Source organism: Paraliobacillus sediminis (assembly GCF_003426055.1).
Map to the genome: position 1 here is coordinate 403,698 of NZ_QJSI01000001.1, position 57,671 is coordinate 461,368.

Consider the following 57,671-nt stretch of genomic DNA (forward strand, 5'->3'; position numbering starts at 1 on the left):
GTTGAGGATGCACAAACACTTGACACATATCAAAGATGGATGCAAGGTCAATTAGCATTTTTCCCTGTAGCTCCATGGGATTTAGCTACATTTGATACAGAATTAGATTTTGATTATGATGTAATTCCTTATCCGGCAGGTAAGACTGGTGAATCAGCAACATGGATAGGATCACTTGGAATCGCTGTTGGAAATGATACAGAACATCCGGATTTAGCTACAGAATTAGTATATTATTTAACTGCATCTGAAGAAGGGCAACAAGCGCTTTCTGATGCTCGCGTACAGATTCCAAACTTAAAAGATATGGCAGTTGAATGGGCAGCGGATGAAACAATGGCACCTGCCAACAAAGAAGAATATTTGCAAATCGTTGAGGATTATGGTCGTGCATTACCGGCTAATAACACATATAATGCTGAATGGTACGATTACTTCTTCACTAATGTACAACCAGTTTTAGATGGTGATATGACTGCAGCGGAATATGTTAAAGACATACAACCTAAAATGCAAGAGTTTCTTGATAATGCAATACAATTAGAAGAACAATCAAAGTAATAGACTAAGAGTTAACTTGGCTATTAAGGGAATGATGTTACGTTTATAAATAAGTAACATCATTCCCAATTTTTAAGCCAACATAACTAATAATGTATGAGTTAGGGGTGAAGAACAGAATGGAAACAACAAAAGTAGAAGTTACTAAATTGTCAAAAAAACAAAAACCCAAAAAATCCAATTTTTATAAAAAGGAATCAAGAGCTGCATTTATTTTTATTTTAGCTCCTTTGGTTGGTTACTTAGCCTTCACACTATATCCATTTTTATTTTCCATATATGCATCATTTACGGCATGGAATGGTTTAGGTTCAATGCAGTTTATCGGTATTGATAACTATATCCAATTACTGTCAGATGATTATTTTGGTAGGTCTTTGTTTAATACATTATTCATGATGATGGGAATACCAATCGGTTTAATGATTTCCATGTTTTTAGCAATGGGACTTAACCGAAAAATTCCTGGTACAACAACTTTTCGAGTCATCTATTATGTCCCAGTTATCTCTTCATTAGCTGCAATATCGGTATTATGGCAGTGGGCGTATAATGGTGATTATGGATTGGTTAACCAATTTCTAGCTGTTATAGGCATTGATGGTCCGAACTGGTTACAAAATAAAGATACAGTTAAACCTGCCCTCATGATTATGGCGATATGGAAAGGCCTCGGTTATTCGATGTTACTTTACTTAGCTGCTCTTCAGAGTGTGCCTAGGATTTATTATGAAGCTGCTGAGTTAGATGGAGCAAATGCATTTCAGCGTTTTAAACATATAACATGGCCGATGGTAAAACCTGTTACTTTCTTTTTAGTTATAACAAATATTATTGGTGGAGCACAGATGTTTACAGAGGTAAATATTATGACACCAACTGGTGGTCCTGAATATAGTGCTGCGACAGTTGTATTTTACATTTGGCAAAAGGCATTTAGTAACTTACAAATGGGTTATGCATCGTCTATGTCTGTAGTATTAGGTTTAATTATTTTCATCGTTACACTTATTCAATTCAAATTAAATGATAAATCATCATTTGAAATTGATTAATGTCAAGTCTTACAATTTTTGAAATAGAGGTGAGATAGTTGTCGCATAAAAACAATACAAAATTAGCTAATATATCTATTTTTATTGCTTTAACAGCAGGTGCGGTAGTAATGATAGCACCACTACTGTGGATGGTTTCCACATCGGTAAAACAAAAAGCGGATGTTTTTGCAATGCCTCCAATTTGGATACCTACTGATATTAACTGGAGTAAGTTTATCGAAATATGGGATAAAGGTCCGTTGCTGACGGGTATTCAAAACAGTCTAATTATATCTTTATCAGTGTGTATAGTGGGTACGTTTTTTTCTAGTTTAGCTGCATTTGCTTTTGCTAAGTTAAGACTTGCATATAAGAATGCTCTATTTATACTATTATTATCTGCAATGATGATCCCTTATCCAAGTCTTATGATCCCGCAGTTCTCTATGTTTGCTAGTATTGGTTGGGTAGATACGCTATTACCATTAATAGTCCCGCCTATTTTTGGTAATGTGGTGATGATATTTTTCTTACGTCAATATTTAATTAATGTACCAAACTCAGTTATTGAAGCGGCGAAGATTGATGGAGCATCATTCTTTGGGATGTATAGGAAAATTATTTTTCCCTTAATTAAACCTGCGATAGCGGCTCAATTAATCTTATGGTTTATGGGCGTGTGGAATGATTATTTAGCACCAATTATTTACTTGAATTCACCGGAAAATTTAACGATACAGCTTGTAATTGCAAACTTTAATGCAAGCTATGCCATTCAAACGGATTATCCATTAATAATGGCGGCTTCAATTGTAGCTTTATTACCAATGTTAGTTGTATTTCTTGTATTCCAACGACAAATTATTGAATCAATTGCAATTTCTGGTTCCAAAGGATAAGTCAATTAGCTCAATAGATTTGTTAATAAAAATATCAATTAATACTCCATCACTGTTATTAGGCGGTGGAGTATTTTTCATTATAAAAGCTACCTTGTTATTGTATACTAAAATAGTATAAATGTTTTGATATGACTAGTGGTCAATATAGATTATAAAAAGGGGTGCAGGTCTGATGGAAACTAACTGGGCAGGAACAATTATGAATATAATAGATAAAATAACCAAGTTAGTTCTAATTAATTTATTGTGGGTGGTCTTTGTAATTGCTGGATTAGGTATTTTTGGTATTATGCCTGCTACCGCTGCTGTAAATATACTTATAAGAAAGTTATTGGTGGGCGAAGAGTTATCTAATCTTTTTGGATCTTTTTGGAGTGAATACAAAAAAAGCTTTTTAACATCTAATTTACTCGGAATAGTATTTTTAGTATTCGGGTTATTTCTTTATGTCGATATTAGTGTGCTATTTGGAACGGAGTCTTTACTCGGAAAAGGCATTCTGGCAATCCTATTCATGATTGTAATTATCTATTTCGCTACACTATTACACTTATTTCCGTTGTATGCACGGTACGAGATGAAAACCTTAAACTATATTAAACTTGCTTTTGTATTGGCAATGTCAAAACCACTGACTACTATGCTAATGGTTTTGTGGTTGTTTGTTGTGGTAATAATTACGCTTCAGTACACAGTGATATTCCCGCTTCTTTTTATAACGATGGTTAATATAGGTGTAAATTGGTTAAGCATGAAGTTTGTTGAAATAGAGATTATTTAAAAAAATATAATGTTTGGGAGGAATTTTAAGATGATAATACCCGAGAAAATACCCAAAGATAAATTATTTGATGAAACTGTTTTAGACAATGAATCGCTATGGACAACTAACTTTGTACATGATCCAGCTATAATCAAGGATGGAAATTGGTACTATGTTTTTTCGACTGATGCGCAATTTGGTCAGACAGATAAAGCGGGTATACAGATTCGTAAGTCACAGGATTTGATGAACTGGCAATGGGTTGGACGAGCATTAGATGATGTTCCTAAAGATGCAGAAGAGTGGACTGGAGCAAAAGGATTATGGGCTCCCGAAATAGTCAAATATGGTAACACATATTACATGTATTACGCTGCTTCTCAATTTGGTAAAACGCAATCTTTTATTGGAGTAGCAACAAGTGATACGATCGAAGGCCCTTATACTGATTTGGGGGAGGTCTTTAAATCAAGACAAGATGAAGAGGGACCTAATGCTATAGATGCAAATATTTGTTTTGATAAGGACGAAGAACCATGGATGGTATATGGTTCGTTTTTTGGTGGTTTATATGTCAATAAAATAAACCAGGAAACAGGTAAACTATTAAAGTATGGTAGAGGTAAATTGATCGCTAAACGACATGAAAGTGTTGAAAGAGCAATAGAGGGACCTTATATTGTCTATAATCCTGAATTCGATTATTATTATTTATTTGTTTCTTATGATTCTTTATTTTCTGATTATAATATAAGAGTTGCAAGATCAAAAAGCATAGAAGGACCTTATCTTGATTTTCATGACAATGATATGACCAATACTACGTTACCGCCAAATGATGTTGGTCTTAAATTACTAGGTGGTTATAAATTTAATGCTGGTGACGGATGGGTGGCACCAGGTCATAATTCTGTTTTAAAAGATAATGACGACTATTATGTCTGTCATCATGTAAGAGCTGAAAAAAATAAAAGATGGCACTATCTGCATATTAGAAAGATCATCTGGACTAAAGATGGTTGGCCGCTTATTTCACCGGAAAGGTTTGCAGGTGAGCAAGATGTCACTGTTAACATGGCTGACAGCATAGGTGAATGGGAATTAATTCGTGTCGATAAAAATGAAAACGAACAAAATCACGCATTGAAATTAAAAATACAAGACGATAATCATGAAAATTATTGGATAGATTTATCGGATAATTATGTTACGCTTGTAATGAAGAATAAAGAAGTAACTGGAGTAATATCAGAATGTTGGGACTGGGAAAAGGAGCAAAAATCATACGTTTTTATGGGTAAGGACTTATATGGTACTGTTTATTTAGCAAAAAAAATAGGTTAGGATTTAGGCCTTCATATTATGAAGGTCTTTTTGTATTGGGTGAAAGGTTATTAATATAAACAACAAGCCACAGGTACACACTTCTAAAGGTAAATTAGAAGAATACAATGACAGTAATGAGATCGCTTTATAATCAAGATAATAGCTTTCAACTGCACTTTCTTGCAATTTATTAACCATGTACGTATATGGTTAATAAATAAAATGTCAAATTATAGACATCATTGAAGTGCGATGTTAACATTTAATTAGTAATTACTAATTAATATTCATTTAATAAATGATAGCGCTTATATTATGATATTTTATTTCATTTTGGATTTAAATAAAATAACTTTAAGCTCTCCAACAAGGCGATTTGGTTATCTTTATCATATGCGTATATGTTAAAATAAAATTACGGTTAAATTATTGACAACCTTGTGTGAGAATGTTAACCTTTTTATAAAGATAGAATTTTTAGTCACTTAAAATACTTACAAGTTGTTGGGGATTATCTATTTTGATTTTGGAGGTGTTATAGATTCAAAGGATTTAATTTTATACATTGTTTGAAAGCGCTTTATAAAAATAAGGGGGTAAAATTTATGAAGAAAAGTTTATTGTTTTTGCTTTTCAGTCTTATGGCTTTAGTATTGATGGCATGTGGAGGCGGTGATGATGATGCATCCGGTGAAGCAGAAGAAACTGCTGTTGTTGGAGATGACATTGAAGACGCTACCGAAATAACTTTATGGACATTCGTTGGTCAGCATATGGATTTATATAGTGATGCAGCTGAGCGATGGAATGAAGAAAACCCAGATCAACCGATCAAATTAAATGCGGAAACATATCCGTTTGAACAAATGCATAATAACTTATTGCTAGCAGTACAATCAGGACAAGGTGGTCCGGACATTGCTGATATAGAAATTGGTCAGTTTTCAAACTACTTGCAGGGTGATGTACAGTTAGAGCCAATGAATGAATATGTAGAGCCGGTTTTAGAAAATGCAGTATCATCTCGATTTGAGAATTATGCACAAGATGGTAACTACTATGGTTTACCTACACATGTTGGTGCAACTGTCATGTACTATAATACAGAAATCATGGACGCAGCTGGAGTCGATATTGAATCGATCGCAACATGGGATGATTTTGTAGCAGCAGGTGAGCAAGTAGTAGCCAATACAGATTCTGTCATGTGGAACGTAGGTACGGAAGATTGGTTGATGGATATGTGGCCAATGATTTCACAACAAGAGTCAGATGCTTTTGATGAGAATGGTGAAGTAACATTAGATAATCAAACTAATATCGATACACTACAATTCTTACAAGATGCAATTTATGAGAATGAAATTGCTGAATTAACTCCAGGTGGCATGAACCAATCAGAAGAATTTTATGGTTATATGTCTGAAGGTGGGGCAGCTTCTATTTTAGCTCCATTATGGTATATGGGAAGATTCTTAGATAATATGCCTGATTTAGAAGGCAAAATAGCTATTAGACCATTACCAGCTTGGGAAGAAGGCGGAGATCGCTCAGCAGGTATGGGTGGTACTGGTACCGTTGTAACAAAGCAATCTGAAAATGCAGAACTTGCAAAAGAATTCTTAGCATATGCGAAACTTTCTGAAGAAGGAAATATTAAACTTTGGACTGAGCTAGGTTTCGATCCTCCACGTTGGGATACATGGGAAAGTGAAGAAGTAAGAGCGGATAATAAATATTATCAATATTTCGGTGATGGAATCTTTGACATGTTACTAGATGTTAGAGAAGAAATTAACCCATTGAATTTCACAGAATATACACCTGATGTTATCAGTGAGTATCATACAAATGTGACACAGAATGTTTTACGCTCAGATTCACAAACGCCAGAAGAAGCGCTTAAAGCAGCAGCAGATGTAGTAAGAGATCAGCAAGATAATTAAATAAGTAAGTCTAGGGAGACAAAAGATATATCTTTTGTTTCCCGCTATTATATGAAACATGTAAATGATCAATCAACCCCACCCTTCTCAGTTGTAAGACTACTGAAAAGGAATTGACACCTCAAAAGCTTGTTGTATCAATTGAAGATATAAACCTATTGTAGAAATAATTATTACTGAGTTTAATAAAGAGGATATTTCATTTAAAATGGAGATCCCGCACTAATTCTAAAAAAAGGAGGTTTTTAAATGTCTTCTGAATTGTCGGAAAGTAAAGTCTCACCTGATTTGCAAAAGAAGCCCTTTAAAGAGCCTAATAAGTTTTTTAAATTTTTAAACTCGAAAAAAGTGGTACCATACATTTTTGTTTTTCCTTTTATTATATCTTTCTTGATTCTCACCTTATATCCTGCTATTCGGGGTATAATAATGAGTTTCCAAAGTATTTTACCTGGACAAGTAGAGTTTATAGCGTTAGATAATTACTCCAGAGTAGCTAATGCAAACTTTTTTAAAGCGTTATCGAATACGTCAATTTACGTTCTACTAACGGTATTAATTTTAACAATCGTACCGATGCTTTTAGCTATTTTATTAGATTCAAAGTATTTGAAGTTTAAGACATTTTTTCGCGCATCATTGTTTATTCCAGCATTAACTTCTACTATTGTTGGTGGTATGATATTCCGTTTGATGTTTAGTGAAACAGACTCTTCGGTAGCTAATCAGATTGTTAGTTTATTAGGAGCAGAGTCCGTTGATTGGCGTTATAATGCTTGGTCAGCTATGTTTTTAATGGTGATTCTTGGATCTTGGCGTTGGATAGGTGTTAATTTACTATACTTTCTTGCGCAATTACAAAGTATACCTGGAGAGTTATATGAAGCTGCAGATATAGACGGGGCAAGTGGATTTCAAAAAATGAGATTTATTACTATCCCGCATTTAAAACCGATTATTATATTTGTAAGTACAATAACAATAATAAATGGATTTAGAATGTTTGAAGAAAGTTTCGTGTTCTGGGAGACAAGTTCTCCAGGTAATATTGGTTTAACAGTTGTTGGTTACATATACCAACAAGGTATAGGTCAAAACGACATGGGCTTTGGTTCAGCAATCGGTGTAGTATTAATGTTAATTATATTTGTAATTAGTATCATTTATTTGATACTTACAGGAACATTCAAGAGAGGTGATGAATAAATGGACTCGAAAAGTAAAGGTAACGGATTAAAGTGGCTTGCGACGATAGGTTTTGGTTTTGTCTCTTTAATTGCTTTATTCCCAATTATCGGACTATTGATTTCATCATTTAGACCATCATCTGATCTAATGAGAGACGGCATCACCTTTAGTATTGATTTTAGTAAGTTGAATTTTGATAACTATGCGTATATTTTTCAAGAAGCATCTCAATATTGGACTTGGTATGGTAATAGTTTAATCATTTCAGGAATGACAATTATTTTATCTTTGTTCTTCTCGTCTATGGTTGGATATGCATTGGCAGTATATGAATTTAAAGGTAGAAATCTATTCTTTGTTCTTGTTTTGTTAATCCTTATGATTCCTTTTGAAATATTGATGCTACCATTATACCAATTGATGGTAAGTGCACAAATTGTAGATACTTACTTCGCTGTAGTACTACCATTGATCGTTGCGCCCGTAGCGGTATTCTTTTTCAGGCAATTTGCTTTAGGTTTGCCAAAGGAACTGATGGATGCGGCGAGAATTGATGGAAGTACGGAGTATGGTATATTTTTCAGAATTATGCTACCATTAATGGGGCCTTCATTGGCTGCAATGGCAATTTTACAAGGTCTTGCTAGTTGGAATAACTTCTTGTGGCCATTACTTGTATTACGCTCAAATAGTATGTTCACACTACCAATTGGTTTGGCTACCTTATTAACACCGTATGGTAATAATTATGATATTTTAATTGCAGGATCTGTATTAACGATCATTCCTATTATTATCTTGTTTATTTTCTTCCAACGATATTTCGTTGCAGGACTGACATCAGGTGGAGTAAAAGGATAATACGTATAAATTATTAAGAAAGATCGTAGTTTTCTACTTTGCATTATAAGAGAACTACGATCTTTTTTAACAAAATATTTAAATTAAGAATAAAAGGGTGGATCACAGTATGAATGCTAAAAGTCTAGTGACAACTTTAGATAGAGTAATGTATTGGGTAACGAAACTGGCGCTTTTGAATTTTCTTTTTATACTGTTTTCGGTCTCTGGTTTGATTATAGTTGGTATATTTCCGGCTGCGGTTGCAACATTAGGTGTTTCAAGAAAGTGGATAATGGGACAGTATGAAATTAAAGTATGGTCAACGTTTAAACGGATATTCCGTGAAGAATTTATTTCTTCAAATATTATAGGTTGGATATTAACTTTAATTGGTGGTATTTTTTATTTGAATTATAAAGTTATCGTAGAATCACAAGGTGATATATTTTTTATAATACCCTTTGCATTCTATTTGGTTATTTTTCTATATCTCGTTATTGTGTTTTGGGTTTTTCCATTAAATGTACATAACTATGCTAGTGTGATGCAACAATTTAAGAATGCCTTTATTGTAGGGATGACAAAGTTACCTATCACGATTGCAATGATGTTGCTATTATTCTCCGTTATGTTTTTTTCGTTGGAATTTCCAGTGTTACTAATTTTCTTTACATTTAGTATAAGTGCAACAGTGTGGATGTGGTTATCCATGCGCGTCTTTTCTAAGGTGCTAGGCGATAACGAAGAATAGCTAATAAGTTGAGAAAAGATTCCGCCTACTAGACGGAACCTTTTCTATTTAACTTCGTATTACTTTTGCATGAAATTTCCGCTTGCGTGGCCCATCAAATTCACAGAAATAGACCCCTTGCCATGTTCCAAGTACAAGTTTACTGTTAGAGATGACTAGTGTTTGTGCATGTCCCACTGTACTTGTTTTTAAATGGGCTGCGGTATTTCCTTCCATATGCAAATCCTTTTGATGCTTCCAAGGAAATACTTCTTCTAATCTCCTAAGAAAGTCTGTTTTTACATCTGGATCCGCGTTTTCATTAATCGTTATCCCTGCTGTAGTATGCAAGGAAGTAATAATAATAATACCATCTATAATTTGCTGTTCGGCGATCCAATTTTCAAGAATTGACGTGACATCAATCATTTCAGAATGATCCTTCGTACTTAAATAAAAAGTGTGCTCCATCTTAAAATCCATCCTCTCAATTTTTAATCTAGCTTAATTGTACTAAAAAAATCATAATATGTTAAAATTCTTAATAGGTATATTAAAAACATCCCGAATTAGAAGTAGGAGGAAATCTTATGACACTAAAAAAAATCCAAACTGACCAAGCACCACAAGCAATTGGACCGTATTCACAAGCTATTGACTTAGGTGATCTTGTCTTTGTATCAGGACAAATCCCTCTAGACCCAGAATCGATGGAAGTAGTGACAGGTGATATTACGGCACAAACAGAACAAGTTATGAAAAACTTGCAAGCTATTTTAACAGAAGCAGGACTTACGTTTGCAAACGTAGCGAAGTTTACTATTTATATAACAAATATGGATGACTTTGCTGCAATTAATACTGCTTATGCAAAATTTTTAACAGAACCATACCCTGCAAGAGCAACCGTAGAAGTTAGTAAGCTTCCTAAAGGTGTTAATGTCGAAATGGATGTTATTGCAAAACGATAGTAAGATAAGTAGGATTCTACTACTATAAAATAGAAATGGACATGCATTTCTAAAGGAGATTAATCTAAAATGAAACGTTTTAAAACACTTTTAGTCGTTTTTATTATAGCAATGTTAAGTGCTACTTCTGTAATGGCCAGTACAGACGATTCAACTAGCATTGATGAAAAGAATGGATTACCACGCGTTGTTTATGGTGATGCCTTATCTGAGGAACAAGTTAGAGAAGTTCAGAATTTGTTGAATGTGAATGATCCTGCAATGGTTGAAGAATACACTGTTACGGGAGAAGATCTAGCGAATTATATTGGTGGAGACGCAAGTTCAAATATGTATTCATCAGCTAAAATAACGAAAAAGAATGAAGGTCATGGTCTCGTCATTAATATAGTTAATTCTGAATTCATTACCGAAGTGACTAATGAAATGTATGCAAATGCCTTATTAACGGCAGGAGTTGAAGATGCAGAAGTGGATGTTGCCTCCCCAGTAAAAGTAAGTGGTCATTCTGCTTTAACTGGTATTTATAAGGCGTTTAATGTTGATGGAGAATCTTTGGACAAAGATCGGATGGAAGTCGCGAATGAAGAACTAGAGATTGCTACAGATTTAGCAGATGAATCTGGTATGGACCAAGAAAAGGTTAGTGAGTTATTAACAGAAATTAAACAACAAATTGCAGAGCAAAATCCTGCTACAAAAGAAGAAGTTGAACAAATAGTACAAGAGCAATTAGACAAATTAAACATTGAGTTAAGTGACGAAGATCGCCAAATGTTGACTGATTTGTTTGAAAAAATGCGTTCAATTAATATTGACTTTGGGAATGTCTCTAGTCAGTTAGATGACATAGCAAGCGATATAAAGAACAAGATTCAAGATGTAACAAGTGACACAGGTTTTTGGGAAGGTGTTAAAAATTTCTTTAAAAATTTAATGGACAGTTTAAGAGATATTTTTGCAGCTGAATAAAGGAACGTCTTATAGTTGAAATAGCATACCATTATTTGGTATGCTATTTGTATAAGCTTTATGTTAACAATTAGTTGGGTAGAGGTGATGTATTGAGAATTTTCGGATGGATAATTTCTATATTAGTTGTGATCTTAATCGCTGTGGTTGGCTATTTTGGTTTTATCGTATATCAAGACTTTGTAGATGACCCCAATGAAGATGAAAAGACATCGGAAGTTGCTGAAACTGAAGAGGCACAAGAAGTAACAGAACTCTCACAAGAAAAATTTGAAAATAACGAGGGTTCTGAATTGAATCCGTTTGGTGATACTATTATAAAAGAAGAACTAGATGATGAAGACTATCAAGAATATATTCATCAGATGTCCCATCAAAAAGTTATAGCGGATGAAAAATGGGGATTTTATTTAATCACGGATGAACGAATTATGTGGTTGCTAGAAGGACTTGACGAAGTAGATTTGGGTGAAACAGAAGCTACTTATAAAGGAGTTTTACAACGCTGGGAAAATGGGGACTTTTCTCAAGTAGATCAAGATCATAATATAATTTGGAGATTACAAGGTGGTACTATTGGTAAGGCTACCGGGATAATGAGTGAATCAGCCGAAGAAGCTTTTATAAATAATGAACAATAGGAATGCTTGAATTTAAAGTAACCTTAAAAAGGTAGACAATTTATTAAAGGCAAAAGTTCGAGAGTGTATCGGACGCTTGCCTTTAAGTTTTGACATTTGCCATGAAGTAGCACTACACGTTAACAGTATCTAATACTAACGGACAATCGAATGCTTTTAATCTTCACCTTGCATTGCAAGTGGTAATTCTTGACGTATGTTCAGATTTTGTAAAAGATGTAAGTGATCTGTTGAGAAACCATAATTAATTTCTTTTTAACCAAATAGAAGAGGCATCCTTTATTAAAGGATGCCTCTTCTTCATAATTATACGAGACGTTTACGAATATAACCGGAAATTTGATCAATTATTGTTACTACGACAATGATTGCAAGTAAAATCATGCCAACTTCTTCCCAGTTACGATTCAAATATGCAAAGGTAATTAATGTACCGATACCACCTGCACCAACAACACCAAGTACAGAAGAGGCGCGGACATCGATTTCAAAACGATAAATTGCATAGGATAAGAATTCAGGTAAAACCTGAGGGAAGATTCCGTAAAAAAGAATCTGTAATTTATTTGCTCCACTAGACTCTAAGGATTCAATTATATTCATATCAATTGATTCAATAACTTCTGAGTATAGCTTTCCTAACATTCCGGTAGAACCAATAGATATAGCTAACACACCAGCAAAAGGATTTGGCCCAACAGCTGCAACAAAGATTATTGCTAGTATAATCTCAGGAAAAGCACGAACGGCACCAAGAATCCACATACCAATAGTGTTTAAAAATTTATTTTTAACAATATTAGAAGCACATAAAAATGAAAGTGGTATAGCAATTATCGCTGCTGTAAATGACCCAGTATAAGCAATAAAAACTGTTTCAATCATCATTTCTATTATAGTCGGTGTTTCCTCAAAAGCAGGATTAAAGAATTTAGGAATAATGCGATCAAAGTTTTCAATCGTACGCATACTAAAAATAGTATCCCATTTGATGTTAACACTAGTGAAAGTCCAAATATAAATTGCCGCTATAACTATGGTACTAATAACACGTTTCATTATTTTCTTTCGATCAATTGGTTTAGAGGGTATATTCGCTTTCATTATACAAGTCCCTCCCTTAATTTACCGCTAATATAATCAATTATAACTACCACAGCAAAGATGATAAGTACGATAACGGATACTGCTGGATAGTTCAGGAAATTTATTTGTGAGTTAATTAATTGACCGACACCACCGGCACCAACTAATCCAAGTACAACAGAAGCTCGGATATTTATTTCAAAAACATATAAACTAAATGAAATAAACTGTGGTAATACTTGTGGCATTACAGCAAACCAAATCGTTTGCAATGCGTTACCACCGGAAGCTTTGATAGCTTCTGAGGGATTCATATCAATTGATTCAATTGTTTCACTTAATAATTTAACCAAAATCCCAATTGCAAAAACGGTTAATGCAATAATCCCTGGAAAGACACCAATACCGAATAAACCAACAAAAACAACGGCTAAAACAATATCGGGAATCGTTCGGATAATATTTAAAATAAATCGCATACTACTGTATAAGTATTTATTTGTTGTAATATTTGAGGCAGTTAATAAGCAAAAAGGAATACTGATAAGAGTAGCCACAGTTGTTGAGATTATTGCCATATGGATTGTTTCAAACAACTTTTCCCAAACCATCCCAGCAAAACTCCAGTCAACTGGGAAGAAACGCCCAACTAAGTCTGTAATATTACCGATGCTCATAAAGAAATTTATGATAAAAGATTCGGTTGTAATCGAACTAATTAAATAGAAACCAATTACAGCAACCAAAGAGAGTGTGATAATTCTTTTCGTTTTTAAGGGATAAAGACTCTTTGGAATAAACTTTCCTTTGTTATTCGGCATCTTCCGTGCCCCCTCGCATATCTTCTTCACGAATGGTGCGCCCGTATATTTCTTCAAATGTCTGTTCCGTAACCTCCGATACAGGACCATCATAGACTACCTCACCAGCACGCATTCCGATAATTCGGTCGGCATATTCCATCGCCATATCAATAAAGTGTAGATTAACTACTGTTGTAATGTTATCTTCCTTATTAATCTGCTTTAAATATGTCATTACTTGGTGTGAAGTTGGTGGGTCTAAACTTGCCACTGGTTCATCGGCTAAAATAACAGTTGGTTTTTGCGTTAATACACGTGCGATGCTGACACGTTGTTGTTGCCCACCACTTAGTTCATCTGCGCGACTGTATAATTTGTTGTCAATGTTAACGCGTTTTAAATTCTCGTATGCGAGTTCCATATCTTCTTTGGAAAACATGTTAAAGATACTTTTTAGTGTACCTGTATAACCAAGTCGTCCAGCAATAACGTTTTTAATTACTGTAGAGCGGTTGACAAGATTATAGCTTTGGAAAATCATACCAATCTTTTTGCGTAATTGGCGTAAGTCGTTTCCTTTATATTTTAAAATATCTTCATCACCGACATGTAACTCTCCACTAGTTGGTGTTACAAGTCTGTTAATACTTCTAATAAAAGTAGATTTACCAGCACCTGATAAACCAACAATAACAACAAATTCACCTTCATTGATTTTTATGTTTATATTCTTAAGTCCTTCTGTACCATTTGGATAGGTAAGAGACAAATTTTTGAATTCAATCACGATGCATAACCCCCAATGTTTTTTCTGATTATTTACTATAATTATATATTACTAGATTCAATGTATAAAGGTGGAAAAGTCACTAAAATTTCATATGTAATGAAAAACAGGAGAGAAGCACGCATCTCTCCTGTAATATGGGATAACGATATAGAAATTCTTAACTTTCAACTATTTTTAAAGATCGTCAATTGTAATAGAATCACTAAACATTTCATACGTTTCACGAACAACGTCGTACTCACCGTCATCAGCTTCTATAATAGCGTCCCAGTTATATACCTCATTCATAATAGTGATCATTTCTTCATCATCATTAAAACTTAAAAATACATCTTTAATGTTTTGTACCAATTCATCATCTAACTCAGAAGTAACAGAGATTGTATCATTTGGAATTTCATTCGTATATTCAATAACTGTTAAAGCTTCCATGATATCTGGATATTCCTCTTCTAATTCTGATCTTACATCATCAAAAGTCGTTGCAACATCAGCGTCACCATTATAAACCGCAATAGCTGAGTTATCATGACCACCAGTTTGAACAGACTCACCAAAGAATTCAGTTTCTGGATCTTCTACATCAAATTCTGTAGCAATTTGTGCAGCTGGGAATAAATAACCACTTGTTGAAGTTGGATCACCATAAGCCCATGTTGTTCCTTCTAAATCAGCTAAAGTTTCGAGTCCAGAATCAGAACGAACTAAGTATTGTGCAACGTAAGAACCACTGCCATAACGTTCAGACTTTAATATAACTTCAACATCATGTTCTTGGTTTGCTAGGACATATCCAAATGCTGGAACAAAGCCGATGTGTACTTCATTCGTACCCATTGCCTCAACTAATGCAGTGTAGTTTGTCATTACGCGTCCTTCAACTTCTATATCTTCACCAAGTTCTTCTGAAAGTTTCTCTGCTAATGGCGCAATTGTGTCTGCAATTGTATCAGACTCTTGAGAAGGTACGAATCCCATAATAATTGTCTCAGGATTTGCATCACTACCTGCGCTAGAACCACAACCAGCCATTATTAATACAGTTACGAGTGCTAAAAACATACCAGCAAAAATTTTCTTCATTTGTTTATATCCCCCTAATACTTTTTAAGTTGCTCTTTTATTATGCACGATTTTTACGAAGGATGCTAGTCTATTTACAAAATTTTAATGAAAAATTTACAAATTTTCTGTATATTTGTGAGAGGATATAACAAAACGTTCGTGTTTTAATCAAAATATCCATATAAAGGAATATTATTATGTGTTGTAATCTTAATTTCTAAATAGGGAAGTATAAACAAACATATACTAGTACAATATCTCGTGTGATCAAACAATTCGTATTTTAAGTTAACATATGGCAAGATAATATAGGTTAATCTATATGATTTAGTATAATAGATGTTAAAATAGGTCAAAAGAGAGTAAGTAGTAGTTAGGAGTGATAACCATGGATGAGCAAAAGAAAGATTGGCCTGAGGAAAAAGCAAGGGTTGATCACGTGGTGCAACGAATTAAACTAAAAATGGATAAATTAGGTGCACATGTAAAAACATTAAAAAATCGGGTAATAGATATTCGTAAGAACTTTTGGGATGATGTAACGGTTAATATAGAAGAGATAGATGATGTAGTTGAAACACAAGCAAGTTTGAAACAGCAAGCTGAGTTTCTTTCGGAAAGAGAGAGAAGTCATGGACAATTATCCAAGGAACTTAACACATTAGATCGTTTGAAAGATTCCCCTTATTTCGGTCGTATTGACTTTGTCGAAAATGAGGATAAGGCAACAACTGATTCTATTTATATTGGTGTTGCTTCATTAATGGATGAGAAGGAAGAAGATTTTCTGATTTATGATTGGCGTGCTCCAATTTCTAGCCTTTATTATGATTATCAACCAGGGGAAGCGTCTTATCAAGCTGTTGATCAAGTAATAGATGGTAAGATTACCTTGAAGCGACAATATATAATTAAGCAAGGCCAATTAAAGGGAATGTTTAACACGGGTTTAACAATTGGCGATCGATTATTGCAATCTGTACTAGGTACGAATGCAGATACGAAAATGAAAAGTATTGTGGCAACAATTCAACGTGAACAAAATCAAATAATTAGAAATGAACGCAGTAATATCCTTGTAGTTCAGGGTGTTGCTGGTAGCGGGAAAACTTCAGCAGCACTTCAACGGGTCGCTTATTTACTTTATCGTTACCGTGAAAATTTAAAATCGGAAAATATTGTGTTATTTTCTCCAAATCCGCTTTTTAATAGTTATATTGCTACGGTATTACCTGAATTAGGTGAAGATAACATGAAGCAAACAACATTTTATCGATATATTGATACACAACTAGGTAATCAATTTGCAATTGAGTCTCCCTTTGATCAAATGGAATACTATCTACAAACAAATAATCACAGTATTGATCCAAGAATTACAGCTATGCGCTATAAGGCAAGTATAGATTTTAAAGATCATATTGATCAATTTATTGAAACCCTTGCAAGAGAAGGGATGGTATTTCGAAATGTTCGTTTTCGCGGTGAATTAGTTATTTCCAAAAGGAAGATCCGTAACTATTTTTATGCGTTTCCTTCTAGTTTAAGCATTACACTTCGTATAGAAAAGGTGATGAAGTGGATACTGAACCAACTAGACGAATTAGAAATAAATGAACGAGAGAAAGATTGGGTACTTGAAGAAAGCGAGTTATTAGATAAAGCTGATTATCTAGATGTGTATCAACAATTAGAAGATGAAGCGCCATTTTCCGATGATACCTTTATGGATGCGTCAAGAGAGGAAGCGTTACTAAGGAAAAAAGTAACGAAAGACAAGATTAAGCCATTAAGACAAAAAGTAAAGCGTTCGTACTTTATTGATGTTAAAAATACGTATCAACAACTATTTGAGAATCCTGAACTTCAAGAAAATAAACGTGATATGCTCCCAGAAAACTGGCATGCTATTTGTGCAGTCACATATGAAAATTTACGTACTAACTTTTTGTCATGGGAGGATGCAACCCCTTATCTATATTTTCAAAATAGGTTGAAAGGTTTTCAGGCAAATCGAGCGATTCAGCATGTATTTATTGACGAAGCACAAGACTACTCGCCGTTTCAGTTTGCTTATTTGAGAGAAATATTTCCAAGCAGTAGGATGACGTTACTCGGTGATATTAATCAAGCCATTTATGTGCATGCATTAGAAGAAGATAACATTTTAGCAGACCCAACTGAAGAAAAACATGAGAAAATAACACTTACAAGAAGCTATCGATCAACTAAACCAATTGTTGATTTTACGAAAGCTTGGATGCCACAAGGGGATCAAATTGAGGCATTTAATCGAGATGGTAAACTTCCTGTCTTAATGGAAGTTGATAATGTAGCGATCGCTTCAGATAAATTAAGTGAAGCCATTAGTACGTATCAATCAAATGGACATCAAACGATTGCGATCATATGTAAAACAATGCAAGAAAGTGATAGAGTATATCAGACTTTAAAACAACATTTTGATGTGTTATTAATGGATCAAAGTACGCATACATTTCAAAAAGGTATATTAGTAATACCTGCCTATTTAGCTAAAGGGATAGAGTTTGATGCTGTTATTATTTATAATGCTTCAAAAGCACGTTATCAAAATGAATTAGAAAGAAATCTATTATATACAGCGTGTACAAGAGCAATGCATGAATTATTCGTGCTGTCACTTGGTGAAGTCAGTGAATTTGTTCAACAAGTTCCGAAAGATCGCTTTATTCATTATAAGATTCTGTCAGTTGAAAAAGACAACTAGAAATGAGGCATTCCACTGTATGGTGGGATGTCTTTTTTCTTAATATAGCGCTAATGAAAGCGTAATTATAAGATCGTATTTTTTCACATTAAGACAAAATTATGAGATAATGTCTTAAATAGATAATTATAAGGAGGAGTAAAGGATGTTTGAAAATTTACAAGCAACAACAACGCTACATAATGGTGTTAAAATGCCATGGTTAGGTTTAGGTGTATTTCAAGTAGATGATGGAGACGAGGTAATGCATTCTGTGACATCTGCCTTAGAACATGGATATAGAAGCATTGACACCGCAGCGGCATATAAGAATGAAGAAGGAGTAGGGAAGGCACTTGCAAAAGCAGGCATTCCCCGTGAAGAATTATTTATTACTTCAAAGTTATGGAATGGTGATCAAGGTTATGAATCTACATTAAAAGCTTTTGAATCAAGTCTACAAAAACTAGGGTTGGATTATTTGGATTTATATTTAATTCATTGGCCAGTCCCTGCAGAGGATAAGTTCAAGGATTCATGGAAAGCGATGGAGAAACTCTATAAACAAGGAAAGATTCGTGCTATCGGTGTTAGTAACTTTAAAGAACATCATTTAGATGCGTTAATTAAAGATGCTGACGTAGTGCCAATGGTTAATCAGGTAGAATTTCATCCTCATTTAGATCAAAAATCATTGCGTGATTATTGCAAGAAGCACAGCATTCAAGTTGAAGCATGGTCTCCATTAAAACAAGGAGAACTATTAGACGATCCTACACTTAAGAAAATTGCTGATAAATATGGAAAAACGACTGCACAAGTTATTATTCGTTGGGATCTTCAAAGTGAAGTAATCACGATTCCAAAATCAGTGAAAGAACACCGAATTGTTGCAAATGCAGCTATTTTTGATTTTGAGTTATCACAAACGGACATGGATACGATTAATGGTTTAAATAAAGATGAGCGTGTTGGACCAGATCCAGATACGTTTAACAAAGTATAAAAAAAGTGGCGCTTCACAAAGCGCCACTTTTTTTGTATCTTATAAAGGGTAACTTTCACAGAGCGAAATAGGCATTTAAGTCATGGTAAACTTGAGAAGCCTCGTAATCCAAAATTGCAGTCGACATTGTGCCCCTTTCGTAAGCATCATTGTTTCATCTTGCGAAAGTGATAGAAGATGCAACGTAACATACCGCTCTGGAAATACACTTCGCTTTTCGTGCCTGCGGAAAGGGAGCCAATTTCATTTGAGGGGCGGGTCAGGAAATTCTGTTATTTCTGCGTTTATAGTTGTTTCGTAATAAACGACAATCTTTTAGAAAGTAGTTTTTAAAAAAACTGTCAACGATTCGCGCGTATGTTTTTGTGAGAAAGTTGTGTTTTAAATCAAATAAATGTTCGAAGGGAGAGGTGACGATGGATTATATTAGTTATGTTCGATCAATGGTAGGACAGCAACCAATTATTATGGTTGTAAGTGGTGCGATAATCTTTGATGAGCAAAGACGTGTTTTGCTCCATTTACGTGCGGATACTCAAACATGGGGATTCCCCGGTGGTTATATGGAATTAGGTGAATCGGTAAAGGAAACCGCAAGAAGAGAGGTTTTCGAAGAGACAGGTTTAAAGATAGGCACGTTAGAGTTGTTTAGTATTTATTCTGGTGAAGGTAATCAAAAAACATTAGCTAATGGTGATCAAGTGTCACTTGTACAGCATTGGTTTACATGCGAAGACTTCACAGGAGAGTTAATCAAAGAAAACGAAGAAACATTAGATACAGCATTTTTTTCATTAGACAAATTGCCTGAAAACTTGTTTCTAAGCCAAATGAAGGTAATAAATGATCTACAGTCAACTGCTAGTAAACCGATAGTTAGAGATTAGTGATAAAAGGGTTTCCGCTGGCTAAAGAAACCCTTTAACACGAATCAATAAGAATTAAGATTGTATATTATTTGGGACAAGTGTATGCTGTTTTATTCTCGATAAAACAAATACCCCAAGTATTGCTCCTGTACAACTACTAACGATAAAGCCTGGCACAAATGCTAATGCTCCCGCAGACTGTCCTAACACAATATTAGCAATAGGAACAGATAGTAGCGATCCAATTACACCAGTACCAATTATTTCTCCAGTTGCTGCTAGTGCCTTTTTCTTTGTCCAACGATAGAAGTAACCAGCGAACAACGCCCCAATCATTCCGCCTGGAAAAGCTAATATCGTACCTAACCCTAATAAATTACGCAGTAAGCCGATTACAAAAGCAATAATTACAGCTGGAATGGGTCCTAGTATGACTGCAGCCATAACATTGACAGCGTGCTGTACGGGATAAGCTTTGGCAATTCCGGTTGGAAACCATAATAGTTGTGCCCCTACCGTACCAATTGCCACAAATAATGCCATCGTGGTTAATAATCTCGTTCTATTCATTCAAAATTCCCCCTATTAAAAAAATATTCAAAATAAAAAGCCAGCTCCTCAAAAAAAGGACCTGACAGTATCTACGAATGTAAACGATTCGGCTACTTCCCTCCGCTAGTACGAACTAGATTAGGTCCAAAAGGGTTAAAAAGCTTAATCGCGCTTTTCTCTCAGCCTATGCATATAGGCACCCCTAGTAGTTAATATGAAGTTATTAGTTAAAGCATAGCATAAGAGGATTGGAACATAAAGGGAAATTAAATAATATCATCACAAACATTTATCTTGAATTCGAGATAAAAAACGTATATAATTAAAATATAGTCAAATAGTAAGCTATCGTTAGTTTTAGAAAGATGATCTTAAGGAGTGATTGAAATGGAATTAAAGGGAATTCACCATGTTTCTGCCATTACAGCAATAGCTAAAAATAATTATGATTTTTATACGAATATACTAGGAATGAGACTTGTTAAAAAGTCTGTTAATCAAGATGACACAAGTATGTATCACTTGTTTTATGCGGACGAAGTTGGTAATCCAGGAACAGATTTAACCTTTTTTGAAATTGTACGTGCTGGTCACACATATCAAGGGAATAATAGCATTTCACTAACTTCCTTACGCGTTCCTACTGATAGGGCATTAGTTTATTGGGAAGAACGTTTTAAAGAAAAAGCTGTGACATATCAGCCAATTGCTGAACAATTTGGTCGTAATGTATTGTTTTTTCAGGATCCTGAAGGACAAAGGTTAGTGCTTGTTTCTGATGAACGAAATAAAGGAGTTGCAGCTGGTGTCCCTTGGGATAAAAGTCCCGTGCCAAAGGAATTTGGCATTACTGGTTTAGGACCAGTTAAATTAACTGTACCTGAGCTAGGTCCTACTACGCGAGTGTTAACTGATATACTAAACTTTCGATATAAAGGAAGTTATCCAGCTTATGTGGACGGCCAACCTGAAATAGAGGTCTACGAAACAGGTGAAGGTGGTACTGGTGCAGAAGTTCATATCGAGACGCGAACTGACTTATCACGTGAACGACCTGGTCGAGGTAGTGTGCATCATGTTGCATTTCGCGTCGAGGACGAGGAAGAACTCGCAGCCTGGCATAAAGTTATTCAAGAAGCGAGGATGCCGAATTCAGGTTTAGTTGATCGGTATTATTTCCAATCGCTCTATTTTAGAGAACCGAATGGTATTCTGTATGAATTAGCGACAGATGGACCAGGTTTTGCAACAGATGAGGCAATAGAATTTTTAGGAGAGAGCGTTGCGTTACCTCCATTCCTAGAGGAAAATAGAGCGTCAATTGAAGCGCGATTAAAACCTTTAGATACAATTAAATAGTAGTGTGGAAAAAGGATGACGCTTAAAATGCGTTGTCCTTTTTCTTAATAATTAGGAGAGGTAACGGTCAAAATGCTATACTAGCCTAAGAGATATCATATGCGAAATACTTCAGGGGGAATATAAATGAACAAACTTGCGGAGCCAAAAGCAATTTTTTTAGACATGGATGGAACAATTTTAGATCATCACAATCAAGTTAGTCAAAATACAAAAGTAGTAATTGATAAGTTACGAGCAAAAGGGATCCCTGTTTTTATTGCAACAGGTCGTTCTCGTGAAGAAATTTTCCCGATCGTTCCAGAAGGATTTACAGTTGACGGTATTATTAGTTCAAATGGTATGACAGTTTATTTAGGTGATGAGAAAATCAAAGAGCATACGTTATCTATTGAATTAGTAACAGAAATAATAGAAAAAGCACGTGAAAATCGTGTTTATTATGAATTGTTTCCAGCAGTTGGAGAGCGGTTAGTATTAAAAGAGGACCAGCCTATACTGGATAACGAAATAGAAGATCCACAACCAGAGAGTGTTGGTATTAACGAATGGCTATCAAGAAAAGAAGCGATGGATGGTCAGATTAAATGGGTTGATTCAATCGAAGAACAAACTTTTTCTAAATTCTATTGTTTTAGTAAAAGTAAAGCACATATCAATAATTGGATAGCTATATTAGATGACCTAAAAGAGAAAATTGATTTTACTACATCTTCCTCTTCGGAACATAATGTAGAAATTATGGTTGCCAACGTTAACAAAGGAACGAGTATTCAACTGATATTGGATCAACTAGATATTACTGCGAATGAAATATTAGTGATGGGTGATAGTCACAATGATTTGCCAATGTTTGCATTAGCAGGACAGACAGTAGCAATGAAAAATGCCGCACCTGATATTAAAGAAATAGTCGATGAAGTCACCAAGCATACTTGCGATGAAGATGGTGTGTATCATTATTTGATGGACCGATTTTTCGCGAAGTGATCAGCACGGTTAATTGACTAAAATTGTTTGTTGTGATAAAAAGAATAAATAAATTTTAATAAAGTATACATGTATAAGCTTGGGAATTGGCCTGAGTGTTTCTACCAACTGACCTTAAATCATTGGACTACATGTGAGGAATATCGATTGATTAGAAATGGCTAATGGCTTATCACATCATCGCTCCTACATGTCATAGCCTTAGGTTATATAAGTTTACCTTAGGCTATTTTTGTATATTTTTTTCTGCAATAAAATAAAAAGGGGCATTTCAATATGAAAAATAAGTTATATCAAGTCAATCATTTATTAGCAAAAGTTGCTTTAGGAGAAGAGAAAGCCGACATAGTAATCCAAAACGGTACTGTAGTAAATGTTATAACGGGTGAGTTAATTGACGCATTAGATGTCGCGATTTCAAACGGTCGAATCGCCTATGTTGGAAAAGCCGATCACACAATAGGTGTTGATACAACGGTTATTGATGCGACTGGTCAATACATCGCTCCCGGTTTAATGGATGGACATATGCATGTTGAAAGCACCATGCTGTCTGTCACCCAATTTGCAAAAATTGCATTAACTAAGGGAACAACCAGTATTTTTATGGACCCGCATGAAATTGCTAATGTATTCGGTTCAGAAGGTGTTCGTTTGATGCACGATGAAGGACAACAACTACCATTAAATGTGTTTACTACTTTTCCATCTTGTGTTCCTGCAACAGAAGGTTTAGAAGATGCAGGTGCAGCATTAACGGTTAAAGATATTGAACAAGGCTTAACATGGGATAACGTGGTTGGGCTTGGTGAAGTAATGAATTTCCCTGGTGTCGTTTATGGAGATCCGAAAATGTTAGGCGAAATTAATGCAACGATAAAAGCTGGCAAAGCGGTAACGGGTCATTTTCCAGATGGTACGGATCAAATGTTACAGGCATACATTACATCTGGTGTTACTTCAGATCATGAGACCGTTACACGTGAACAAGGTTTGGAAAAATTACGTTTAGGCATGTATGTGATGATTCGTGAAGGTTCTGCATGGCATGATGTCAAAGAAGTGATTAAAATTGTAACAGAAGATAATGTGAATACGGATTATATTTTATTGGTGACGGATGATGTATATCCACAGACACTTGTCGAACAAGGCCACATTAATCATGTCGTACGCCGCGCCATTGAAGAAGGCGTCGACCCTGTAGATGCTATAAAAATGGCAACACTTAATGTCGCGCGTTATTTTAAAATGGAAGACGATTATGGAAGTATTACACCAGGAAAATGTGCCGACATCATATTACTTGATAATTTAAACCAAATGAAACCAAGTACGGTTATGATTGATGGAGAAATAGTGGTAAGTCGACAAGCATTGACGCTTGCACTTCCTTCCTTTACGTATCCAGATCATATTAAACAATCGATTCATGTCAAAGCTCCCTTGAAAAAAAGTGACTTTGTAATAAGCGCAAAAAACAATGAAATAAATGCAACGGTTAATGTGATAAAAGCAATTGAAAATAGTGCACGTACTGCGCTCGCTGAAGCTATTTTGCAAGTAATAGAAGGAGAAGTACAAGCGGATATTTCACAAGATGTGATTAAACTAGCTTGTATTGATCGGCACCATAAGTCTGGAGATATTTCAGTTGCATTCACGCAAGGTTTCCAACTAAAAAGTGGTGCAGTTGCATCTACCGTAGCGCATGACAGTCATAATTTACTAGTAATGGGCGCAAATGAGGATGATATGGTCATAGCTGCTAACGAACTTATTGCATCTGGTGGCGGTATGGTAGTTGTCGAAGATGGTCACGTCTTAGCAGAAGTGTCGATGCCAATTGCTGGTCTGATGTCTGATCAACCTGCTGAACTAGTTGTAGAACAGGTGAAAGAATTAGAGAACGCGTGGAAAAAACTTGGATGTCCTATTCACGCACCATTCATGACATTTTCGCTAATTGCGTTACCTGTTATTCCCGAAGTTCGAATTTCTAATCGAGGCTTGGTTGACGTGACTAAGTTTGAATTAATTGATGTTGTAAAATGATAGTCAGTTATTCACGTTATAAGCATCAATTAAATCAAAATGCTTCTTTCGGCTAAAGATATATAGTAAACTAGTAGTGAAAACGCAACCATAACTAAAGGAAGTGACTAGAGTGCAATATAATCAACTAGGAAAGACTGATTTGAAAGTAAGTGAATTAAGTTTTGGTACATGGGCTATTGGCGGTGCATGGGGTAAAACAAATGATACGGAAGCATTAAAAGCTCTCCAACACGCAATGGATGCTGGAGTTAATTTTTTTGATACAGCTGATGTGTATGGAGATGGGCATAGTGAAGAACTCTTAGCAAAGGCTACAAAAGGAAAAGAATCTGATATACACATCGCTTCAAAGTTTTGTCGTGCAGGTGATGTACATGATTTTGAAACATATTCAGAAAAAACTGTAACAGCATACTTAGAAAATACGCTTAAAAGATTAGATCGTGATCAACTTGATTTATATCAAATTCATTGTCCGCCATTAGAGATACTAAAAGATGGCAGTGTATTTAATGTGTTAGACAAATTAAAACAACAAGGTAAAATCCGCAACTATGGTGTTAGCGTCGAAACAGTCGAAGAGGGATTATTATGTTTAGAGCAAGAAAATGTTAGTACGCTCCAAGTAATCTTTAACATGTTACGACAAAAACCATTAGAAGAACTATTTCCAAAAGCAAAACAAGCTGGCGTAGGAATAATAGCTCGTGTTCCGCTTGCGAGTGGTTTATTAACAGGGAAATTTAGTTCTAATCATCAATTTGAAGCGGATGATCATCGCAAGTTTAATCAAAATGGTGATGCATTTAATGTGGGCGAGACATTCGGCGGTCTACCTTTTGAAAAAGGTGTCGCACTTAGTAATCAACTTAATTGGATTACAGAAGACAGAGGGAGCATGACCCGTGCTGCATTAAAATGGATTATGCAACAAGAGGGAATCTCAACAGTTATTCCTGGTTTTAAAAATGTCCAACAAGTAGAAGATAACCTTCAAGCAATAAAGGTACCAACGTTTTCTACTGCCGAATTAGAAAAGCTCAAAACATTTTACCATGAAGAGGTACATCAACATATTCGCGGTGGATACTAAATAGATAAGGCTTACTCTTGATAGGGTAAGCCTTCTTTTTGTTTTAACTTCTTGTTTAATTAAATTAATTAATATATTATTATCACTAGTTATAGTAACAAGAGAGGTGAGGTGTATAGTGGTGCAAACAGGAAGTTTTCATTGGATGAAGTCATTAAATAAGTCAGTTATTTTAAATAAAATACTAAATGATGGACCAATTTCGAGAGCACAAATTGCAAAAGATACAAAATTAACACCACCTACAGTTGGTAGTATTGTTAAAGAATTGATCGAGCAGGATATTGTTAAAGAAAGTGTCCAAGGTACCTCGCAAGGTGGGCGAAAACCGACAATGCTTATCATTAATCATCTTGGATTTTATATTATTGGTGTAGATGCAGGCCCAACAGAGGTTGAGTGTATTCTTACAGATCTATCAGGTGAAATTACGGCCATTCAATCTACTGAAATAACAACTCCTATTTCCAAAGAATCATTTCTTGTGACAATGAAAAAGAGTATTGGTAGTCTATTAGAAACGAATACTAATATAGAGGATAAAATAATTGGTATCGGTGTGGCGATGCACGGTGTTGTTGATGTTGAGGAAGGAATTGCATTATTTGCACCTAACTTGGATTTACGTGATATTCCTATAAAAAGAGAGTTAGAAGCGGCGTTTAACTATCCAGTAAAAGTTGAAAATGATGCGCGAGCCTTAGCGATAGGAGAGGTATGGTTTGGTAAAGGGAAAGGTTTCGGTAGTATGATAGCCGTTAATATTGGTAATGGTGTTGGAGCTGGCATAACAATTAATGGGAAGCTATATCATGGAGAGTCTAACATTGCTGGGGAAATTGGACATATGACTGTAGATCTAAATGGAAAACGATGTGAGTGTGGAAATAAAGGGTGCTTGCAAACTGTGATTTCAGGACCAGCCATTGCAGAAAGAACAATAGAAGCCTTAAAAGATGGCGAATCAAGTGCATTACAAAGCCTTTATCAAGGCAAACTAGATAAGATAACAGGGATTTCTGTCTTTCAAGCAGCGCAACAAGGAGATAGCTTTGCACAACAGTTATTATATGAAACTGGTGAATATATCGGTATTGGTTTAATTAATCTGATTCATATTATTAATCCTTCCAAGATTATTATAGGTGGCGGTGTATCGAAATCAGGTGATTTCATTTTAGAAGCGATACAAAAAACGATCAAAGACCGCGCACTAACTAAAGAAGCAAAACAAACAGAAGTCGTCCTTACTGATTTAGGTGATCAAGCAACTGCATTAGGTGCTGTAGCATTATTACTAGTAGAATTGTTTGAACGTAACGGTGAGGTAAACGTATAGGTGTTGCATGAAGTGTGTTATCTTATTACTAGTTAATGAGGAAAAATATCAAAGTGTCCTATCAACTCATTATAATTTACATGAATTTAATCCCTTCTCCATACCCCCTCTATATTTGTATGCTAGATTGTAAGTGTTCAAAGAAGTTTTCAAAATGGAGGAGGAATGTTCATTGTTTAAGAAGATGTTGATTAGTTCAGTGTTGGTAGCAAGTTTATTTGGATTTGGGATTCCGAGTGTTTTAGCTGAGGGTCCAACAGATCCAGCACCTGAGATTAACCCTTCTGGAAATGCTAACGGGATGTCTGTATTATTTGATAACGTCCACGGACAAACAGCTGGAGCAGCTGACTGGGTAATTGATGGCGCATTTTCTGATTTTGCTGATGCAATTTCAGACGAAGGTTATTATGTAAAAGAATTAAGAAAAGAAGGAAGAATTACCTTAAGTGATTTAAGTAACCATGAGGTATTTGTTATTCCAGAAGCTAATATTCCTTTTTCTACTCAAGAACAACAAGCATTACTAGATTATGTGGATCAAGGCGGTAGTATTTTTTTCATCACAGATCATTATAATGCAGACAGAAATAAAAACAGGTGGGACTCCTCAGAAGTTTTTAATGGATATCGCAGAGGAGCATGGAATGATCCAACGCTCGGCATGAGCGAAGAAGAAGCGAATTCCTTTTACATGTCGAATGTGAATAGCTCAGATTGGCTGTCTGATAACTTTGGCATCCGTATTCGTTACAATTCACTGGGGAATGTTGCTGGTGATATTATCGTTTCCCCGCAGCAAAGTTTTGATATTACCGAAAATGTAACAGAGATGACAATGCACGCAGGTTCTACACTTGCCATAACCGATCCGAATAAAGCAAAAGGTATTGTATATGTCGAAGAGACAACACAAGCATGGGCACATGCAGTAGATCAGGGTGTATATAATGGCGGTGGTGTTGACGAAGGTCCATATGTAGCGATTTCAAAACCAAGTCTAGGAAAAGTTGCAGTAATTGGAGATTCTTCACCTGTTGAGGATATTACACCAAAATATAAACGAGAAGAAAATGGTCAGACAAAAACAACGTACGATGGTTTCTATGATCAGGATAATCATGAGTTGTTGACAAATTTGATTAATTGGTTAGCAGAACAAGAGAGCTATACTTCATTTGATCAGGTTTCTAGTCTGCAACTTGATCAGCCGACTGATTTATTAACAATTGAAAATCCTGAGACATCTACAGAGCCTGAACAAGAGCCATGGGCAAGCCCGGCTCCAGGATATGATTGGTGGGATAGTTCTACTTTTAGTGCGGGCTCCTATGGATATGGAGATGGAGGAAGTGAAGAACCACCGACTGAAACAGACGGCACTGAGAATTTTGAAAATGGCAGTAAAGGAGCATATGCTGCTGGAAATGTCTCTTTAGATTCAGGAGAATGGGACTTTGACAACGCACTCCTTGGTACGTTAGCATCTGATAAAAAGGATGGAACACAGTCTGCGCGTATCCGATCTAATGGAAATATTCGCATGAATTTCGATGTGGAAAGTGCTGAATCGGTTACCGTGTCACATGCTAATTATGGAAGTGATACTGGTGCTGCGTGGTCGCTTCAGAAATCAACCAATGGTGGTAGTAGTTGGACAAACGTTGCTGGACCTTTTATAAGTAGCAGTTCTCTTGAAGAAAAAACTATCTCTGTTGGCGAAGTAGGATCCGTTCGCTTTCAAATTGTTGTTAATGGGGCTTCGAATAAACGGATCAATATTGATAATTTTACAATTGAACAAGCTATAAGTGAACCGTTAGAAGAATTTGATACAGGATCAAAAGGAGCATATACAGCTGACGATGTAAGTCTGACGTCCGGAAGCTGGTATTTTGATAATGCGCTTCTGGGCAATTTATCATCGGATAAAAAAGATGGATCCCAAGCTGCTCGAATTCGTTCTAATGGAGCAATTCAAATGAACTTTGATGTGAACAGTTCCAGTGCAGTTACGTTATCTCATGCGAATTTTGGAGGCGATTCTGGAGCAACATGGTCCATTCAGAAATCCACAGATGGAGGTAACAATTGGACAAACATAGCGGGTTCATTTACAAGTAATAGTAGTTTAGAAGAGAAAAAAATAACCATTAATGAAACAAACCCTGTTCGATTTAAAGTAGTGGTAAATGGAACTTCTGGGAAAAGGATCAATATCGATAACTTTATTATAAATCCATAAGTATAGATTGAAGTAAATAAAATGATTGATGGTTGGTGGCTAAATTTTCACTAACCCATCGATCATTTTTTTATTTCTAATCTTTTTCATTCAAAGGTAACTTGTTAATTTATTGTAACAATAAATTAACAATGTTTTACATGTCATTCATATCTGCTAAACACTTAACGGCTAGTATAAAGAGTAGTTTCAATTAATAAATAATAGAGAGGGGATTAACAATGTTAAAAAAATTCATGGTTGGAATAGGTATAGTACTATTAGTTTTATTTCTAGCTGCTTGTGGAAATTCTGAAGAGGATGAAGAAAAAGAAGCAACCGAAACTGAAGCGACAGAAACAGAAGAAGTTTCAGCAGAAGAAGAGGTAGCGGAAGAAAATAAAACTTTAGACAAGCTTTCTATTGGTTTTGTACCTTCAAGAGATCCAGAAGAGATTATCACGGCTACTGAGCCACTTAAAAACTTATTAACAGAAGAAATGTCTTCTCTTGGTTATGATATCGGGGAAGTAGATATTACCGTTGGAACTAATTATGAGGCTGTAGGAGAAGCCCTTTCTGCTGGAACAACAGATGTTGGATTGATACCAGGTGGAACTTATGTTTTATATGACGACGGAGCAGAAGTGATTTTAACTGCTACTCGTGCTGGTTTAAATAATGATTCGGACGAAGCTTTAGATTGGAATGAAAATAAACCAACAGATGCGTCGGATGAGCAAGTTACTTACTATCGTGCATTAATGATCGCAGGTCCTTCTGAAAAAGGACAAGCGTTAGCAGAAAAAGTAAATAATGGAGAAGAATTAAGCTTTGAAGATGTAAATGATGCATCTTGGGCAGTGATGTCATCTTCATCACCAGCGGGTTATATTTATCCAGCACTTTGGTTAAATGACCACTTTGATAAGACGATTACGGACTTAGATAATGTTGTACCAGCAGATTCTTATGGTAGTATGTTTGCCCGTCTTGCTGCAGAACAAATTGATGTAATGGTTACCTATGCAGACGCTCGCCGTGATAATGCGGAATCGTGGGAAGGTGATTTGGAACGTGAAGCATCGATATGGGACGAAACAAATGTTATTGGTGTAACGTCTGGAATTTATAATGACACGATTAGTGTTAGTAAGAATTCTGAAAACATGGATGATGACTTAAAAGCGGCACTTCAGCAAGCATTTATGAATATTGCTGAAACAGAAGAAGGAAAAGAAGTTATCTCGATCTACAACCATGAAGGATACCAAGAGGCTACTTCTGAAGATTACGATGCAGAACGCAAAGCGCAAGAATTAGTTCAATCATTAAATTAATCAGGGTTAGTTAGTTCCTACGTAAGGAAAAGTAAAAAAGAGGACATCGTCTATGGTGTTCTCTTTTTGCCTAAACTTAAAAGTTGCAATGAAGAATGGGGATTTTGACATGATAGAATTTATAGATGTTGAAAAAAGATATGGAAATGATGTATTGGCACTAAAAGATATAAATTTAGCCATTGAACAAGGTGAATTTGTCGCAATAATTGGTTTATCTGGGGCTGGCAAATCAACTCTATTACGATGCATTAATCGGATGCATGATATTACAGGTGGAACCCTCTTGGTAGATGCTATTGAAGTAGGGCGATTAAAAGGAAAAGGTGTGCGGAAATTGAGAAGAAGAATTGGAATGATCTTTCAATCTTTTAATCTCGTTACCCGAACTACAGTAGTTAAAAACGTACTCGTTTCTTTCATACCAGACTTACCTGTTTGGCGTAAAATAACAGGGATATTTTCAAAGGAACATAAAATAAAGGCACTTACTGCCTTGGATCAAGTCGGAATTTTAGACAAAGCTTATGTGCGTGTCGATCAATTATCTGGTGGTCAGCAACAGCGGGTGGCTTTGGCAAGAACATTAGCACAAAATCCAGCCATTATTTTAGCAGATGAACCCATCGCCTCCTTAGATCCTGTTACAGCTAAACAAGTAATGGATGATTTCAAAAAAATTAACCAAGACATGCAAATATCCGTAATTATGAATATTCACCATGTCGAAGTGGCCTTAGAATATGTTGATCGTATTATCGGGATTCGGAATGGAAAGATTGTCTACGACGGCCACACGAATGAAGTCACACCTGAAATTCTTGACTATATATACGACGGAAAACTAGATGAAATAAAAGAAGAACTCGAGGAAAAGGGGAAAGAAGCATATGTATGATAAAATCTTTCCTCCTAAAAATATAACATTACCAAATGGAAAATCTATTCTGGAGAAACGTTCCCGTACGCCTTTTATGTTATTAGTTGTATTGATTGCGTTGGCGTTATCTGTTCACTTCACAAATTTCAACTTACAAACTTTAATAAGAAGATGGCAGGAGTTTTTCGTTATTATTGGAGATATGATACCTCCTAAATGGGAGTACCTTCCTTATTTGTGGAAGCCATTAATGGACACGATAAAAATGTCTCTATTAGGATCTGTTTTTGGGGCAGTTGTAGCGATTCCAGTGGCCTTTTTAGCCGCTTCTAATATGGTGAAACAAAAAGTAATTGTCTTTCTTGCAAAAATATTTTTAAGTATTTTAAGGACACTTCCCACATTAGTGTCAGCTCTTATTGCTACTTTTGTCTTCGGGCTTGGGACGCTTGCCGGAACTGTAGCAATCTTCTTGTTCACACTTGCTTATGTCGGAAAACTTCTCTATGAACAAATAGAGAATGTAGACATGGGAGCTTTTGAAGCGATGGAGTCAATTGGAATGACGCGGATTCATGCTTTTCGTCATGCAGTATTCCCACAAGTTTTACCTAACTTTTTATCAACTTCTTTATTTTGCTTTGAAGGCAATGTACGTTATGCAGCCATATTAGGATATGTTGGTGCAGGTGGGATAGGACTTTTACTTAATGAAGGACTGGGTTGGCGAGATTATGCGAGTGTCGGGATGATCTTATTCATGCTTGCCATCACAGTATTTTTAATCGAAACTGTTAGTGAGCATTTCAGAAAAAAACTGATGTAAATGGGGGGATATAAGTGGATCTGATAGAGAAACAGTTAATGCATGCACCTCGTAATAATCGTTATATTTTAATTGTGTCTGTACTTGTTACAGTCTTATTTTTATGGTCTTTTTCAGCAGTAAATCTTGAAAATGTTGAGGAGAGCGGCTGGATAATTGCGACAAATATTTTACAAGGAATTGTCACTCCAGATTTAGAACTATTATTAAATGTGACAACACAAGGGGTTTTATATTTACTGGTTGAAACGATAGCAATCGCTTTTTTGGGAACGATCATTGGAGCATTATTAGCTATCCCATTAGCCTTTTTATCGGCATCAAATGTGGTCCCTAAGCCCGTAGCGTTTATCACACGATTATTTCTAATTTTTATCAGAACAGTTCCCGCTTTAGTTTATGGATTAATGTTCATTCGGGTGACAGGGCCAGGACCGTTTGCAGGTGTACTGACCATTGCGCTTATTTCAATTGGCATGTTAGCAAAGCTTTATGTGGACGCAATTGAGGATTTAGATACAAGCATTCTTGAGTCTATGACATCAATTGGATGTAATACGTTTGAAAAAATCCGCTATGGGATCGTGCCACAATTATTTGCAATGTTTCTTTCGATTATGATCTATCGCTTCGACATGAATTTAAGAGAAGCCTCTATCTTAGGTTTGGTAGGAGCAGGTGGGGTTGGAGCACCTTTAATTTTTGCTATGAATGCTTACAGATGGACTGAAGTTGGTTCTATTCTAATTGGGTTAATGGTACTTATTTTACTTGTAGAATTATTCTCTAACCATATGCGAACAAAATTAGTCAAAGGTTAAGAAAAGCAAGTTAGATTACAGCTATTTCCTTTAGGTCTACATACCTCTCATAATTTATTGAAACATTTTTAAAACAATATTTCTAGTACCTTGTTTAGATTTTCTAATTCTTGTCTGATGTATCTAATAAAAGTAAAAATTAACACCCCGTATAATGTTTATACGAGGTGTTAAGCAAGTTTATTTCGTACTAAAAGTAAAGCTAGTAGTTGTTTTATAAGGTGCATCTTTTTCTAATATAATACTAGGAAAATCCTCATGTTCAAGTGAGGCAGGTGATGATTGTGTCTCCAAACAAACACCTAAATATTTAGCAGACTTACCTTCTCTAAGTTCAAGTGTATCGTCCAGTCCATTTGACGTGTACATAACGATACCTGGCTGGTCTGTTTGGACAGTTAACTTCCTGCCACTTGTTTGTTCTGTAACTACCACGTTTTCTTTTTTGTTATGATCAAATAGAAAGTAATGATCATAACCGTTTAATGCGACTAAATTTTGTTGATCAACGGAATGCACGCCGTCTATAATAGCATGCCCACGTCGAAAATCAAAAACGGTACCTTCAACAGGAAGAATCTTTCCGGTCGGGATTAATTCATGATCTAACTCGACAAATCGACTTGCCTCCATTGTTATATCATGCTGTAAAATGTCTGTTTTTAAATTACCGCTTAAATTAAAATAAGAATGATTGGTTGGTGTTAGTACAGTTTTTTGATCTGCAACTGCTTCATATGTGATGCTAAAAGCATTCTCATTTGTTAAGGTATAAGTCACTTTCATAACAAGGTTTCCAGGATAGCCGGCTTCTCCATCTTGGCTTCTATGCGTCAGCGTTACCCCAACTGATTCAGCTTCTTCAAATGTATCGGCTTGCCAAAGTACTTTATGGAATCCTACAGATCCTCCATGTAAATGGTGTTCCCCTTCATTAGACGGTAGATTATAGGTCTTGCCATCTAATTGAAAAGATGACGCTTCAATTCTACCAGCAACTCGGCCTATTAAAGCTCCAAAAAAGTTAGGATTGTCAAGATAATCTTCATAATTTGCATAACTTAAGATAACGTTTTCAAATTCGTTATTTTTATTAGGCGTCATTATTTTTGTAATGATTCCACCGTAATTTAGTAAGCTAACTTCCATTCCTTGAGTGTTTGAAAGCGTAAATTCCTTCCAACTTTGTCCTGCTATATCTAACTTATCTACTTTTACTTGCATCTGTTGCCCCTCCTGTATTTACCGATTTAAGGTTTTAAGGAAACGTCTAAACGCTTCTCTACCTACATTATTCGACTTAAAGACGCCAGAATCCTCTAAAACTCGCGTAAATTTTTCACCTAAAGCGTCATAGACGATCTCTTCCACGTTAGATTCATTCAAGTTAGGGTTAGCGTCCTTCATTTCTTGCGCCCATGTTTGATGATAAGGATCTACGGTGGTTTTTCCATCAAGTAAATAGCCTTTTATTTGATCGATTTCAGACTTTAATCGAGGAGGAAGTACAGCTAACCCCATTACTTCAATTAATCCGATATTTTCTTTTTTAATATGATGGACATCCTCATGTGGGTGAAAAATACCAAAAGGATGTAGCCCAGACGTACGATTATTTCGTAAGACAAGATCTAATTCAAACTGGTTATCGCGTATGCGTGCAATTGGTGTAATCGTATTATGTGGTGTATTTTTAGTAAACGCCTCAATTTCAACACTTGGATCACTATATTGCTTCCAAGTGTTCAAAATATGTTCTGCAGCGTCAAGCAGATCTACCTTATGCTGACTGCGTAAACGAATAACAGACATAGGCCATTTAACAACAGCAGACTGAACATTTGGAAACCTTTCTAGATCAAATGCGAATTCCTCTTGCGCTTTTGTCATTGCAAAAGTATATCTTCCACCTTGGTAATGGTCATGATTTAGTATACTGCCCCCAACAATTGGTATGTCTGCATTGGATCCCATAAAGTAATGCGGGAATTTTTCAACAAATGCCGTCAAGCGTTCAAAACTTGCCCGATTTATTTTCATTGGTCGATGCTCGCTTGCAAATAAAATACTATGCTCATTATAATAAACGTAAGGAGAATATTGTAAAAACCATTGTTCGCCTTCTAGTGTGACATCGATAATTCGATGATTTGATCTAGCTGGATGTCCCGTTCGACCAACATATCCTTCGTTTTCAGCACATAGTACGCAATTTGGATAACTTGCAGCTTGTTTCATCGCGCGTTCCCGTTTCAGCTGTTCAGGATCTTTTTCAGGTTTAGATAAATTAATCGTGATATCTAAATCGCCATACGGTGTTTGCGTTTTGTAGTGAATATTTTTTGCGATACGATTCATTTGAATATAGTTACTATCTTTACTTAGTTGATAAAAGTAGTCTGTAGCAGCGCTTGGTGATTCCTTATATTTTCGATAAAAAGTTGCGTTTATCTCTGTCGGTTTAGATAAAAAGCAATCCATGATCTTTGCACTAAGGATTTCCTTTTCATCTAACACATCTGCGATTACCTTTGTTTCTATTGCAAACAGTATAAGAGCATCGAGTAGATCGGGAATGCTTCTATCTGCTGTATCTATAACTTGCGCATCATATTCATCCAGATGTAGCAACCCAAGAATTTGATTGCGGACATAAATTTCATCACGTTCAGTGATCAACTTTTGCTTGATGCCTTTATGAATCAATTGCGCAATAGTTGTAGAGATGTGTTGATTCATAGCCTACACGTCCTTTCGATAGCCAAATGGATGTTGCTGATGCCAGCGCCATGCATCTTGAATAATACGGTTAATCTCCGTTTTTTTAGGTTCCCATTTCAGGATAGTTTTTGCCTTTTCAGATGAAGCGATCAGTGTACTAGGATCGCCAGCTCGTCTTTCACCAATTTTTTCAGGAATCTCATGATTGGTAACTTTTCTAGCTGCTTCAATCATTTCTTTTACAGAAAAACCTTGGCTGCTTCCTAAATTAAAGATGTCACTTGCACCACCATTTAGTAAATATTCAAGAGAAAGAATGTGTGCATCAATTAAATCTTCCACATGAACGTAGTCACGAATACACGTACCATCTTCAGTTGGATAGTCTTCACCAAATACATTAATATGTGGCCGTTGTTCTAGGGCTACTTGTAAGATAATCGGAACGAGGTGTGTCTCTGGTTGGTGGTCTTCACCAATCTCAGCTGTTGAACGTGCTCCAGCAACATTAAAATAGCGTAATGATACATAGCGTGTACCATAGGCAACTTCACACCACTTCATTAATTTCTCCATCGTTAATTTTGTTTCCCCATATGTGCTTGTTGGTAAAGTAGGCATTGTCTCTGTTATTGGAACAGACTCAGGTTCCCCATAAGTCGCAGCTGAAGAAGAAAAGACAATTTTATCAATCGAAAACTCTTGCATTGCTTGCAGTAATACTTGTGTGCCATAGACATTATTATCGAAATATTTAAGTGGATTCTCCATTGATTCGCCAACTAAGGAATTCGCTGCGAAATGTAAGACAGCATCAATTTTTTCATTTGTAAAAACGTCACGCAAGAAGTCAATATCACGAATATCTCCAGGGTAAAATGTTGCATCAGGATGAAGTGCCTCGCGATGCCCAGTTTCTAAATTATCAATCACAATAACATGATGTCCTTGATCGATTAATTGATAGACAGCATGAGACCCAATAAATCCTGCTCCACCTAAAACTAATACTTGCATTTATAACACTCCTTCTGTTGTGATTTCTTTCGCGCCATTTCCGATTGTTGCGAGGTAAAACGTTGCATCATAGCCGATTTTTTCTTTATAAATCGCATTGACATTTTCTTTGAATGTATCCACTTCATTACGCGGTGTAATTGCGATGGCACAACCACCAAATCCTGCGCCTGTCATCCTAGCTCCTAATACACCTGTTTGTTCCCAAGCAGCTTCAACAATTGTATCCAATTCAATACCAGTTACTTCATAATCATGTTGAAGCGAAAGGTGTGATTGGTTCATTAATTCACCAAAGGCAGCTAAGTCTCCACTCTGTAACTTAGCTAATGCCTCTTTTGTTCGCTGATTTTCGTATACAGCATGTTTTGCGCGTTGTTGGTTTGTCTTATCCTTAATTAAGTGTTTATGCTCTTCAAATGTCTCAATTGACAATTCGCCTAAACTTTTAATTTTTAATACTGACCGCAAATCTTGTAATGCTTGTTCGCATTGCGTGCGACGCTCATTATACTTTGAACCTGCTAATTCTCGACGTTTATTTGTATTAATGATCATAATGACATAGTCTTTTAAATCAACTGGTGCATATTGGTATTCTAGTGTATTGCAATCCAATAAGATGGCGTGATCTTTTTTGCCCATTCCAATTGCAAATTGGTCCATAATACCACTATTAACACCAATATAATCATTTTCTACCTTTTGTCCTAATTGTACCATGTGAATTCGATTGATACGTAGGTCAAACAAACCTTCTAGTAAGACCCCAGTAACTAGCTCAATTGATGCTGAAGAAGATAAACCGGCACCATTTGGAATATTACCAAAGTAGAGTACATCGAATCCAGTCTCGATTGAAAAACCTTCCTTAATAAGCATAGCTAACATTCCTTTAGGATAATTAGCCCAATCATCATTCGTATCATAGGATAAATTATTTAGTGTCGTTGTAATGATACCGTTATCATCAAAATTCATCGAATAGAAACGAACCTTTGCATCTGTACGTTTTACAGCTAAAGCATATGTTCCAAATGAAATAGAAGCAGGAAATACATAGCCACCATTGTAATCGGTGTGTTCACCAATTAAGTTTATTCGACCCGGAGCAAAAAATAAACGCGGTGTTGTTTCTGTTTGAAAAACAGCTTGAAATTTCGATATTAATGTTGCAGTTTCCATAGAAATGAATCCTCCTCATTTAACTTAATTAAATTAATTTATTAACTATACTTATTATATGCTACCAGTTGAAAATATTCAACTACAGATCTTAAATTCCTATAAATTTCATATTCTATGAAACTAGTAAAGTACTAATATAGTCAAAAAGTCTCAAATGTAAATAAAAACAGACGAAAAGTTAATAATTTTTTACAAAAACCGTAAGATAACCTTACAAAAGTTTAATAATGTTCGGTTTTGGTGTGTTACAATAGAAAATGTAAAATATAACAATAGGAGGGAAAAGATGAATTATTTATCATTAAGGAAGTTTAGTAGTTTGTTTTTAATCGCAATTCTAGTATTTGCGAATTTCTCAAGTGCACTTATTCCTGTAGTGAGTGCAGCAGAAAACGAAGAAACAACTCTTACAGTAGCAGAAGCTCTTGAACAAGAACACGGAACAGAGGTGACATTAAAAGGCTACATAGTGGAGGGGGTTAATGGTCAATATGCTGTTAGGCTGTCTGATTCCGATACGGATACTTCGACTACTATAGTTGTTCAGTTACTACCTGATTATAGAGAAGCTTTTAGTCCGGTAAATAATCCGAACGCTTTAGGTGAAGAAGTTTTGGTAACAGGTGAAAGAGATGTATATTCAGGTGAAGAGTCAATTGAATATATATCTAGCATGGAATTCGTAGATTCTTCCGTGCCAACCGAACCAACGGAACCAGAAGAACCAACAGAAGTATCAGACATTGCGGATGTTCGCGATATGGCTGATGGTCAATTTGCAATGATAGAAGGTATTGTACTTGCAAGCCCAAGCTCAATTGGGAATGGTCAATATTCGACTTATATTCAAGATGATACAGGTGGGATTAACCTATTTGCTTTTGAACAAGGTGATTTTCCTGCTTTAGAAAAAGGGGACAAGGTTAAGGTTTCTGGAGAACTCGAAACGTATAATGGTTTAAAAGAGATCTTACCGACTAGCGTTGAAGTTATCGATCAGGGACAAACGTTACCTGAACCGAAGTCGATTACTTTAGTCGATATGCAAGATAGTGCAATCGCAGAAGGATATGAAGGAGAATTGATTCATATCAATGGTTATATTAGTAATATTCCAGACAGCCCAGCTGGTGGTGGTTATAATATTTCCTTAGTTGATGAAGAATTTAATGGTACAACCTTACGTGTGATGGAAGGTTCGCTTGATATTTCAGCTTTAGAAGAAGGCAAATGGTATGATGTGACGGCAATCATGAGTCAATACACTTCTTATCAATTGATTCCGACTGAAGCGAGCGATATAACAGTTGCAGCTGAACAACCAGAAGCGCCAACTGCAGCAGGTGAATATACGGCTACAGTACATTCTGTTACAGACGGTGATACGATTCGAATAGATTCACCAGTCTTAGGAGCTGACCGTGTTCGTTATGTGAATATCGATACACCTGAAACAGATATGGGTGGCGATCCAAACCAAGATCAGCATGGAGAAGAAGCTAGTGCATACTTAAAAGAATTATTGCAACCTGGTGATACGGTTACATTAAAGGTTGGAGAAGAAGCGACAGATAATTATGGACGTCTTTTAGCGCAAGTAATAAATAAAGATGGTATTAATACAAATCTAGAAATGGTGGAAAAAGGTTATGCAGTAACGTACTTTATTTGGCCATTTGAAGATGGTGGCGATTATGATTTATATCAAGACGCAGTAAAGAAAGCGAAAGATAATGAAATAGGTATATGGGACCCTACAGACCCTTTAAATGAATTACCATTCGTATTTAGAACCAATATAGATGATGGTATATTCGATAAACCTGTAGGAAACTCAGATACAAAAGAATATGTTCAACCTGCTGATTGGGAAGATGTCCCTGTTGAAAAAAGGACATTCTTTTGGACAGAAGAAGAGGCAGTAGCACAAGGATACACATTAGCTGGAGATGATAATGAACAAACGGATCCTCCTAGTGAAGATCTACTTGAAGTTCAATTATTAAGCATGAACGATCTTCATGGTAAAATTGATCAAGAATATGATCTTGATCTTGATGGAGATGGCGAAGTAGATGGTACGTACGGTCGTATGGATTATACGTCAGCTTATATCAAAGATCGCGAGCAAGATAATGAGAATACTTTTATTGTTCATGCAGGAGATATGATCGGTGGAAGTTCACCAGTATCTGGGCTTTATCAAGACGAACCTACTGTTGAAATAATGGAGGAAATTGGTTTTGATTTTGGTACAGTTGGTAATCATGAATTTGATGAAGGAACAACTGAAATGCTTCGAATGGTAAATGGAGGAGAACATCCTAGTGGTTTAGGTACAGAAGGTTATGATGGTATTGATTTTGATAATCTATGTGCTAACTGTGTTAATAAAGACTCAGGAGAGACTATCTTGGATGCCTATGCAATTCAAGAAATTGATGGAGAAGAAATTGGTTTTATCGGTGTTAATACACAGGCATCAGCAACTATGGTTATGCCTGCAGGAATTCAAGATATTGAATTTACGGACGAAACAGCAGCTGTCAATAAAGCAGTTACAGAATTACAAGAACAGGGTGTAGAAGCTATTGTTGTTTTAGCACATATGCCAGCTGATCAAAATGGTGCGTCTGCTACTGGAGATGCAGCAGACTTAGCGAACAATGTGAATGATGCGGTTGATATTATTTTTGCTGCTCATAATCATCAAGTGGTTGATGCAGTAGTAGATAATAAATTAATTGTTCAAGCATCTGAATATGGTAAAGCATTTGCTGACGTAGATATCGAGATAGATAGAGAAACAGGAGATATTGTTACCAAAGAAGCAGAAATTGTATTTGTTGATCAAAGTGCAATGGAACCAGATGCAGCGGTAACAGAAATATTAGAAAAGTATGATGATCTAATTGCAGACAAAATGAATGAAGTATTAGGCTATAATGCGAATACAATGACAGGTAGTTATTCGAATGATGGCGATCATGGATTAGGTAATTTAATTGCAGATGCAATGTTATATTCCATGGATAGTGACTTCTCTCTGATGAATGGTGGAGGTATTAGAGACCAATTGTTAGCAGGTGAAGTGACATGGGGAAATTTATATAACGTCATGCCATTTGGTAATACCTTAATGAAATTTGAAGTGACTGGTGCAGATATGTACGAGATTATAGATGAGCAATTATCTCCGCAATATGGCCCAGATTACAGTGTTGGTGGAATGAAATATACATGGGATACTTCAACAAACGAAGCTATCGATATTATGTTTATGGATGGAACACCAATTGATGAAAATGAAACATACACTTTAACAGTAAATAATTATATGGGAACTTCAGAAGGACCAATTAAAGATCTTGGTATGAATGAAGAAATGGGTCCAGTAGACTTAGATTCTTTTGTTGATTATGTGAAAAGTTTAGAAAGTACGGAAGCAAATCCAATTGACTATGCGGCAGAAGGGCGTATTGTTGCAATGGACAATGGATCAGATGAAGAATTAGGAGAAGTAACAATTGCCGAAGCAAGAAATGCAGAAGCGGGTACGGTTGTAACGGTAGAAGGTATTGTTACAACAACTCCAGGTGTTTGGGGAAGTAACGGCTTCTATATGCAAGATGAAACTGGTGGAACATACGTATTTGGTGACGATAGTGTTTCTATCGGAGATATTGTAACATTTACAGCTGAAGCTGCAAGTTATGGTGGCGAGTTCCAATTATCTGGTGTAACAGGACTAGATATAACAGGATCTACTGATGTACCGAATCCAATTGAATTATCACCAAGTGCAATTGAGGATTCGAATCAAGGTGAATTGGTATCACTTAAAGGTGTAACGATATCAGATCTTGAAGAAGTGAATGATTACGGTACTTTTGAATTCACAGCTTCTATAGATGGCGAGAGTATTCTTGTCCGCGTTGATAACCGAACTGGTCTAGCATACGCTGATTTTGAATTTGAAAATGGCGATGTAATTGATATTACTGGTATTTCTAGTATCTATAATGGGACATACCAGTTGAAAATAACCAGCCCTACAGATGTCAGTGAATATGTACCAGGTGAGCAAGAACCACCTGTTGATCCAACAGATCCAGAAGAACCAGAAGAACCAGAAGAATCAGAAGAACCAACAGATCCGACAGATCCAGAAGAACCATCTGAACCTGAGGAAGATCAAGCAGATGAAGCAGGCAACGTGACAACGAAACCAACTGTTACGGAAGGGAAAACGAAAATTTCTGATAAAGCAGTTGAAAATGTTAAAGAAAATAGTAAAGTAACCATTGAATTAAATGAAGAAGATGAAATTGAAGTAAGTTTGACAAGTGCTCAAATTGCAATGTTAAAAGCGAAAAATTCTTCTGTAACAATTAAAACCAAACAAACAACTGTAACTATTCCAGCGAGCGCGTTTGGAGATGGTGATACAACAGTTGCTGTAGTAGCTATTGATAGTGATATGGTAAATGGAGAGAATTCAATTAGTGGGATTTTTGATTTCACAATAACATCTAATGGTGAAGTGATCTCCGAGTTTGAAGAAGCAGTTACATTGGAATTTAATGTAGATGCGGATAAAGTAAGTAATCCAGAAGATGTGAAATTGTATTATTACAACCCAGAAACATCCGAGTGGGAATTAATAGGTGGAACATATCAAGATGGTGTTTTAACTGCAAAAACGAATCACTTCAGTATATTTGCTGTATTTGAAGTGGCGGCAGTAACTCCTCCTGTTGATCCAGAGGGTGATACTTCCGGTAATGGTGACAACGAAGGGTCTGAAGACGATACAGATACAACTGATGAAAATGAAGAAACAGCTACTTCTAGTGATGACGACGAAACATCATTACCAGACACAGCAACAAGTATCTTCAACATGCTCCTAATGGGTGGTTTACTACTATTAGCAGGCTTTGGATTTTATCTGTATCAAAAACGAAGAGTATTAGAATAATTTCTAAACCCGTTCATCGTATCATGATGAGCGGGTTTATTTTTTGTCTTTTATTTGTAATGAAAAGATTTAATGAATGATTCAAGAGAATAATGAAATATGTTTTTGATTATGATAATGTTTATTAAGTAATTCGCAAAAATTGTCGAAATAAAACTATAATGATATGGTCTCAAGTTCACGGGTGACGTTGTCTGAAGTCATAGAGCAACAAGAAATTTCCTTAGCCAGGGGAAAATTATTATTCCCAACACATCATGAAAACGCTTTACAATGAAATGAAAGCTAACACCTAGGGAGGGTTCTAATGAATACGAGGCATCAGCAAATACTCAAAGAACTAATCAGAGAGAGTACTCCAGTGACTAGTGAATATATAGCTAGCTTAATTCAAGTTACATCAAGAACGATTCGAAATGATATTAAACAATTGAATGAAATATTAGTGGATTCCGGAGCTAATATTATTTCAGAACGAGGTCATGGATACCATTTAGATATTTTTGAACAAGATGAATTTAAAAACTTTATACACACTATGATGGAAATGGATGAATCAGTGCCTGTTGAACCAGAGGATCGCGTTCATTATTTAGTAAGGAAATTTTTATTAAATCCTACTTATTTAAAAATTGAGGATCTTGCTGATGATTTGTTTGTAAGCCGATCTACGTTAAAAAATGACCTGAAGGATGTTAAAGTGGTACTCAGAAAATATCACTTAAGTTTAATGAAACGTCCTAATTATGGTCTGAAACTTAGTGGTGAGGAAAAGCATGTTCGCTATTGTATTGCAGAAGTATTATTTAGTCGAACAGCAAGTATCACTGGTAATTCGGATAAGCAGTGGTTACTTCCAACTGATCAGATGTATGAGATTCGCTTAACTGTTTTAAAACGTTTAAAGGAATTTAATTTAAATTTATCGGATATAGCTTTGGATAATTTGGTTGTGCATATCGCAATTGCTTGTCGTCGGATTAAAAGTGAACAGTACGTGGAACAAATAAATAATGCTGAAAAAGACACAGAAAGCGAAAAAGAACATCAAGTTGCAAAAATGATTATAAAAGATATTGAATCAACGGTACAGTTAACTTTTCCTAAAGTAGAGATTTCCTATGTTGCGATGCATCTCTTAGGAACCAAAATATTCTTAAATAAGAACCAATCGGAAATTGTGAGTAATTTTGATCAAAAAATCATACAGACAGTTGACGGTTTGGTTTATCAAGTAGAGGAACAAATGAAGTTAGGTGTTTCCAAAGATAGGGAGTTATATGCTGGAATTGCGATTCATTTAAAACCTGCAATTCATCGTTATAAAAACCATATGAATATCCGTAATCCAATGCTTGAAGCAATAAAAGTGAATTATCCAGTAGCATTTGAAGCAGGAGTAATTGCTAGTAGAGTTATTGAACACGAACATAATATTTTGATTGATGAGAATGAGATAGGTTATATTGCTTTACATTTTGGTGCGGCCATTGAACGGACTAAATTACAAGTCAAACCAAAACGTTGTTTAATTGTCTGTACTACTGGACGAGGAAGCTCACAGTTATTACTTTATAAAATGCGTGCTAAATTTGGTAACCAGTTAACGATCATTGGTGCAACAGAGCTACACAATTTACCGAAATATAGCGAAGATGACATTGATTTCATTGTAAGTACTGTAACACTTCCAGACTCCATTCAGATTCCGTATGTAGTTGTTAGCACACTTTTAGGTGATGTGGAGTTGGACAAGATTACACAAGTTATAGAAGATAGAAGCGAGTCCATTATTGATAAATACTTGGACCCAAATTTAATCTATTTGCATTTAGGCTGTTCTACTCCAAGCGATGTTATCACTTTTTTAGGCAACGAATTGGTCAAACAGGGTCGAACTAAGGAAGGGATTATTGATTCAATTATGGAGCGTGAAAAGGCTGCTTCAACAAGCTATGGTAATCTAGTGGCAATTCCACATCCGTTGATCCCAAAATCAGATCAAACTTTTTGGACATTAGCTACGCTTGAGAAGCCAATTGATTGGGGTGGGAGCATGGTGCAATTTGTTTGTCTCCTTCATGTAGCAGATGAGAATCAAGAAAAACTAGAGCCAATGTATAAGAATTTAATTAAGTTTGTTGATAATCGTGAAATAATTAAACAATTAATTAACTGTAAAAATAAACAAGATGTGCTTGAAATATTAAGAAGAATGTAGACATTAACGTTACATTCTTTTTATTTTGGCAGATAGAGTAACAATATATATCGCCATGTTTAGGTCATTGTTATTACTTTGGTCAATATATTCCGTTGGGTAAGGAAAAAGGTTAACTTTAGATGAAAGCGTTTTACATTTACGATGAACTTAAGAAAGAGAAACAAAAGTTAAAAGATAAGAAAGGGAGGACTTCCGATTGGATAATCAAGAGATAATCATGGGGATAATCGTCAACGGAGGAAATGCACGAAGTAATGCAATGCGAGCAATAGCTGCCTCAAAACAAGGAAACATTGAAGAAGCGAATCAATTCATGGAGTTAGCTAGTGAAGATTTAAATAAAGCACATCGAATTCAAACAGATTTAATTCAAGCAGAAGCGCGTGGAGACAAAGCTGAAATTTCACTATTAATGATCCACGCACAAGATCATTTAATGAATGCAATGACAGTTAAAGACTTAGCCGTAGAGATGATCCATATGCATGAAAAAATTAGTAACTTATAAAAATATAAATTGGAGGAATTAAAAATGAAAAATATTCTTTTAGTATGTGCAGCAGGTATGTCAACAAGTATGTTGGTAAGTAAAATGGAAAAGGCAGCAACAAGTAAAGGTGAAGAGGTAAAAATCACAGCAACATCAGGTGGAGATATTAAGAAACACATAGATGATGCTAATGTTTTACTTCTAGGACCACAGGTTTCTTACCTAAAAGATGATTATGAAAAGCAATATGGTGGTGCAAATGGTATACCAGTTGAGGTTATCAATAGTCTTGATTACGGCATGATGAATGGTGAAAAAGTCTTAGATTGGGCTTTTGAATTAATTGATTCAAAATAAGGACATTATCTTTTAATAGGAGGGGTTAACGTGAGTGAGAAAACGCAAAAAGTGCAAATGAAAATTCAACGAGTATCTGGAAAAATTTCTGAGAATAAGTATTTGAAGGCAGTTTCTAATGGTTTAATGTCTACGTTACCAGTTATGATTATTGGTGCTTTGTCGACACTTTTGGGTAGTTTGAACTTTGAAGCGTATCAAAATTTCATCCAATCAACAGGTTTAAAGGGGCTTTTTAGCTCTTTAAGTACAATGACATTAGGTTTGGTCGCAGTTTATGCAGTATTTTTAATCGCATTTAAACTAGCAGAAGTTTTTGGGCAAGATAGTATCGGCGCTGCTGGTGCTGGATTAATTTCCTTAATGAGTTTCATGGTATTATTGCCAACTATTCAAACAGAAGATATAAGTGCTATTCCATTTCAATTTTTAGGTGCGCAAGGACTGTTTGTTTCAATTATTGTAGGACTCATAGCAGCACGTATCTATTTACTATTTATTGAAAAAGCATGGGTAATTAAGTTACCAGATGGTGTTCCACCAACGGTAGCTAGAACGTTCTCAAATTTGACCCCAGCAATAGTTATTGTTGTAGGTTTCGGTGTGATAGGTTCGTTATTTTCGCTAACTGATTATGGAAGTATATACCAGTTCATTTATACGTTAATTCAATCTCCTTTACAAAACATTGGAGGAACTTTACCGGCACTAATTCTAGTCGTTTTTATACAACAAATACTTTGGTTTTTTGGTATTCACGGCAGACTTGTAGTAAATCCAATCTTTTTAACTGTATGGCTACCTCTTGGTGTGGAAAACTTAAATGCTATCAGTGCTGGTCTTGAACCAACTAATATCGTGCATACTGGATTTTATGCAGTATTAATTGGTATCGGTGGAGCAGGTGCTACTCTAGCATTGGCTCTCTTAATGACTTTTATGTCCAAAAGTAAACAGTATAAAACATTAGGAAAACTATCTTTACCTGGAACGATTTTTGGTATTAATGAACCAATAATATTTGGTACACCAATTGTATTAAACCCAATAATGTTTATACCGTTCGTATTTACACCTCTAGTTTTGGGTAGTATATCATATTTCTTACTTTCTGTAGGTTTATTCCCAATTCTTAATGGTACACATATCCCTGTTGGTACACCAATAATAATGAATGCACTTTTACAAGGGTCTGTGGTTATAATATTACTTCAATTCATTAATATCGCTATCGCTGGATTAATCTATTATCCATTCTTTAAAATGATAGATAAAACTGCAGTTGAAAATGAGTCAGATAGTGCAGAATAAATTTAAGGAGGAGGGAATAGAAAAGATGGGGAGTGAAAACTCCTCTCTTTTTTAAAATATGAATAAAAAGAAAAATGTAGTAATGATTGTAGCAGATCAATGGCGAGCTGATTCAGTAGGATATGACGGAAACAACGTTGTGCATACGCCAGAAATTGATGGACTTGCCAAAGAAGGTGTTTCATTTTCGAATACATTTTGTCAAAATCCAGTATGTGTACCTAGTAGATCTTCATTTATGACAGGATGGTATCCACATACTAAAGGTCAGAGAACTATGCATAATTTAATGGATGATAAAGAACCCAATATTTTAAAAACATTAAAGAACTCAGGTTATCATGTCTACTGGGGAGGGCGTAATGACTTTTTAAAAACAGATTCAGATGTGCATCAACTTTGTTCGACAAGGGATGATCAATTCGCTGAAAAGATGAAACAAATACGTTTAAAAAAAGAACGCCAACAAAAAGAAGCGAATAAAAATATCGAAGAAAAAGAAGTCTATACACATGCAAAAGGTGTGAGTGAAAAGGTTCATCATCCGGAAGAAGAGCAATTTAAACATGCCAAAGAATTTCTTGAAAATAAAGAATATGGTGATGACCCATTCTGCATGTATCTAGCACTTGCGTTACCGCATCCGCCATATCAAATTGATACTAAGTGGTTTGATATGTTTGATGAAGAAGCTATTCCAGATCCAATTAAATTATCAGAGGAAGAATGGAGTAAAAAGCCTAGTTTAATACAAGGGATTTATAAAAATCAAAAACTGTACAATTTATCAGATGAAGAATTAAAGGAAATCAAACAGATCTACTATGCTATGGGGACTAAATTAGATAATTATATTGGTGATCTAATTAAAACATTGAAAGATCAGGGATTATACGACGATACCATTTTTGTTTTCTTTAGTGATCATGGTGATTATACGGGAGACTACCAAATGGTAGAGAAAACTCAAAACACATTTGAAGATTGTCTTACAAGAGTTCCATTAGTAATTAAACCAGCAAAAGGAATGGAATTTAAACCTAGAAATACAGACGCTTTAGTAGAACTAATTGATGTTCAGGCTACCATAATGGATTTATTGGATATAGAACCAGATCATACACAGTTTGGGAAATCGCTAAGATCTGTCCTTCAAGGTGAAAACGAGCATAGAGATGTTGTATTCTGTGAGGGTGGTCGTTTAGAAGGAGAAAGTCATGCTATGGATGCTGGACATACACCGGATAACGAGTACTGGCCTAGAACTACTGAACAAGAAAAAATACCGCAACATACTAAAGCAATGATGCTTAGAGATAAAGATTATAAGTATGTTTATCGATTATATGAAGAAGATGAATTTTATGACCTAAAAGCGGATCCAAACGAGAAAAATAATCAAATTGATAATACAGCATTTAATGAAAAAGTAAAAGAATACAAAAACAGAATGCTTCAACATTTCTTTGAAACTGGTGATGTTGTGCCTTTTAAACAAGATAAACGATTTTAGAATAAAAATAAGGTGCATTTTCCATGGCACCTTATTTTGTTTAAATAATAGGGGTCAGTGTCAAACGGATTTTTTAAAAATGAGGTGAACTTTATGCAAGAAGATGAGGAATGTAACTGTTGTTCAGTTTCTAGAGAATCTCATTTCTCAACTTTACAATCTGTAAATATAACGCCGAGAGAAGATGATAAATTCATATCCAAAATGGCCTATATTAATGGTGGAGAGTTTGTTATGGGAACTGATAGCAAGGAGGGTTTTATTCAAGATGGAGAAGGCCCTACAAGGAATGTTAACGTAAATTCATTTTATATTGACCGTTATGCTGTAACTAATGAAGAGTTTTATACTTTCATAAAAGAAACAGGATATAAAACGGAAGCCGAGCAATATGGCTTTTCATTTGTTTTTCATTTGTTTTTACCGAATAATTATCCAGGACGAATACAACAGGTTCAAGGTACGTCATGGTGGTTTGCGGTAGCAGATTCAAATTGGTACCAGCCGGAAGGAATTGGTTCAACAATAACCAATCGAATGGATCATCCTGTCATTCATGTTTCATGGAATGATGCTAAGGTGTTTTCAAACTGGGCTGGAAAGAGGTTGCCAACAGAAATGGAATGGGAATATGCAGCTAGAGGTGGACTTAATCAAAAGAAATATCCTTGGGGGGACGATCTTACACCCAATAATGAACATCATTGTAATATTTGGCAAGGATCCTTTCCAGAAAAAAACACAAAAGAGGATGGTTATGTAGGAACTGCACCTGCAGTCTCCTATCCACCAAATGGCTATGGTCTCTATAATACATCCGGTAATGTGTGGGAGTGGTGCGAAGAAAACTTTGAAACAAATGAGATAAACAAAAATGGGAGTAATAATGGAGATGTTAGCAAGGTGATGCGTGGCGGGTCCTATCTATGTCATCATTCATATTGTAATCGATATCGTGTAGCAGCTCGTAGCTCAAACACGTCAAATAGTTCAACAGGGAATTTAGGATTCAGGTGTGCAAGGGACATTAAATAAGAGAGAAAAAAAGAATAGAGGTGATCACAATAATAATTTTATATTTTATTATTGGACTATTCGCCAGTATATTGGGTTCTATAGCAGGTTTGGGGGGCGGAGTAATTATTAAACCGGTATTGGACCTGTTTGGACATTTTGATTTAGCCACAATTGGTGTCCTCTCATCTGCAACTGTTTTATCCATGTCGACTGTTTCTATATTAAGTGTAAAAAACTGCAAAATAGAGATAAATAAAGCAGTAAGTTCAACGATTGCAGCTGGTTCAATTGTTGGAGGGATTATAGGTAAAGCTATATTTAATTACCTTATCAATATATTAGCTGTAACTGATTCATTAGCTATTTTCCAATCAGCATTTTTAGTAGTATTAATGCTAGCTATTGTTCTACTAATTAACAACACAAATAAAATGTCTAGTTATAAAGTTAAAAATAAGATAATTATATTTGTTGTTGGTTTAATTTTAGGTTTAATTTCAGCATTTTTAGGAATAGGTGGCGGTCCGTTAAATGTTGTTGTATTAACCATACTTTTTTCAATGTCGTTTAAACAAGCTGCGTTTAATTCCATCTTTATTATATTTTTCGCACAATTATCCTCATTAGTATTAGTTGGGATAAGTACAGGCTTTAACCCATATGACTTGTCTATGTTAATGTACATGATCATTGGAGGTTTATTAGGTGGTTGGATTGGATCAAACGCAGCCAATAGAATATCTAACAAACTAGTTAAAAGGCTATTTAACTTTGCAATAATAGCTATAATTTTGTTGAATATATACAACGTGATTGTTACTTTATAGGCTCTTATAATAGGAATGTGGTTTAGGAATTATAGTAGTTAAATCTGCGGGTGTAATGTGGAAGACTGTATCGGAAGTTCGCAATTTACCTTGTGACTACTGTTATTAGAGTAGCTGTAGAATTATGTGCTCATCAGAGAACATGTCTTAAAAGAGTAAGGTACATTTTAAATAATAGTTAAATGGGGAGGAAAAAATTGTGTCATTAAAGAAAGATTTCTTATGGGGCGGTGCGATTGCTGCTAACCAAGCAGAAGGTGCATATAAAGAAGATGGAAAGGGTATGGCATTGGTTGATATATTACCAGCAGGTCAAGAACGAAGAGAAGCTCTATTTCATCCAGAGGTGGCGTTGACCAAGGAATATACACATTATCCAAGTCATGACTCCATTGATTTCTATCATAGTTATAAGGAGGATATTAAACTTTTTGCGGAGATGGGTTTTAAAGTATTCCGGACATCGATTTCTTGGCCACGGATATTTCCAAATGGTGATGAAACAGAACCGAACCAAAAAGGTCTAGAATTCTATGATAATTTATTTGATGAATGTAAGAAATATGGTATTGAACCATTAGTAACTTTAAACCACTTTGATACACCACTATATCTTATTGAAGAGTATGGCGGATGGAGAAATCGTAAATTGGTTGATTTCTATGAACGATATGCAAGAGTTGTCTTTAATCGATACAAAAACAAGGTCAAATACTGGTTGACATTTAATGAAATTAATATGCTCCTACACATACCGTTCTTTGGGGGAGGACTTATTATAAAAGAGGATGAAAATGCTGATCAAGTCAAATATCAAGCGGCACATCATCAATTAGTTGCAAGTAGTTTAGCTACTAAAGCAGCGAAAGAAATTAATGGCGAAGATTTCATGATAGGGTGTATGTTAGCTGCTGCTGAAATCTATCCCTATACATGTCATCCAGATGACTTACTAAAATCAGTTAAAGAAAATCAAAAGCAATACTTTTTTATTGATGTTCAATCAAGAGGTGAATATCCTTCTTATGCAAATCGATTGTTTAGAGAACTAGATGTAGAAATTGAGATGGAACCAGAAGATAAAGTACTATTAAAAACATATCCTGTTGATTTTATTTCTTTTTCTTACTATTCTTCTAGATTAACAAGTGCAGATCCGGAAGTGAATAAACAAGGAACATCTGGAAACGCCTTTAAATCATTAAAAAATCCATATTTAAAATCCTCTGATTGGGGATGGCAAATTGACCCAGTTGGATTAAGGGTAACTATGAATCAAATGTATGATCGATATCAAAAGCCATTGTTTATTGTGGAAAATGGTCTTGGTGCTGTCGATCAATTAACGGAAGTTGGGACGGTAGAAGATGATTATCGGATTGAATATATGCGTGAACATTTAAAGCAAATGATAGAAGCTGTTGATGATGGGGTTGATTTACTAGGCTATACTTCTTGGGGATGTATTGATATAGTGAGTGCAGGCACTGGCGAAATGAAAAAGCGTTACGGCTTCATTTATGTTGATCTTGATAATGAAGGTAATGGTACAGGTAAACGATATAAAAAGAAATCGTTTAATTGGTACAAAAATGTAATTGAATCAAATGGTGAAATTTTACAATAACGTTTGAAGAGTCTGTCATAGAGGTGACAGACTCTTCTGCATCTAATTTACCATTAGAAAAGTCCTTACAAAAACTACGGTAAGTTAAAATTCGTAGTAGATAGAAACTGTGACGTAACATTCTTTTCACTAACAAAAATAAACTAGTTTAGACACGCTACGCAAGCAAATGGGCTCCCTTTCTGTGGGCACAGCCTAAAGCTTTCATTGGTAAAGAAAAACACTTTACCGAGTGGATCTTCAGCCCGTGCTGTTCCTGCTGGAGAGTCGACCATTTGCTTCCTCCGCAGAACAGAACTTAAATGTAATACAAAATACACTATCTATTAGTTCCTAAAGTTTTATTAAGCTTATGACCGTGTTGAGCTATATGAATAATATCTTAAAAGGCCTGTTATGCTTTTGATAAAGCAACTTCATCAATAAACATATTACCGACCAGCGATGAAAAGCCACTACGACTCCTGCAGGAACAGCGCGATCTGAAGATCCACTTGGAAGTGTCTTTCTTCCAAGTTAGCTGAAGATGCGCCTGCGGAAAGCGTAGTGGATTTTTAGAGCGAGATAAGCTGTTAAATTACGTCGTAGTTTAATTTGTTTTTAAAGACAAGAGTCTTTTTCTAACTTTTCGAAAAACAATATGATATACTGGATGAAAACGATTCTCAATTAAAAGGGGGAGAAATTATGAAGTTAGCGGAATTGATCAAAGAAAGACGTTCGATCCAATTGTATGAAGATCGTCCAGTGGACTTAGAACAATTAAAAGGAATGCTTGATACGGCAGTTTGGGTGCCAAATCACAAAATGACTGAACCATGGAGGTTTGTAATTGTTCATGGTGAATCGCTTAAAAAGGTTGCAGAATTAAATCGCAAGTTCTCTGCAACAGGTAGTTCAGATGAAGATAGAAAACGAAGTGGTGAAAAGGCTTATCAAAAAATAAAGGACGTACCCGTTTTGTTAATGGTGATCATGGATGAGAATCCTGATGCAAAACTTAGAGAAGAAGATTATGCTGCAACAAGTTGTCTCATTCAAAACTTTAGTTTACTAGCTTGGGAACAAGGAATCGGAATGATATGGAAAACGGGAGCATTGACTACGCAAGCTAATTTCCGTGAATTGATTGGGGTAAAACGTGGAGAGAAAGTTGTTGGAATGGTTCAAATCGGTTATCCAGCAAAAGTTCCGAAAGCAAGAAATAGAACAGATGTACAAAAGAGAATAGAAGAATTAAACTAACTTATTTAAATGGGTCTACAATCGTAGATCCATCTTTTTTTGCGAAAAAAAGATGCTTACTTGTATAGTAAACATCATAAAAGGGGCTATTACTTCGTGAGAAAGCTACAAGTGATAAGTAAGCTTTCTTTGAACACTTTAACTATACCAAATAGATAATAACCTAGTATGAAGAAAACGTAAAAGGTATGTAAAATTTATCCTATATGATAGGAACCACATGTTTCTATGCTGAAACAAATTCCTAAATGAAAAACAAGTGCCATTATTCCATTTTTATTCCTATTAAGCAAAGAAATCGTTTATGATTAAAGAAGAACAGAATGTAATGAGGAGGGTAATAATGGAGCATAAAAAAAATAAAGCATTTCCATCTGATTTTCTTTGGGGTTCAGCTTCTGCAGCCTATCAAATAGAAGGTGCTTGGGAACAGGATGGTAAAGGCCCATCTGTTTGGGATACGTATACAAAACAAGAGGGAACTACATATAAAGGAACAAATGGCGATGTAGCAGTTGACCATTACAATCGTTATAAAGAAGATGTGAAATTAATGGCGGATATGGGTTTGAAAGCATATCGCTTTTCTATCGCATGGAGCCGTATTTTTCCTGAAGGAAGCGGAGAAATTAATGAAGCGGGTTTACAGTTTTATGATGACCTAGTTGATGAGTTAATTAAGAATAATATTGAACCGCTAATTACGGTTTATCATTGGGACGTACCACAAGCATTAATGGATAAGTACGGGGCTTGGGAATCACGAGAAATCATAGAAGATTTTGATCTATATTGTCAAACACTATTTGAACGTTATGGAGACCGCGTGAAATACTGGGTTACGCTAAATGAACAAAATATATTCGTTGGACTTGGCTACCGATCTGGGGTTCATCCTCCTGGTGTTAAGGATTTAAAACGAATGTATGAGGCGAATCATATTGCAAACCTTGCAAACGCTAAAGTAATTCAATCATTTCGTAAAATAGTTAAGGGTGGAAAGATTGGACCGAGTTTTGCTTACTCTCCTGTTTATCCATATAATAGTGACCCGAAAAATATTCTTGCTGCTGAGAATGCAGAGGAATTTAACAGCCATTGGTGGATGGACATTTATGTCTGGGGCAAATATCCTGAAGCAACGTGGAACTATCTAGAGGATAATGGTTTGGCTCCTACTATTGAAGAGGGTGATATGGCATTACTTGCTGATGCAAAGCCTGATTTCATGGGTTTAAACTATTACCAAACAACAACTGTAGAATTCAATCCGCTTGATGGTGTTGGTGAAGCCAAGATGAACACGTCAGGTAAAAAGGGTTCATCAAAAGATTCTGGTGTACCTGGGCTATTTAAAACAATCACTAATCCTTTCTTAGGGACAACGGATTGGGATTGGACAATTGATCCGCGTGGATTACGAATTGCATTACGTAGAATCGCAAATCGCTATCAGCTTCCAATTTTAATTACGGAAAATGGGTTAGGTGCATTTGACGATTTAGAAGCAGATGACAGTATTAATGATGATTACAGAATTGATTTTTTAGAAACACACGTCGAGGAAATTCAAGGTGCTATCAGTGATGGTGTTGATGTACTTGGGTATTGTACGTGGTCATTCACTGACTTACTTAGTTGGTTAAATGGGTATCAAAAACGTTATGGTTTTGTTTACGTTGATCGTGACGAAGATGGACCCAAAGATTTACGTCGATTAAAGAAGAAGAGTTATTTTTGGTATCAAGAAGTTATTGCAGCAAATGGATTAGTGAAAAGAAAATAGATCAATAAAGAGCGAAAGTCTACTAGACTTTCGCTTTTTATTATAGATAGTTATTTTTGTTTAGAAGTCATTTCTTGATACGTTGTTTTAGCTAGGCGTTCAAGTAAGTATATAACAGGAATTTGTGTTGTTAAATTTGTATCGCCTAAAAATTCTGAACTAGCGTAATACGCTAAATTGTAATCTGACATTTTTGCTAAAGAGCTATCAGCTTTATTAGTCACACTTACTATAATACTTCCTTCTTGCTTAAATTGATTGACCTGAGACAAGGTTGCTCTAGATTCCCCTGAAACCGACAATACAATTGTAATACTATCTTCTAAGTATTGTCCGTGAATTGGTAAGTACGGATCTTTAATATAGAGGGAAAACTTTTTTAAGCCTGAAAAATAACGTGAGCCATATTCAGCAAGAATACCAGAGCTACCAACACCGATAAATACAACGTGTTTTGCCTTAGCTATAACTTGAGCAATCTCTGTAATTTTGTGTTGGAAATCTTGGGTGAGCGTTCGCTCAAGAAATTCTGTAAGACTGCTTTCGCCATCAATTAAGGTGGGTGAATCCTCTTGTTGTTCTAAATATATTTTTAGTTTTATTTTAAATTCAGAAAATCCATTACAATCAACTTTTTTGCAAAAACGTAAAATAGTTGTCGTTGATACGTGCGTTTCGATTGCAAGATCTCGGATTCGCATATAGATTACTTTATCTAAATGATTGATGATAAAGTTGTATAGGTTATATTCTAAGTCGGAAAATGTTGCTATTTGTTCGCTTGTAAACATAATTCAACTCCCTTTTTGATCGGTAACATTATCAATAGTATTATATCATTTATTTCTCCTAATGAACTTTTTTCGGTACAATAGAGTCAAAGATAGATTTATAAGGGGGATAAAATGTGGAAACGAAAAAAATAACACTGCTTTATACTAGTGATGTTCATGGCTATATTTTACCAACGAATTACAGTGATCATCAGGAACGGGCATTGGGTCTTGCAAAATTAGCAACGGTGATCAAACAAAAAAGGAAACACGATGCTATAATTTTGCTTGATAATGGTGATCTGATTCAAGGTAGTCCTTTTACATTCTATCATGCCAAATATCATTCTGATAGACCAAACCCAATGGTTAAGGTAGCAAATGAAATGGGTTATACATCTTCTGTTTTTGGTAACCATGAATTTAATTATGGATTGGATTATCTAAGAAGTGTTATTGAACAAGCAGACTTCCCATGGTTATCAGCTACGGTTGTGAATAAGGAAGATAACGAGCCGGCTTTCGGAAAACCTTATCTAATGAAAGAAGTCGATGGCATCAAAATTGCAATTCTAGGTGTCACGACGCATTATATACCCAATTGGGAGGATCCCAAAAACATTCCTAATCTAGCATTTGTTGATGCAGTAGAAGCGACAAAAGAATGGGTTGCGCATATTAAAAAAGAAGAACAGCCGGATGTTTGTATTGTCTCCTATCATGGCGGTTTTGAACGGGACTTAGAGACTGGAGAACCAACGGAACCCCTAACAGGTGAAAATCAGGGTTACCGTATGTGTCATGAGGTTGAAGGGATAGATATCTTACTCACAGGTCATCAACATCGATCGATTGCGACTGAGCTTAATGGTGTTACGGTTGTCC

Annotated in this window: 49 protein-coding genes and 2 riboswitches (2 of these 51 cut by a window edge); of the genes, 37 read left to right on the forward strand and 12 right to left on the reverse strand. The window is 35.6% G+C overall.

The annotated features are described in order from the left end of the window. The 9 genes from D2K60_RS01790 to D2K60_RS01830 form a co-directional block, all read left to right on the forward strand. Positions 1–561, forward strand: the 3' portion of a protein-coding gene (locus tag D2K60_RS01790; RefSeq protein WP_117168281.1) for an ABC transporter substrate-binding protein. 801 nt of this gene lie to the left of the window's left edge; 561 of the gene's 1,362 nt are visible here — the last part of the coding sequence; the start codon falls outside the window, past its left edge; its stop codon occupies positions 559–561. Positions 562–680: 119 nt separating this feature from the next. Then, positions 681–1,616 carry a carbohydrate ABC transporter permease gene (locus tag D2K60_RS01795; protein WP_117168282.1) on the forward strand — a complete coding sequence of 312 codons (936 nt, stop codon included), beginning with the start codon at positions 681–683 and terminating at the stop codon, positions 1,614–1,616. 38 nt (positions 1,617–1,654) lie between these two features. Then, positions 1,655–2,497: a carbohydrate ABC transporter permease gene (locus D2K60_RS01800; RefSeq protein ID WP_117168283.1), complete on the forward strand. Its 843-nt coding sequence runs from the start codon at positions 1,655–1,657 to the stop codon at positions 2,495–2,497. A 175-nt stretch (positions 2,498–2,672) separates the two neighbouring features. Continuing rightward, the gene (locus tag D2K60_RS01805; RefSeq protein WP_117168284.1) at positions 2,673–3,281 is read left to right on the forward strand and encodes a YesL family protein; all 609 of its coding nucleotides are present in this window, start codon (positions 2,673–2,675) and stop codon (positions 3,279–3,281) included. Between the two features lie 30 nt (positions 3,282–3,311). Then, the gene (locus tag D2K60_RS01810) at positions 3,312–4,607 is read left to right on the forward strand and encodes an arabinan endo-1,5-alpha-L-arabinosidase (protein ID WP_117168285.1); all 1,296 of its coding nucleotides are present in this window, start codon (positions 3,312–3,314) and stop codon (positions 4,605–4,607) included. 587 nt (positions 4,608–5,194) lie between these two features. Further along, positions 5,195–6,535, forward strand: coding sequence for an ABC transporter substrate-binding protein (locus tag D2K60_RS01815; protein WP_117168286.1), 1,341 nt, complete (start codon positions 5,195–5,197; stop codon positions 6,533–6,535). Between the two features lie 249 nt (positions 6,536–6,784). Further along, complete coding sequence (locus tag D2K60_RS01820) at positions 6,785–7,741, forward strand: carbohydrate ABC transporter permease (protein WP_117168287.1); 957 nt, start codon at positions 6,785–6,787, stop codon at positions 7,739–7,741. Continuing rightward, the gene (locus D2K60_RS01825; protein WP_117168288.1) at positions 7,742–8,584 is read left to right on the forward strand and encodes a carbohydrate ABC transporter permease; all 843 of its coding nucleotides are present in this window, start codon (positions 7,742–7,744) and stop codon (positions 8,582–8,584) included. A gap of 109 nt (positions 8,585–8,693) precedes the next feature. Beyond that, entirely contained in the window at positions 8,694–9,317 is a 624-nt protein-coding gene (locus D2K60_RS01830; RefSeq protein WP_117168289.1) for a YesL family protein, read from the forward strand. A 48-nt stretch (positions 9,318–9,365) separates the two neighbouring features. Here the strand turns inward: D2K60_RS01830 and D2K60_RS01835 are convergent, their stop codons facing one another. Beyond that, on the reverse strand, positions 9,366–9,767 hold the full coding sequence (locus D2K60_RS01835) for a secondary thiamine-phosphate synthase enzyme YjbQ (RefSeq protein ID WP_117168290.1): 402 nt from the start codon (positions 9,765–9,767) through the stop codon (positions 9,366–9,368). 119 nt (positions 9,768–9,886) lie between these two features. On the opposite strand from D2K60_RS01835, the gene D2K60_RS01840 reads away from it, so the two are divergent. From D2K60_RS01840 to D2K60_RS01850, 3 genes are all read left to right on the forward strand, one after another. Next, positions 9,887–10,267, forward strand: coding sequence for a RidA family protein (locus D2K60_RS01840; protein ID WP_117168291.1), 381 nt, complete (start codon positions 9,887–9,889; stop codon positions 10,265–10,267). 69 nt (positions 10,268–10,336) lie between these two features. Next, positions 10,337–11,239: a DUF1002 domain-containing protein gene (locus D2K60_RS01845; protein WP_117168292.1), complete on the forward strand. Its 903-nt coding sequence runs from the start codon at positions 10,337–10,339 to the stop codon at positions 11,237–11,239. 92 nt (positions 11,240–11,331) lie between these two features. After that, positions 11,332–11,880, forward strand: a complete 549-nt coding sequence (locus D2K60_RS01850; protein ID WP_117168293.1) for a DUF6241 domain-containing protein — start codon at positions 11,332–11,334, stop codon at positions 11,878–11,880. 306 nt (positions 11,881–12,186) lie between these two features. On the opposite strand, the gene phnE (D2K60_RS01855) is transcribed toward D2K60_RS01850, so the two are convergent. From phnE (D2K60_RS01855) to phnD, 4 genes are all read right to left on the reverse strand, one after another. Then, positions 12,187–12,984: a phosphonate ABC transporter, permease protein PhnE gene (phnE, locus tag D2K60_RS01855; protein WP_117168294.1), complete on the reverse strand. Its 798-nt coding sequence runs from the start codon at positions 12,982–12,984 to the stop codon at positions 12,187–12,189. Further along, positions 12,984–13,787, reverse strand: a complete 804-nt coding sequence (gene phnE / locus D2K60_RS01860; protein ID WP_117168295.1) for a phosphonate ABC transporter, permease protein PhnE — start codon at positions 13,785–13,787, stop codon at positions 12,984–12,986. Before phnE (D2K60_RS01860) ends, phnE (D2K60_RS01855) begins: the two co-directional genes overlap by 1 nt. After that, positions 13,777–14,556, reverse strand: a complete 780-nt coding sequence (gene phnC / locus D2K60_RS01865; RefSeq protein ID WP_117168296.1) for a phosphonate ABC transporter ATP-binding protein — start codon at positions 14,554–14,556, stop codon at positions 13,777–13,779. Before phnC (D2K60_RS01865) ends, phnE (D2K60_RS01860) begins: the two co-directional genes overlap by 11 nt. A gap of 177 nt (positions 14,557–14,733) precedes the next feature. Further along, positions 14,734–15,642, reverse strand: a complete 909-nt coding sequence (gene phnD, locus D2K60_RS01870; RefSeq protein ID WP_117168297.1) for a phosphate/phosphite/phosphonate ABC transporter substrate-binding protein — start codon at positions 15,640–15,642, stop codon at positions 14,734–14,736. 370 nt (positions 15,643–16,012) lie between these two features. Between phnD and helD the strand changes: the two genes are divergently transcribed. From helD to D2K60_RS01885, 3 genes are all read left to right on the forward strand, one after another. Beyond that, entirely contained in the window at positions 16,013–18,373 is a 2,361-nt protein-coding gene (gene helD / locus D2K60_RS01875; protein WP_117168298.1) for an RNA polymerase recycling motor HelD, read from the forward strand. 145 nt (positions 18,374–18,518) lie between these two features. Next, entirely contained in the window at positions 18,519–19,358 is an 840-nt protein-coding gene (locus D2K60_RS01880; protein WP_117168299.1) for an aldo/keto reductase, read from the forward strand. A gap of 416 nt (positions 19,359–19,774) precedes the next feature. Beyond that, the gene (locus D2K60_RS01885; RefSeq protein WP_117168300.1) at positions 19,775–20,245 is read left to right on the forward strand and encodes an NUDIX hydrolase; all 471 of its coding nucleotides are present in this window, start codon (positions 19,775–19,777) and stop codon (positions 20,243–20,245) included. A 54-nt stretch (positions 20,246–20,299) separates the two neighbouring features. Here D2K60_RS01885 and thiW read toward each other — a convergent pair whose 3' ends face one another. Then, a complete protein-coding gene (thiW, locus tag D2K60_RS01890; protein ID WP_117168301.1) occupies positions 20,300–20,797 on the reverse strand; it encodes an energy coupling factor transporter S component ThiW in 498 nt (165 codons plus the stop codon). An 80-nt stretch (positions 20,798–20,877) separates the two neighbouring features. Beyond that, positions 20,878–20,993, reverse strand: a riboswitch (TPP riboswitch). 173 nt (positions 20,994–21,166) lie between these two features. Here thiW and D2K60_RS01895 point away from each other — a divergent pair. The 10 genes from D2K60_RS01895 to phnE (D2K60_RS01940) all read left to right on the forward strand — a co-directional run bounded on the left by D2K60_RS01895 (position 21,167) and on the right by phnE (D2K60_RS01940) (position 33,709). Further along, a complete protein-coding gene (locus D2K60_RS01895) occupies positions 21,167–22,138 on the forward strand; it encodes a ring-cleaving dioxygenase (RefSeq protein WP_117168302.1) in 972 nt (323 codons plus the stop codon). 126 nt (positions 22,139–22,264) lie between these two features. After that, positions 22,265–23,128: an HAD family hydrolase gene (locus tag D2K60_RS01900; RefSeq protein WP_117168303.1), complete on the forward strand. Its 864-nt coding sequence runs from the start codon at positions 22,265–22,267 to the stop codon at positions 23,126–23,128. A 49-nt stretch (positions 23,129–23,177) separates the two neighbouring features. Next, positions 23,178–23,278: riboswitch (purine riboswitch) on the forward strand. A 126-nt stretch (positions 23,279–23,404) separates the two neighbouring features. Next, positions 23,405–25,183 carry an adenine deaminase gene (gene ade, locus D2K60_RS01905; protein ID WP_117168304.1) on the forward strand — a complete coding sequence of 593 codons (1,779 nt, stop codon included), beginning with the start codon at positions 23,405–23,407 and terminating at the stop codon, positions 25,181–25,183. A 112-nt stretch (positions 25,184–25,295) separates the two neighbouring features. Then, a complete protein-coding gene (locus D2K60_RS01910) occupies positions 25,296–26,279 on the forward strand; it encodes an aldo/keto reductase (RefSeq protein ID WP_117168305.1) in 984 nt (327 codons plus the stop codon). 121 nt (positions 26,280–26,400) lie between these two features. Next, entirely contained in the window at positions 26,401–27,618 is a 1,218-nt protein-coding gene (locus D2K60_RS01915) for an ROK family transcriptional regulator (protein ID WP_117169072.1), read from the forward strand. 184 nt (positions 27,619–27,802) lie between these two features. Continuing rightward, positions 27,803–29,863, forward strand: coding sequence for an Ig domain protein group 2 domain protein (locus D2K60_RS21240; RefSeq protein ID WP_420818806.1), 2,061 nt, complete (start codon positions 27,803–27,805; stop codon positions 29,861–29,863). Positions 29,864–30,084: 221 nt separating this feature from the next. Next, positions 30,085–31,182, forward strand: coding sequence for a phosphate/phosphite/phosphonate ABC transporter substrate-binding protein (locus tag D2K60_RS01925; RefSeq protein WP_117168306.1), 1,098 nt, complete (start codon positions 30,085–30,087; stop codon positions 31,180–31,182). A gap of 109 nt (positions 31,183–31,291) precedes the next feature. Further along, positions 31,292–32,080, forward strand: a complete 789-nt coding sequence (gene phnC / locus D2K60_RS01930) for a phosphonate ABC transporter ATP-binding protein (protein WP_117169073.1) — start codon at positions 31,292–31,294, stop codon at positions 32,078–32,080. Further along, positions 32,073–32,888: a phosphonate ABC transporter, permease protein PhnE gene (phnE, locus tag D2K60_RS01935; protein WP_117168307.1), complete on the forward strand. Its 816-nt coding sequence runs from the start codon at positions 32,073–32,075 to the stop codon at positions 32,886–32,888. The genes phnC (D2K60_RS01930) and phnE (D2K60_RS01935) overlap by 8 nt, the downstream gene beginning before the upstream one ends. Before the next feature lie 14 nt (positions 32,889–32,902). Beyond that, entirely contained in the window at positions 32,903–33,709 is an 807-nt protein-coding gene (gene phnE, locus D2K60_RS01940) for a phosphonate ABC transporter, permease protein PhnE (protein ID WP_205418570.1), read from the forward strand. A 180-nt stretch (positions 33,710–33,889) separates the two neighbouring features. Here the strand turns inward: phnE (D2K60_RS01940) and D2K60_RS01945 are convergent, their stop codons facing one another. The 4 genes from D2K60_RS01945 to D2K60_RS01960 are packed head-to-tail and all read right to left on the reverse strand — an operon-like array spanning position 33,890 to position 38,632. Beyond that, entirely contained in the window at positions 33,890–34,933 is a 1,044-nt protein-coding gene (locus D2K60_RS01945) for an aldose epimerase family protein (RefSeq protein WP_117168308.1), read from the reverse strand. Positions 34,934–34,951: 18 nt separating this feature from the next. Further along, positions 34,952–36,448: a UDP-glucose--hexose-1-phosphate uridylyltransferase gene (gene galT, locus D2K60_RS01950; protein WP_117168309.1), complete on the reverse strand. Its 1,497-nt coding sequence runs from the start codon at positions 36,446–36,448 to the stop codon at positions 34,952–34,954. Between the two features lie 3 nt (positions 36,449–36,451). Then, the gene (gene galE / locus D2K60_RS01955; RefSeq protein ID WP_117168310.1) at positions 36,452–37,447 is read right to left on the reverse strand and encodes a UDP-glucose 4-epimerase GalE; all 996 of its coding nucleotides are present in this window, start codon (positions 37,445–37,447) and stop codon (positions 36,452–36,454) included. Further along, positions 37,448–38,632: a galactokinase gene (locus D2K60_RS01960; protein ID WP_117168311.1), complete on the reverse strand. Its 1,185-nt coding sequence runs from the start codon at positions 38,630–38,632 to the stop codon at positions 37,448–37,450. It lies immediately after the preceding gene. A gap of 289 nt (positions 38,633–38,921) precedes the next feature. Between D2K60_RS01960 and D2K60_RS01965 the strand changes: the two genes are divergently transcribed. From D2K60_RS01965 to D2K60_RS02005, 9 genes are all read left to right on the forward strand, one after another. Next, positions 38,922–43,616: a 5'-nucleotidase C-terminal domain-containing protein gene (locus tag D2K60_RS01965; protein WP_117168312.1), complete on the forward strand. Its 4,695-nt coding sequence runs from the start codon at positions 38,922–38,924 to the stop codon at positions 43,614–43,616. A gap of 307 nt (positions 43,617–43,923) precedes the next feature. After that, a complete protein-coding gene (locus D2K60_RS01970; protein WP_117168313.1) occupies positions 43,924–45,837 on the forward strand; it encodes a BglG family transcription antiterminator in 1,914 nt (637 codons plus the stop codon). Between the two features lie 220 nt (positions 45,838–46,057). Beyond that, a complete protein-coding gene (locus D2K60_RS01975; protein WP_205418580.1) occupies positions 46,058–46,348 on the forward strand; it encodes a PTS lactose/cellobiose transporter subunit IIA in 291 nt (96 codons plus the stop codon). A 24-nt stretch (positions 46,349–46,372) separates the two neighbouring features. Next, the gene (locus D2K60_RS01980; RefSeq protein WP_117168315.1) at positions 46,373–46,687 is read left to right on the forward strand and encodes a PTS sugar transporter subunit IIB; all 315 of its coding nucleotides are present in this window, start codon (positions 46,373–46,375) and stop codon (positions 46,685–46,687) included. Between the two features lie 30 nt (positions 46,688–46,717). Then, a complete protein-coding gene (locus D2K60_RS01985; RefSeq protein WP_117168316.1) occupies positions 46,718–47,998 on the forward strand; it encodes a PTS sugar transporter subunit IIC in 1,281 nt (426 codons plus the stop codon). A gap of 82 nt (positions 47,999–48,080) precedes the next feature. Beyond that, the gene (locus D2K60_RS01990) at positions 48,081–49,511 is read left to right on the forward strand and encodes a sulfatase family protein (protein WP_240335215.1); all 1,431 of its coding nucleotides are present in this window, start codon (positions 48,081–48,083) and stop codon (positions 49,509–49,511) included. Positions 49,512–49,604: 93 nt separating this feature from the next. Then, complete coding sequence (locus tag D2K60_RS01995; RefSeq protein ID WP_117168318.1) at positions 49,605–50,546, forward strand: formylglycine-generating enzyme family protein; 942 nt, start codon at positions 49,605–49,607, stop codon at positions 50,544–50,546. Positions 50,547–50,566: 20 nt separating this feature from the next. Further along, positions 50,567–51,355, forward strand: a complete 789-nt coding sequence (locus tag D2K60_RS02000) for a sulfite exporter TauE/SafE family protein (protein WP_240335216.1) — start codon at positions 50,567–50,569, stop codon at positions 51,353–51,355. Between the two features lie 199 nt (positions 51,356–51,554). Further along, positions 51,555–52,982, forward strand: coding sequence for a 6-phospho-beta-glucosidase (locus D2K60_RS02005; RefSeq protein ID WP_117168319.1), 1,428 nt, complete (start codon positions 51,555–51,557; stop codon positions 52,980–52,982). Positions 52,983–53,125: 143 nt separating this feature from the next. On the opposite strand, the gene D2K60_RS21075 is transcribed toward D2K60_RS02005, so the two are convergent. Further along, positions 53,126–53,257: a hypothetical protein gene (locus D2K60_RS21075; protein WP_275896230.1), complete on the reverse strand. Its 132-nt coding sequence runs from the start codon at positions 53,255–53,257 to the stop codon at positions 53,126–53,128. Positions 53,258–53,669: 412 nt separating this feature from the next. Between D2K60_RS21075 and D2K60_RS02010 the strand changes: the two genes are divergently transcribed. Both D2K60_RS02010 and D2K60_RS02015 read left to right on the forward strand, forming a co-directional pair. Beyond that, a complete protein-coding gene (locus tag D2K60_RS02010; RefSeq protein ID WP_117168320.1) occupies positions 53,670–54,227 on the forward strand; it encodes a nitroreductase family protein in 558 nt (185 codons plus the stop codon). Positions 54,228–54,570: 343 nt separating this feature from the next. Further along, positions 54,571–56,013: a glycoside hydrolase family 1 protein gene (locus D2K60_RS02015; protein WP_117168321.1), complete on the forward strand. Its 1,443-nt coding sequence runs from the start codon at positions 54,571–54,573 to the stop codon at positions 56,011–56,013. Positions 56,014–56,063: 50 nt separating this feature from the next. On the opposite strand, the gene D2K60_RS02020 is transcribed toward D2K60_RS02015, so the two are convergent. After that, complete coding sequence (locus D2K60_RS02020; protein ID WP_117168322.1) at positions 56,064–56,804, reverse strand: MurR/RpiR family transcriptional regulator; 741 nt, start codon at positions 56,802–56,804, stop codon at positions 56,064–56,066. Positions 56,805–56,920: 116 nt separating this feature from the next. Between D2K60_RS02020 and D2K60_RS02025 the strand changes: the two genes are divergently transcribed. Beyond that, positions 56,921–57,671: the start of a bifunctional metallophosphatase/5'-nucleotidase gene (locus tag D2K60_RS02025; protein ID WP_117168323.1), read on the forward strand. It continues 818 nt past the right edge of the window; 751 of the gene's 1,569 nt are visible here — the first part of the coding sequence; it begins with the start codon at positions 56,921–56,923; the stop codon falls past the right edge of the window.

Bases quoted from the DNA above. Each gene is read 5' to 3' on its own strand.
- D2K60_RS01945 (WP_117168308.1), bottom strand. From the start codon at position 34,933: ATGCAAGTAAAAGTAGATAAGTTAGATATAGCAGGACAAAGTTGGAAG.
- D2K60_RS01795 (WP_117168282.1), top strand. From the start codon at position 681: ATGGAAACAACAAAAGTAGAAGTTACTAAATTGTCAAAAAAACAAAAA.
- D2K60_RS01825 (WP_117168288.1), top strand. From the start codon at position 7,742: ATGGACTCGAAAAGTAAAGGTAACGGATTAAAGTGGCTTGCGACGATA.
- D2K60_RS02010 (WP_117168320.1), top strand. From the start codon at position 53,670: ATGAAGTTAGCGGAATTGATCAAAGAAAGACGTTCGATCCAATTGTAT.
- D2K60_RS01960 (WP_117168311.1), bottom strand. From the start codon at position 38,632: ATGGAAACTGCAACATTAATATCGAAATTTCAAGCTGTTTTTCAAACA.
- D2K60_RS02020 (WP_117168322.1), bottom strand. From the start codon at position 56,804: ATGTTTACAAGCGAACAAATAGCAACATTTTCCGACTTAGAATATAAC.
- D2K60_RS01885 (WP_117168300.1), top strand. From the start codon at position 19,775: ATGGATTATATTAGTTATGTTCGATCAATGGTAGGACAGCAACCAATT.
- D2K60_RS21240 (WP_420818806.1), top strand. From the start codon at position 27,803: ATGTTGATTAGTTCAGTGTTGGTAGCAAGTTTATTTGGATTTGGGATT.
- D2K60_RS01815 (WP_117168286.1), top strand. From the start codon at position 5,195: ATGAAGAAAAGTTTATTGTTTTTGCTTTTCAGTCTTATGGCTTTAGTA.
- D2K60_RS21075 (WP_275896230.1), bottom strand. From the start codon at position 53,257: ATGGTCGACTCTCCAGCAGGAACAGCACGGGCTGAAGATCCACTCGGT.
- D2K60_RS01805 (WP_117168284.1), top strand. From the start codon at position 2,673: ATGGAAACTAACTGGGCAGGAACAATTATGAATATAATAGATAAAATA.
- D2K60_RS01990 (WP_240335215.1), top strand. From the start codon at position 48,081: ATGATTGTAGCAGATCAATGGCGAGCTGATTCAGTAGGATATGACGGA.
- ade (WP_117168304.1), top strand. From the start codon at position 23,405: ATGAAAAATAAGTTATATCAAGTCAATCATTTATTAGCAAAAGTTGCT.
- D2K60_RS01840 (WP_117168291.1), top strand. From the start codon at position 9,887: ATGACACTAAAAAAAATCCAAACTGACCAAGCACCACAAGCAATTGGA.
- D2K60_RS01975 (WP_205418580.1), top strand. From the start codon at position 46,058: ATGGGGATAATCGTCAACGGAGGAAATGCACGAAGTAATGCAATGCGA.
- galE (WP_117168310.1), bottom strand. From the start codon at position 37,447: ATGCAAGTATTAGTTTTAGGTGGAGCAGGATTTATTGGGTCTCATGCT.
- D2K60_RS01835 (WP_117168290.1), bottom strand. From the start codon at position 9,767: ATGGAGCACACTTTTTATTTAAGTACGAAGGATCATTCTGAAATGATT.
- thiW (WP_117168301.1), bottom strand. From the start codon at position 20,797: ATGAATAGAACGAGATTATTAACCACGATGGCATTATTTGTGGCAATT.
- helD (WP_117168298.1), top strand. From the start codon at position 16,013: ATGGATGAGCAAAAGAAAGATTGGCCTGAGGAAAAAGCAAGGGTTGAT.
- galT (WP_117168309.1), bottom strand. From the start codon at position 36,448: ATGAATCAACACATCTCTACAACTATTGCGCAATTGATTCATAAAGGC.
- D2K60_RS01880 (WP_117168299.1), top strand. From the start codon at position 18,519: ATGTTTGAAAATTTACAAGCAACAACAACGCTACATAATGGTGTTAAA.
- D2K60_RS01980 (WP_117168315.1), top strand. From the start codon at position 46,373: ATGAAAAATATTCTTTTAGTATGTGCAGCAGGTATGTCAACAAGTATG.
- D2K60_RS01845 (WP_117168292.1), top strand. From the start codon at position 10,337: ATGAAACGTTTTAAAACACTTTTAGTCGTTTTTATTATAGCAATGTTA.
- phnE (WP_117168295.1), bottom strand. From the start codon at position 13,787: ATGCCGAATAACAAAGGAAAGTTTATTCCAAAGAGTCTTTATCCCTTA.
- D2K60_RS01820 (WP_117168287.1), top strand. From the start codon at position 6,785: ATGTCTTCTGAATTGTCGGAAAGTAAAGTCTCACCTGATTTGCAAAAG.
- D2K60_RS01830 (WP_117168289.1), top strand. From the start codon at position 8,694: ATGAATGCTAAAAGTCTAGTGACAACTTTAGATAGAGTAATGTATTGG.
- D2K60_RS01995 (WP_117168318.1), top strand. From the start codon at position 49,605: ATGCAAGAAGATGAGGAATGTAACTGTTGTTCAGTTTCTAGAGAATCT.
- phnE (WP_117168307.1), top strand. From the start codon at position 32,073: ATGTATGATAAAATCTTTCCTCCTAAAAATATAACATTACCAAATGGA.
- D2K60_RS01970 (WP_117168313.1), top strand. From the start codon at position 43,924: ATGAATACGAGGCATCAGCAAATACTCAAAGAACTAATCAGAGAGAGT.
- D2K60_RS01900 (WP_117168303.1), top strand. From the start codon at position 22,265: ATGAACAAACTTGCGGAGCCAAAAGCAATTTTTTTAGACATGGATGGA.
- D2K60_RS01965 (WP_117168312.1), top strand. From the start codon at position 38,922: ATGAATTATTTATCATTAAGGAAGTTTAGTAGTTTGTTTTTAATCGCA.
- D2K60_RS01810 (WP_117168285.1), top strand. From the start codon at position 3,312: ATGATAATACCCGAGAAAATACCCAAAGATAAATTATTTGATGAAACT.
- D2K60_RS01895 (WP_117168302.1), top strand. From the start codon at position 21,167: ATGGAATTAAAGGGAATTCACCATGTTTCTGCCATTACAGCAATAGCT.
- phnC (WP_117169073.1), top strand. From the start codon at position 31,292: ATGATAGAATTTATAGATGTTGAAAAAAGATATGGAAATGATGTATTG.
- D2K60_RS02015 (WP_117168321.1), top strand. From the start codon at position 54,571: ATGGAGCATAAAAAAAATAAAGCATTTCCATCTGATTTTCTTTGGGGT.
- D2K60_RS01925 (WP_117168306.1), top strand. From the start codon at position 30,085: ATGTTAAAAAAATTCATGGTTGGAATAGGTATAGTACTATTAGTTTTA.
- phnD (WP_117168297.1), bottom strand. From the start codon at position 15,642: ATGAAGAAAATTTTTGCTGGTATGTTTTTAGCACTCGTAACTGTATTA.
- phnE (WP_117168294.1), bottom strand. From the start codon at position 12,984: ATGAAAGCGAATATACCCTCTAAACCAATTGATCGAAAGAAAATAATG.